Source organism: Streptomyces sp. NPDC026589 (genome assembly GCF_040638385.1).
Lineage (GTDB): Bacteria > Actinomycetota > Actinomycetes > Streptomycetales > Streptomycetaceae > Streptomyces.
This window is the reverse complement of sequence record NZ_JBEZYG010000037.1, coordinates 1-50,407: the sequence shown is the minus strand read 5'-3', so window position 1 is coordinate 50,407 and position 50,407 is coordinate 1. Positions and strand designations below refer to the sequence as shown.

At 69.1% G+C, this 50,407-nt stretch carries 48 protein-coding genes, 4 pseudogenes and 1 CRISPR repeat array; of the genes and pseudogenes, 30 read left to right on the top strand and 22 right to left on the bottom strand.

Annotation, left to right across the window (positions count from 1 at the left end):
* Nucleotides 1-850: 850 nt before the first annotated feature.
* Together AB0F29_RS38365 and AB0F29_RS38360 are read left to right on the top strand one after the other, a co-directional pair.
* The gene (locus AB0F29_RS38365; protein WP_361882685.1) at nucleotides 851-1,018 is read left to right on the top strand and encodes a hypothetical protein; all 168 of its coding nucleotides are present in this window, start codon (nucleotides 851-853) and stop codon (nucleotides 1,016-1,018) included.
* 8 nt (nucleotides 1,019-1,026) lie between these two features.
* Nucleotides 1,027-1,352: direct repeats of the CRISPR family, unit length 21 nt; unit sequence CCCCGCACGCGCGGGGAGCAC.
* 985 nt (nucleotides 1,353-2,337) lie between these two features.
* A complete protein-coding gene (locus tag AB0F29_RS38360) occupies nucleotides 2,338-2,505 on the top strand; it encodes a hypothetical protein (RefSeq protein ID WP_361882682.1) in 168 nt (55 codons plus the stop codon).
* 471 nt (nucleotides 2,506-2,976) lie between these two features.
* On the opposite strand, the gene AB0F29_RS38355 is transcribed toward AB0F29_RS38360, so the two are convergent.
* A complete protein-coding gene (locus AB0F29_RS38355) occupies nucleotides 2,977-3,648 on the bottom strand; it encodes a hypothetical protein (RefSeq protein ID WP_361882679.1) in 672 nt (223 codons plus the stop codon).
* A gap of 675 nt (nucleotides 3,649-4,323) precedes the next feature.
* Between AB0F29_RS38355 and AB0F29_RS38350 the strand changes: the two genes are divergently transcribed.
* From AB0F29_RS38350 to AB0F29_RS38325, 6 genes are all read left to right on the top strand, one after another.
* Nucleotides 4,324-5,517: a VCBS repeat-containing protein gene (locus AB0F29_RS38350; RefSeq protein ID WP_361882676.1), complete on the top strand. Its 1,194-nt coding sequence runs from the start codon at nucleotides 4,324-4,326 to the stop codon at nucleotides 5,515-5,517.
* Between the two features lie 34 nt (nucleotides 5,518-5,551).
* Nucleotides 5,552-6,211 carry a ThuA domain-containing protein gene (locus AB0F29_RS38345; protein WP_361882673.1) on the top strand — a complete coding sequence of 220 codons (660 nt, stop codon included), beginning with the start codon at nucleotides 5,552-5,554 and terminating at the stop codon, nucleotides 6,209-6,211.
* 154 nt (nucleotides 6,212-6,365) lie between these two features.
* Nucleotides 6,366-7,478 (top strand): class II D-tagatose-bisphosphate aldolase, non-catalytic subunit, encoded by a 1,113-nt coding sequence (locus AB0F29_RS38340; protein WP_361882670.1) that lies wholly within the window; start codon nucleotides 6,366-6,368, stop codon nucleotides 7,476-7,478.
* A gap of 34 nt (nucleotides 7,479-7,512) precedes the next feature.
* The gene (locus AB0F29_RS38335; protein WP_361882667.1) at nucleotides 7,513-8,766 is read left to right on the top strand and encodes a hypothetical protein; all 1,254 of its coding nucleotides are present in this window, start codon (nucleotides 7,513-7,515) and stop codon (nucleotides 8,764-8,766) included.
* A gap of 79 nt (nucleotides 8,767-8,845) precedes the next feature.
* Nucleotides 8,846-9,514, top strand: coding sequence for a histidine phosphatase family protein (locus AB0F29_RS38330; protein WP_361882664.1), 669 nt, complete (start codon nucleotides 8,846-8,848; stop codon nucleotides 9,512-9,514).
* Nucleotides 9,507-10,211: an HAD-IA family hydrolase gene (locus AB0F29_RS38325; protein WP_361882662.1), complete on the top strand. Its 705-nt coding sequence runs from the start codon at nucleotides 9,507-9,509 to the stop codon at nucleotides 10,209-10,211. Before AB0F29_RS38330 ends, AB0F29_RS38325 begins: the two co-directional genes overlap by 8 nt.
* On the opposite strand, the gene AB0F29_RS38320 is transcribed toward AB0F29_RS38325, so the two are convergent.
* On the bottom strand, nucleotides 10,174-10,641 hold the full coding sequence (locus AB0F29_RS38320) for a MarR family transcriptional regulator (RefSeq protein WP_361882659.1): 468 nt from the start codon (nucleotides 10,639-10,641) through the stop codon (nucleotides 10,174-10,176). The two genes, AB0F29_RS38325 and AB0F29_RS38320, sit on opposite strands and share 38 nt — an antisense overlap.
* A gap of 173 nt (nucleotides 10,642-10,814) precedes the next feature.
* Here AB0F29_RS38320 and AB0F29_RS38315 point away from each other — a divergent pair, with 173 nt between their 5' ends.
* The 5 genes from AB0F29_RS38315 to AB0F29_RS38295 all read left to right on the top strand — a co-directional run bounded on the left by AB0F29_RS38315 (nucleotide 10,815) and on the right by AB0F29_RS38295 (nucleotide 15,199).
* Nucleotides 10,815-11,819 carry an LLM class oxidoreductase gene (locus AB0F29_RS38315; RefSeq protein WP_361882656.1) on the top strand — a complete coding sequence of 335 codons (1,005 nt, stop codon included), beginning with the start codon at nucleotides 10,815-10,817 and terminating at the stop codon, nucleotides 11,817-11,819.
* A gap of 69 nt (nucleotides 11,820-11,888) precedes the next feature.
* The gene (locus tag AB0F29_RS38310; RefSeq protein ID WP_361882653.1) at nucleotides 11,889-12,308 is read left to right on the top strand and encodes a MarR family transcriptional regulator; all 420 of its coding nucleotides are present in this window, start codon (nucleotides 11,889-11,891) and stop codon (nucleotides 12,306-12,308) included.
* Between the two features lie 132 nt (nucleotides 12,309-12,440).
* The gene (locus AB0F29_RS38305) at nucleotides 12,441-13,631 is read left to right on the top strand and encodes an MFS transporter (RefSeq protein WP_361882650.1); all 1,191 of its coding nucleotides are present in this window, start codon (nucleotides 12,441-12,443) and stop codon (nucleotides 13,629-13,631) included.
* Nucleotides 13,632-13,796: 165 nt separating this feature from the next.
* Nucleotides 13,797-14,102 carry a transposase gene (locus tag AB0F29_RS38300; protein WP_361882690.1) on the top strand — a complete coding sequence of 102 codons (306 nt, stop codon included), beginning with the start codon at nucleotides 13,797-13,799 and terminating at the stop codon, nucleotides 14,100-14,102.
* A 341-nt stretch (nucleotides 14,103-14,443) separates the two neighbouring features.
* Nucleotides 14,444-15,199, top strand: a complete 756-nt coding sequence (locus AB0F29_RS38295; protein WP_361882647.1) for a transposase family protein — start codon at nucleotides 14,444-14,446, stop codon at nucleotides 15,197-15,199.
* Here the strand turns inward: AB0F29_RS38295 and AB0F29_RS38290 are convergent.
* From AB0F29_RS38290 to AB0F29_RS38260, 7 genes are all read right to left on the bottom strand, one after another.
* The gene (locus tag AB0F29_RS38290) at nucleotides 15,191-15,874 is read right to left on the bottom strand and encodes a hypothetical protein (protein ID WP_361882644.1); all 684 of its coding nucleotides are present in this window, start codon (nucleotides 15,872-15,874) and stop codon (nucleotides 15,191-15,193) included. The genes AB0F29_RS38295 and AB0F29_RS38290 overlap by 9 nt on opposite strands.
* Nucleotides 15,875-16,118: 244 nt before the next feature.
* Nucleotides 16,119-17,396: a DUF6357 family protein gene (locus tag AB0F29_RS38285; protein WP_361882642.1), complete on the bottom strand. Its 1,278-nt coding sequence runs from the start codon at nucleotides 17,394-17,396 to the stop codon at nucleotides 16,119-16,121.
* Nucleotides 17,397-17,829: 433 nt separating this feature from the next.
* Complete coding sequence (locus AB0F29_RS38280) at nucleotides 17,830-18,174, bottom strand: hypothetical protein (RefSeq protein WP_361882640.1); 345 nt, start codon at nucleotides 18,172-18,174, stop codon at nucleotides 17,830-17,832.
* 89 nt (nucleotides 18,175-18,263) lie between these two features.
* On the bottom strand, nucleotides 18,264-19,634 hold the full coding sequence (locus AB0F29_RS38275; protein WP_361882637.1) for a hypothetical protein: 1,371 nt from the start codon (nucleotides 19,632-19,634) through the stop codon (nucleotides 18,264-18,266).
* Nucleotides 19,635-19,772: 138 nt separating this feature from the next.
* Complete coding sequence (locus AB0F29_RS38270; protein WP_361882635.1) at nucleotides 19,773-21,143, bottom strand: hypothetical protein; 1,371 nt, start codon at nucleotides 21,141-21,143, stop codon at nucleotides 19,773-19,775.
* Nucleotides 21,140-21,616 (bottom strand): hypothetical protein, encoded by a 477-nt coding sequence (locus AB0F29_RS38265; protein WP_361882632.1) that lies wholly within the window; start codon nucleotides 21,614-21,616, stop codon nucleotides 21,140-21,142. The genes AB0F29_RS38270 and AB0F29_RS38265 overlap by 4 nt, the downstream gene beginning before the upstream one ends.
* Nucleotides 21,617-21,704: 88 nt before the next feature.
* Nucleotides 21,705-22,513 (bottom strand): IS5 family transposase gene (locus AB0F29_RS38260; protein ID WP_361882629.1). Its coding sequence is split into 2 segments (ribosomal slippage): nucleotides 21,705-22,193 and nucleotides 22,196-22,513, totalling 807 coding nucleotides; the frame shifts between segments, so codons are not numbered across the junction.
* A gap of 840 nt (nucleotides 22,514-23,353) precedes the next feature.
* On the opposite strand from AB0F29_RS38260, the gene AB0F29_RS38255 reads away from it, so the two are divergent.
* A complete protein-coding gene (locus AB0F29_RS38255) occupies nucleotides 23,354-24,094 on the top strand; it encodes a methyltransferase domain-containing protein (protein ID WP_361882626.1) in 741 nt (246 codons plus the stop codon).
* A 332-nt stretch (nucleotides 24,095-24,426) separates the two neighbouring features.
* On the opposite strand, the gene AB0F29_RS38250 is transcribed toward AB0F29_RS38255, so the two are convergent.
* Nucleotides 24,427-26,451, bottom strand: coding sequence for a M4 family metallopeptidase (locus AB0F29_RS38250; RefSeq protein WP_361882624.1), 2,025 nt, complete (start codon nucleotides 26,449-26,451; stop codon nucleotides 24,427-24,429).
* Between the two features lie 808 nt (nucleotides 26,452-27,259).
* Between AB0F29_RS38250 and AB0F29_RS38245 the strand changes: the two are divergent.
* Nucleotides 27,260-27,835: pseudogene (locus AB0F29_RS38245) on the top strand (ATP-binding protein).
* A 301-nt stretch (nucleotides 27,836-28,136) separates the two neighbouring features.
* Here AB0F29_RS38245 and AB0F29_RS38240 read toward each other — a convergent pair.
* Complete coding sequence (locus tag AB0F29_RS38240; RefSeq protein ID WP_361882621.1) at nucleotides 28,137-28,709, bottom strand: GNAT family N-acetyltransferase; 573 nt, start codon at nucleotides 28,707-28,709, stop codon at nucleotides 28,137-28,139.
* Between the two features lie 26 nt (nucleotides 28,710-28,735).
* On the opposite strand from AB0F29_RS38240, the gene AB0F29_RS38235 reads away from it, so the two are divergent.
* A complete protein-coding gene (locus tag AB0F29_RS38235) occupies nucleotides 28,736-28,858 on the top strand; it encodes a hypothetical protein (RefSeq protein WP_361882618.1) in 123 nt (40 codons plus the stop codon).
* Between the two features lie 324 nt (nucleotides 28,859-29,182).
* Here the strand turns inward: AB0F29_RS38235 and AB0F29_RS38230 are convergent, their stop codons facing one another.
* Nucleotides 29,183-29,935, bottom strand: coding sequence for a hypothetical protein (locus tag AB0F29_RS38230; RefSeq protein ID WP_361882616.1), 753 nt, complete (start codon nucleotides 29,933-29,935; stop codon nucleotides 29,183-29,185).
* 180 nt (nucleotides 29,936-30,115) lie between these two features.
* Here AB0F29_RS38230 and AB0F29_RS38225 point away from each other — a divergent pair, with 180 nt between their 5' ends.
* Together AB0F29_RS38225 and AB0F29_RS38220 are read left to right on the top strand one after the other, a co-directional pair.
* Nucleotides 30,116-30,580, top strand: coding sequence for a hypothetical protein (locus AB0F29_RS38225; RefSeq protein ID WP_361882613.1), 465 nt, complete (start codon nucleotides 30,116-30,118; stop codon nucleotides 30,578-30,580).
* On the top strand, nucleotides 30,577-30,816 hold the full coding sequence (locus AB0F29_RS38220) for a hypothetical protein (RefSeq protein WP_361882610.1): 240 nt from the start codon (nucleotides 30,577-30,579) through the stop codon (nucleotides 30,814-30,816). Before AB0F29_RS38225 ends, AB0F29_RS38220 begins: the two co-directional genes overlap by 4 nt.
* A gap of 574 nt (nucleotides 30,817-31,390) precedes the next feature.
* On the opposite strand, the gene AB0F29_RS38215 is transcribed toward AB0F29_RS38220, so the two are convergent.
* Nucleotides 31,391-31,738 (bottom strand): hypothetical protein, encoded by a 348-nt coding sequence (locus AB0F29_RS38215; protein WP_361882607.1) that lies wholly within the window; start codon nucleotides 31,736-31,738, stop codon nucleotides 31,391-31,393.
* Between the two features lie 740 nt (nucleotides 31,739-32,478).
* Here AB0F29_RS38215 and AB0F29_RS38210 point away from each other — a divergent pair.
* The 3 genes from AB0F29_RS38210 (at nucleotide 32,479) to AB0F29_RS38200 (ending at nucleotide 35,959) form a co-directional block, all read left to right on the top strand.
* Nucleotides 32,479-33,666 carry a hypothetical protein gene (locus AB0F29_RS38210; protein WP_361882605.1) on the top strand — a complete coding sequence of 396 codons (1,188 nt, stop codon included), beginning with the start codon at nucleotides 32,479-32,481 and terminating at the stop codon, nucleotides 33,664-33,666.
* 629 nt (nucleotides 33,667-34,295) lie between these two features.
* Nucleotides 34,296-34,436, top strand: coding sequence for a hypothetical protein (locus AB0F29_RS38205; RefSeq protein WP_361882602.1), 141 nt, complete (start codon nucleotides 34,296-34,298; stop codon nucleotides 34,434-34,436).
* Nucleotides 34,433-35,959, top strand: a complete 1,527-nt coding sequence (locus tag AB0F29_RS38200) for an NAD(P)-binding protein (RefSeq protein WP_361882600.1) — start codon at nucleotides 34,433-34,435, stop codon at nucleotides 35,957-35,959. Before AB0F29_RS38205 ends, AB0F29_RS38200 begins: the two co-directional genes overlap by 4 nt.
* Nucleotides 35,960-36,162: 203 nt before the next feature.
* Here AB0F29_RS38200 and AB0F29_RS38195 read toward each other — a convergent pair whose 3' ends face one another.
* The 3 genes from AB0F29_RS38195 to AB0F29_RS38185 form a co-directional block, all read right to left on the bottom strand.
* Nucleotides 36,163-36,564: a hypothetical protein gene (locus AB0F29_RS38195; RefSeq protein ID WP_361882597.1), complete on the bottom strand. Its 402-nt coding sequence runs from the start codon at nucleotides 36,562-36,564 to the stop codon at nucleotides 36,163-36,165.
* A 218-nt stretch (nucleotides 36,565-36,782) separates the two neighbouring features.
* Nucleotides 36,783-37,058 carry a hypothetical protein gene (locus AB0F29_RS38190; RefSeq protein WP_361882594.1) on the bottom strand — a complete coding sequence of 92 codons (276 nt, stop codon included), beginning with the start codon at nucleotides 37,056-37,058 and terminating at the stop codon, nucleotides 36,783-36,785.
* 369 nt (nucleotides 37,059-37,427) lie between these two features.
* On the bottom strand, nucleotides 37,428-37,625 hold the full coding sequence (locus AB0F29_RS38185; RefSeq protein WP_361882592.1) for a carbohydrate-binding module family 14 protein: 198 nt from the start codon (nucleotides 37,623-37,625) through the stop codon (nucleotides 37,428-37,430).
* 213 nt (nucleotides 37,626-37,838) lie between these two features.
* Between AB0F29_RS38185 and AB0F29_RS38180 the strand changes: the two genes are divergently transcribed.
* Nucleotides 37,839-38,027 (top strand): lasso peptide biosynthesis B2 protein, encoded by a 189-nt coding sequence (locus tag AB0F29_RS38180; protein ID WP_361882688.1) that lies wholly within the window; start codon nucleotides 37,839-37,841, stop codon nucleotides 38,025-38,027.
* 62 nt (nucleotides 38,028-38,089) lie between these two features.
* Here AB0F29_RS38180 and AB0F29_RS38175 read toward each other — a convergent pair whose 3' ends face one another.
* Entirely contained in the window at nucleotides 38,090-39,280 is a 1,191-nt protein-coding gene (locus AB0F29_RS38175) for a 3-oxoacyl-[acyl-carrier-protein] synthase III C-terminal domain-containing protein (RefSeq protein ID WP_361882589.1), read from the bottom strand.
* Nucleotides 39,281-39,769: 489 nt separating this feature from the next.
* On the opposite strand from AB0F29_RS38175, the gene AB0F29_RS38170 reads away from it, so the two are divergent.
* The 3 genes from AB0F29_RS38170 (at nucleotide 39,770) to AB0F29_RS38160 (ending at nucleotide 42,649) form a co-directional block, all read left to right on the top strand.
* Complete coding sequence (locus AB0F29_RS38170) at nucleotides 39,770-40,279, top strand: ricin-type beta-trefoil lectin domain protein (protein WP_361882587.1); 510 nt, start codon at nucleotides 39,770-39,772, stop codon at nucleotides 40,277-40,279.
* A gap of 1,570 nt (nucleotides 40,280-41,849) precedes the next feature.
* Nucleotides 41,850-42,149: a hypothetical protein gene (locus AB0F29_RS38165; protein ID WP_361882585.1), complete on the top strand. Its 300-nt coding sequence runs from the start codon at nucleotides 41,850-41,852 to the stop codon at nucleotides 42,147-42,149.
* Nucleotides 42,150-42,433: 284 nt separating this feature from the next.
* Nucleotides 42,434-42,649, top strand: coding sequence for a hypothetical protein (locus tag AB0F29_RS38160; protein WP_361882582.1), 216 nt, complete (start codon nucleotides 42,434-42,436; stop codon nucleotides 42,647-42,649).
* Nucleotides 42,650-42,848: 199 nt separating this feature from the next.
* Here AB0F29_RS38160 and AB0F29_RS38155 read toward each other — a convergent pair whose 3' ends face one another.
* Entirely contained in the window at nucleotides 42,849-44,180 is a 1,332-nt protein-coding gene (locus AB0F29_RS38155) for a replication-relaxation family protein (RefSeq protein ID WP_361882579.1), read from the bottom strand.
* On the bottom strand, nucleotides 44,111-44,647 hold the full coding sequence (locus AB0F29_RS38150; protein WP_361882576.1) for a hypothetical protein: 537 nt from the start codon (nucleotides 44,645-44,647) through the stop codon (nucleotides 44,111-44,113). Before AB0F29_RS38150 ends, AB0F29_RS38155 begins: the two co-directional genes overlap by 70 nt.
* Before the next feature lie 848 nt (nucleotides 44,648-45,495).
* On the opposite strand from AB0F29_RS38150, the gene AB0F29_RS38145 reads away from it, so the two are divergent.
* Nucleotides 45,496-45,780 carry a hypothetical protein gene (locus AB0F29_RS38145; RefSeq protein WP_361882575.1) on the top strand — a complete coding sequence of 95 codons (285 nt, stop codon included), beginning with the start codon at nucleotides 45,496-45,498 and terminating at the stop codon, nucleotides 45,778-45,780.
* A gap of 235 nt (nucleotides 45,781-46,015) precedes the next feature.
* On the top strand, nucleotides 46,016-46,456 hold the full coding sequence (locus AB0F29_RS38140; protein ID WP_361882572.1) for a hypothetical protein: 441 nt from the start codon (nucleotides 46,016-46,018) through the stop codon (nucleotides 46,454-46,456).
* Nucleotides 46,457-46,555: 99 nt separating this feature from the next.
* On the opposite strand, the gene AB0F29_RS38135 is transcribed toward AB0F29_RS38140, so the two are convergent.
* On the bottom strand, nucleotides 46,556-47,056 hold the full coding sequence (locus AB0F29_RS38135; RefSeq protein ID WP_361882569.1) for a hypothetical protein: 501 nt from the start codon (nucleotides 47,054-47,056) through the stop codon (nucleotides 46,556-46,558).
* A gap of 103 nt (nucleotides 47,057-47,159) precedes the next feature.
* Nucleotides 47,160-47,413: pseudogene (locus AB0F29_RS38130) on the bottom strand (DUF6415 family natural product biosynthesis protein); the annotation flags it as partial.
* 636 nt (nucleotides 47,414-48,049) lie between these two features.
* Here AB0F29_RS38130 and AB0F29_RS38125 point away from each other — a divergent pair.
* The gene (locus AB0F29_RS38125) at nucleotides 48,050-48,544 is read left to right on the top strand and encodes a hypothetical protein (protein ID WP_361882566.1); all 495 of its coding nucleotides are present in this window, start codon (nucleotides 48,050-48,052) and stop codon (nucleotides 48,542-48,544) included.
* A 96-nt stretch (nucleotides 48,545-48,640) separates the two neighbouring features.
* On the opposite strand, the gene AB0F29_RS38120 is transcribed toward AB0F29_RS38125, so the two are convergent.
* Nucleotides 48,641-49,948, bottom strand: coding sequence for a hypothetical protein (locus AB0F29_RS38120; protein WP_361882563.1), 1,308 nt, complete (start codon nucleotides 49,946-49,948; stop codon nucleotides 48,641-48,643).
* Between the two features lie 59 nt (nucleotides 49,949-50,007).
* On the opposite strand from AB0F29_RS38120, the pseudogene AB0F29_RS38115 reads away from it, so the two are divergent.
* A pseudogene (locus AB0F29_RS38115) lies at nucleotides 50,008-50,247 on the top strand (transposase); the annotation flags it as partial.
* A 43-nt stretch (nucleotides 50,248-50,290) separates the two neighbouring features.
* Nucleotides 50,291-50,407, top strand: a pseudogene (locus AB0F29_RS38110) (SMI1/KNR4 family protein); the annotation flags it as partial.

The following is a 50,407-nucleotide window of genomic DNA, read 5'->3' as shown; positions in this document are numbered from 1 at the left end:
GCGGGGACTTATTGTCTCCTCTGGTGGGCGGCGGCGCCCCGCGCGCGTCCTCCTCCGGAGGAACGACGCACGACCCTACGGGTCGTAAAGACGATAAAGCCCTACGGGCTTTAAAACAATTCCTCCGGAATTGTTTATTAATTCCTCCGGAATTCAAAAGGCGGGTGGGTGGTCGGGCAGGTCCCTACGCTCCGCGCTGGAACCGGTGGTGACGGGCCGTTGGGTGGCGCTCCTTCCGGCTCCGCCTACAGGAGAAGCCCGCTGCGCGGGCGGCTGTCTACAGGAGGGGGCGGTTGGGGCGGTCGCGCGTCAACCGGCCGGACCAGGCCCGCCCTGACCCTGCATCACCACCGGCACCTGTGTACAGATTGGGAATCTCCTCTACCTCCGTCCGCAGCGAACCTCAGGCTCTGCATCATACTTTGAGCCCGTGTAGAGATTGGGAATCTGTGCCACCCCCGCCCGGGTCTGAAGGGGTCTGAATGATGCCGCCTTGAATAGGAAACGTGAAACACGGTCAGTGAGGTCTCTTTCCGGGGATGATGAACTCACATCGACGAAGGGAATTCACATGTTGATTGCTGTGATCGCGGTCCTGGGAACGCTCGCCGGATCATTCCTGACAGGCGCTCTCCAGTATTTCACTCAACGGGCGCAGCGTGCCGCTGCGGAATTGTCTGAGCGCCGTGCGGCGGGTCTGGATGCGGTGGTGAATTTATCGGCCGCGCTGGCGGATCACCGGCGGGCAATGGTCGTCCGGGAGGAAATCAGGCTGTCCGGCGGCGACTGGAGTACGGCTCGTGCGGAGAGCCACGCGACCCGATCCGCGGTGACCGGTCCACTCCTTCGAGTGCGTCTCCTGCTGCCCGAGCTGTCCGACGCGGCGCAGCGCGCCGTACAGGCCGCGTACGGCATGCGGGCCGCCGACAGCACGGCAGCGCTCCAGGTGGCGCTGGAACGGGCGATCGCCACGGCGGACGACCTGGTGGCCGCCGCCGGGGCCGTGCTCGCCGGATGAACACCACCCCCGCAGGGCGCGGGAAGCACGCATCGAGCAGCCCGGCCAGCTCTGTGGGCTCGGGACCATCCCCGCATGCGCGGGGAGCACGCGACCGGCTACGGCTCGGTCTTCACGCTGTGGGGACCACCCCCGCACGCGCGGGGAGCACACCTCGTCGGGCGCGAACACCCCCATGGACCGGGGACCACCCCCGCACGCGCGGGGAGCACGAGCTGACCGTGCGGATGCCGTCCATGACGTCGGGACCATCCCCGCACGCGCGGGGAGCACACGTAGCGGCCCTCGGAGGGAACGTTGGCCCGGGGACCATCCCCGCACGCGCGGGGAGCACTCTTCGTGACCTGCGACGCTACCGCCCCGCCCACCAGTTTTTCTCCACTTTCCGGGTTGGTGCGGCGGGGTCTCACCATCGCCGGGACGCCGCTCGCCGTGTGAGGACGGCTTGCCCTACAACGTGCCTTACAACTTGCTCTGCAACTTGCCGTACAAGTTGCCCTACAACTTGCCTCACCGGCCCCCCAGGGCGGGGAAAAACCCCACGTCACAGGCTTGGTCAAGGGGGTCGGGCGGCGCTGACTACTTCTCTACAGGGGTACCTGGAGAAGTCGAGACCCGTTCCGGGTCCGCTGCGGAGCCGACGAGGTAAAGCACCGCCAGGAGGACCGGCCCGGCCCCCGGCGGTGGCGTGGTGCCGTGGGAGGCTGCGCGGTGCCCGGGGCGGGCGGCCGGCGTGTGGCGCCGGATACCGAACGCCCGCCCCGGGCGATCTGCCGCCCGCCGGAGTTCACTGCCTCGCGCGTGCGCGACACGCGCGCGCCTTGGGACCCCGGGGAGCACCCGGCCGGGGCGGTGAAGAAGAACTTCCCGGGTCGGGTTCGCCGCGCTGGTCCTGGTGGTGGTTCCCGGACCGGTGATGACCGATCGCCAGCCCTACATGCGCGCGTGCAGGCGCGCATGTGGCACCGCGGATTCATCGGATCGCGGTGGTGATGATGAACCGGTGGGCCGGGCGAGAATCCGGGGATGAGCGACCGCCGCCCGCTGGGCACCGGACCGACCCGAGCCGACGACACGACGGGCACCGGTCCGCAGCCGGCGCGAGCCGGGCTCGCCGCGGAACGCCTCCCGACGATCCCGGCCGCCGCCGGGGCACCGGCCGTGCGTCCGCAGCGGCGGGTCCTGGGCGCCGGGGTCACCCGCCCGCATCTCAGCTCAAGGGGGCCTATGTTCGAAAGCACCAGGTCACCCTACCCATCGGGCGACCGCCCCGGCCGCTGCTGTTCACCGCCCCGCACGCGCACGACACGCACACACCATTGGGGCCGGCCGGAAGCACCCGCCCCGGGGCGGCGCAACACGCCGTACAGACCGCGTACGACATGCGGGCGGTCAACAGCCACGCCGCGCTCCAGGAGGCGCGAGAACGGGCGATCGCCACGGCGGACGACCTGGTCACCGCCGCAGGGGCCGCACTCGCCGGATGAACACCACCCCCGCAGGGCGCGGGGAGCACAAGGTCCCGCCGACCCGGGCCCTGGAGCGGGAAGGACCATCCCCGCAGGGCTGGGAGCACACGTCGCCGGACTCGTGGTCGAACTTCGGGTCGGGACCATCCCCGCATGCGCGGGGAGACCTTCCACTTCCACCAAAGCTCCGAAGGCACTTGCACCCGCCTGCCCCCGGAGCCGTGCTCGACGCGGCCCGGTAGTCCGTGCCGCCATGCGTGCGGCAGGCACGGGGAGGCCAGGGCATAAACCCAGCACAGGACCCATTGCTCCGGGTAACGCACCGGGGAGCGTGGCGGGAGGCATGGCAGCGGTCGGTGACCCGTCCTTCACCCGCTGGCTCTTGCTGCCGTCCGCACGGCAGGAAAGCGATCAGTACGAGCGTGTTCGCCGCGCGGGTGCCCGCTGCGGTGCCCGAGCCATTCGGTTCGGGCACCGCGCGCCCTCTTTTCAGATGGCTATCCAGAACGCTTCCATCCAGCGGTTCTCACCGATGCTCCCGATCCACTGGTCGTACGACCATAGGTCTGTGCCCTTCCAGCCCACGTCCTGCACGTGTGCGGCGGCTTTTATGGACTCGTTGGTGCTCCTGAAGCGCAGCGCCTGGATCGGCTGACCGCCGGCGTGTGAGAATTCGAAGCTGCTGCCGGGCGCTATGTGGCGCTCGGTGCCGGTGCCGGTTTCCGCCCAGTGCGCCTGCACGTTGAAGTTCATGGCGCCGGTCGTCCCGACGTAGAACTTGATCCTGTCGATCGGCTTGTTCTGGCCCACGGTGCCGGTGTAGCCCGGACTGCCGTCTGTGCAGAGCGTGGCCGACCACCCCTGGTTCCGGACATGCGCCTGGAAGCACACGGCCCGGCCTTCAGATGCTTCGCTTCGCTGCGCGCCCGCCGCGTTCGCCTGCCGCAATTGCTCCGGGGTCAGCTTGGCCACCTTGACCACTTCCCGCGTCGTCGGTGCGGGCGTGCCGGCTGCCTGTGCTGCCGGAGACATCCCGAAGAGCGTCAGTGCGGCAAGTGTCGGAACAGAAAATCTTGAGAGAACTCGCACGATTGACTCCAAATAATTGAAGTGGCGATCCCGTGCGCATAATCCAACCGTCATAAGGTCATGCAGGTCCACACGAGAAGTGGACAAGTAACCCGCCACTCATGCCCTCCGCCCGCGAGCGGCAGCGTGCCCCACTCGCGGGCGGAGCTTCTGGACAGTACTGACCCGCAGATCTCTGGCGATCGCGGTACTGCCCTCGCCCCGGGCGAACCGCTCGGCCGCCCGGAGTCGTAACCCTTCGCGGAACTGCTGCCGTTCGGCGGTCAGCCCGCCCCCTTGTGGATACCGCATGACTCCGGTGATACCGCATGACTCCGGTGATACCGCAGCCACCGGCCAGCCGTCACCCCCTACGACACCACGCGTTCCACCTCAGTAATCGTCGCCTCGGGCCGCGACTCGTACAGCGCGACCGAGTCCGCCTTGAACTCGGCGGGTAGTTCGTCATGACCACGAGATGTCCCGTTCTCAGATCGTCCAGGCCCCCGAGCCACACGCCCCGATGTTGGCAAGACGGCCGAACGCGCTGGGACGAGCAAGGAACACCGGGCCCTCGCAAGGTAAACACCAAGCTCAGAGCCGCGATCGAGGTCTGGTCAAGGGGTGGGCCGCCCTTTCTTCGCAGTCATGAGACATAGATCACAAGGTTCCCCCTTGTGTGGAAAAAATGGATCACCAACACTTGTATGTGAGCGCATATTAGGAGTGAGCATAATAGTTGTAAGCATGTAATGGCAGGGAGGGTGGATGCCGGAGATACCTCAGTTCGAACGCGAGCTCGTCGCAGAAGGTCTCGCAGACGGATACTGGATCCAGGCGGTCGACCTCGACGGCAGCGGCCGCCCAGGAATTCTGACCTCAGGACTCGCCGAGGGTGTCGTGCGTTGGTATGCCAATCCGGGCTGGCGTGTCCACACAATCGCCAAGCTGCGGCAGCCTGTCGCGTTCGACGCGGCAGACATCACCGGAGACGGCGTACCGGATCTGGTGGTATGTCACAATTACGGCGAGAGTATGTACGCTCATAAGACAGGCGACGGAACCATCTCGTGGTTACGCAACCCCGGGGCTCTGGACACAACACCCTGGGAAGTACGCCAAGTCGGCGGGCTGGTGTCAGCTCACCGGCTGCGGTTCGGGCAGTTCACCCGTCGCGCGGGGCTTCAACTGCTCGCGCTGCCGCTTGTCGGCGATGTCGGCGGGCGTGAAGGGCTGGAGCGACCCGTCCGGATCACGGTCTTCGAACCGCCGGAGAATGTCCTTGGGGCCGAGGCATGGAATGTCGCGGCTGACGATGCCGCTTCATTCCACGTCCTCCACGACTACACGCCGTTCGGTCGTGACCGCCAGGGGCTGGAACAACTGCTGATCGCAAGCCGCGAAGGTCTGAGTTCGTACGGCTGGCACGCCGAGGACCGTGCCTGGGGCCGCATACGGATCGGCACCGGAGAGGACTCGCAGCGCGAGCGGACAGGATTCTCCGGCAGCAGCAGTGTCGCGCTCGGATCGCTTCCGAGCGCGGGCGTGCGGTTCGCCGCGGCCCTGGAGCCCTTCCATGGAAACACCGTGAGTGTCTACGTCGAGACCGGTGAAGGCATGTGGAGGCGGACCGTCCTCGATGTCTTCGGCGATCCCAATGATGTGGGGGAAGGCCCCGGGCATCACGTGGTCACAGCCGACTTCGACGGCGATGGCGAGGACGAGTTCCTGGTGGCCCTGCGCGGTCCAATGCCCTGGCAGGGCGTCTTCTACTACAAGGCGATCGATGCCGCGGGCGGCCTGTGGGCGAAGAAGCGGGTCTCGACGGACTCGGCGGCCCGCATCGCGGTCGCGGACTTCAACGGGGACGGCCGCCTGGACTTCGCCACGATCGGCTACTACACGCCTGGCTATTTCCTGGCGAACGACCCCGTTGTCGCGGTTTACCACAACCTAGGCTGATCGGCTCCCAGTAAATCACACTGGAGGGGAGACCATGGCACGCGCATTATACCTGCATGGCGGCTGGCCGGGACACCGGCCTTACGAAGTCGCCGACTGGGCGGTCGCCGAAATGCGGGACCTGGGGTTGACGGTGGAGGTCATCAACGATCACTACCGGCTGGAGGAAGATCTGACCGGCTACGACCTGATCGTCATCGGCTGGACACAGGCTCACACTACGGAGAACCTGACCGCCCGCCAGGAAGACAGTCTCCTGAACGCCGTTGAACACGGCACCGGTGTGGCTGGCTGGCACGGCATGGCGGCCTCCTTCCGGGCCAGTCTCCGCTATAACCACCTGGTCGGCGGCTCTTGCGTCTCTCACCCCGGCGGCGAGGGAGTGGAGGTTCCATACACCGTGACGGTAACCGACGTGGGACACCCTATTACTGCCGGAGTCTCCGACTTCAGTGTCGCCTCCGAGCAGTACTACATGCATGTCGATCCCACCAATCACGTACTGGCCGAGACCGTGTTCAGCGGCGAGCACCTGCCCTGGATAGACGGCTACCGGATGCCGGCCGCCTGGGTCCGGAACTGGGGCACCGGAAAGGTGTTCTACTGCTCGGTCGGCCACTACCCCAAGGACTTGCAGATCCCTGACGTAACTCGACTCGTCCGTCAGGGCATCACCTGGGCCTGCCGCGAATGAACGGGTCCACACCGCGTCACCCGCACGCACGATGCGTTCCCGACCCTGTTTCCCGGCTCGTCCGGCCAGGAAGTTCTTCATTCACCAGGAAGGTGTCATGAACACGCCGTTACGCACAGCCGTGAACGTCCCCGCCCGCCTAGGCGTGGGGCCGATGTCCAAGAATGCGGTCGACGCGGCGCTGGAGGTGGCCTACCGCCGTCGGCAGCCACTGATGCTCATCCCCAGCCGCCGCCAGGTAGAGGCCGAGAACCAGGGCGGCGGGTACGTGGAAGGGTGGGACACCGCGGCCTTCGCCGGGTACGTCCGGAAGCGGGACCCCGAGGGGCTTATCCTGCTCTGCCGCGATCACGGCGGGCCCTACCAGAACCCGCGCGAGAAGCAGCAGCGTTACGGACTCAGCGAGGCGATGAAGTCCGCCGCGCAGTCCTACGAGGAGGACATCCGGCAAGGCTTCGACCTGCTACACGTCGACACCTCCGTGGACCTGGACGGAGTTGCGACGCTGGAGGCGGCCATCGACCGCGCTGTGGAACTCTACGCGCGGGCCGTTGAGTTCGCTCGCTCCGTGAAAGCCAAGCCGCAGTTCGAGATCGGGTTCGAGGACCAGGGTAGCGACACGAACGATCCCGCCGAGTTCGAGGCCCAGGTCGGGGCCGCGCTGGAGCAGCTGCGGGCGGCGGGCCTGCCCGACCCGACGTTCATCGTCGCGCAGACCGCTACCAAGGTCCTTGAGACGGAGAACGTAGGCGCGCTCACGGTCGCGCCATTCGCCGTGTCGTCCACCATCCGTGAACTGGCGGCGATCACTCGCAAAAACGGCATAGCGCTCAAGGCCCACAACTGCGACTACCTGTCGCGCCAGCAGCTCGCGCGCCTCTCCGGCGCCGGCGTGGACGCACTCAACGTCGCCCCGGAGTTCGGTGTCGTGGAGAGCCGGGCCTTCGCCGCACTGTTACGCGAATTGGGCCTGAATATACAGCTTGAACGATTCCTCACTCTCGCCTATGAGAGCCGGTCCTGGCAGAAGTGGATGCACGCTGACACCCGGGCCGGTGACACCGACCGGGCCATGATCGCGGGGCACTATGTGTTCGCCACCGATGCCTTCCGCGACCTCAAAGAGGCCGCCCGGGCCCGTGCCCAACAGCGCGGCATCGACCTGGACGGGCGGCTGCGTGGTGCGGTGGCCTCGGCAATCGAACACTACGCCCTGGCCCTTGCCGACGATCACAGCTCGTCCCCCGTCCTCGCCGCCTCCCTCTGAGCACCAAGCAAAATTTCCGGAAAGGAAGCAGGACTTGAGCAAACAGCGGGAAGCCACCGCCCTCCCCCTCGACGCCACGGGCATCGAGGCCGTCGAGGAAGCCGTCATCGCCGACCTGGCTGGGCGTCGGGGAGCGACAGTCAGCGATGAGCTGACCGAAGGCGGATCCCCAGCCCGTCTGGTCCGGATCGACCTGCCCGACGGGGGCGCGGGCGTCATCAAGCTTTTGGTCGACCTCCCGGGCGCAGTGGACGGGCACGACCTGGATTCGTTTCGCGTCAAGATCCAGCAGATCGCGAAGGTTCGGCAGGACGCCCCGGGGCTGGGAGATGTCTACACCGAGCTGTCGGACGTGTTCTACGGCAGCAACTGGGCGGCCTACACGATGCCGTTCTATCCGAGTCGCGACATCGCCGAGCCGCTGCGCCACGGCGAGAAGCCCGGTGCGCACTACGAACCCGAACTGGGCACGATCCTCGATACCCTCATCACGCAGGGTTACCTCCGCGAGCGCACCTCGATCGGGCCGGGCCACATAGCCGATGTGCACGGAGACCGGCTCTCCCGCCGATTCTGGCTGCTGCAGAAGTACCTGCCGGCCCAGCTCACCGACGCCGACCGCATCGTGATCAATGGCATGGCCTGCCGAAACCCTCTGCACCTGGCTCAGCGGATCATCGACGACCCGTCGTTGACCGTCGGCGTGGACGCGACCTGGCTCCACTATCCCGTGCACGGAGACCTCAACACACGCAACATCCTGGTGACCGACGAGGGGAAGCTGGCGAACCGCGTCGGCGGGTACCGGATTATCGATCCGCGGGGCACCCTCGGGCCCTGGGATCCCGCCTACGATCTCTCGAAGATCCTGTTCAGTCTCAGCGTGTGGGACGCAGGTCTGCGTAAGGGCTTCACGATCGACTCGGCCCGGTCGGACGAGTGGACGGTAGGTATCCGGGGCGGGAACTACCCTGAATACATCACCGCCGCGCACGGCCTGCTGCCCCTCCTGCGGACGTTGCCTTCGTTCCGTGAGTTGACCGCGGGGGATGCCGGGTGGGAGAGCCGGTACCTGTTGGGGCACGCCTTCCACCTGCTGGCGGAGGCCGCGTGCCGACTCTCGGACATCAAGAAGCGCACCAACGAGGACAACGACACGGCATTGAGCCCCATCGACCTCGCCACCGGCCACTACCTCTACGGAGTGTTGTTCCTGGAGAACGCGGTCCAGCAGTTGGAGGCTTCTGGGAGCATCGATCACGAGGCCGCCCTGGCACGCCTCGCCTAAGTCCGGGCAGGGGCGCCGCCGGAGCACGACAGGACTCCACCGGCCGCGCCCCTGCCCTCGAGGGAGTAGGAGTTCCGCAATGCGCCTCTTGCTGGTCCGGCACGGTGAGAACCCTGCCAACGTGCACCACATCCTGTCCTTTCGCAAGGCCGACTTCAGACTGACCGCACGAGGACGCGAGCAGGCTGTCCGCTTACGGGCCACACTGGCTCTGGGACCGGAGACCCGGTACTGGGCGTCACCGCTTCGCCGCGCCAGGCACACCGCCAGGCTGCTCGCTCCGTACGGTACGGCGATCGGCATTATGGAGGAGCTGCGCGAACTCGACGTCGGCCTCCTCGACGGCTCGGGCAAGGCCGTCGACCGGCGAGCCTATTACCAGGTCATCGGAGCCTGGCGATCCGGCCGAGTGCAGACCCGATTCCCCGGCGGGGAGGACTTGGTCAACGCCATGGCCCGGCTGCGGTTCGCCCTGCGGCACATCGTGTCGAGCACGCCCGAAGACACGGCGGTCGTGGTCGGGCACGGCGGTCTGTTCACCGAAGGGCTGCTGCGACTGCTCGATCCCGCTGGCCGCCACGCCTTCCAGGCCGCCTGTGATCCTCGGTGGCTCAACTGCGAGGCGGCAGAATTCTGCGCCGGGTGCGATGGGGCCGACGAAGTAAACCTGACCTGGCGCGCATGGCTGGGAAGAACGCAAGATGCGGCGGCTACGCCTCCCCGAGATTCAGGAGCAGCGGATGAGTGATGCCGGTTCTATCGAGGCCGTGTCCTTGGCTCGTGCAGTGCTCTTCGACCTCGACGGTGTCCTGGTGGACTCCTCCCCGGTCATCGACCGGGTGTGGCGTAACTGGGCGGAACGCCACGACGTGCCATGGGACGTGGTTGTCCCGCTTCTGCCGGGACGACGGGCCAGTGAGACCGTGGGACTGCTCGCCCCCCATCTGGACGCGATTGTGGAAGGAGCCGAGCTGGAGCGTGTTCAAGCAGCCGATCTCGCTGGTATCCGGGCCTGCCCGGGTGCCGTTGAACTGACCGAGGAACTGTCGGCTCGGACACCCGCACTGCCCTGGGCCATCGTGACCTCCGGAAGCCGCAGGACGGCGACTTCCCGACTGCGTGCCATGGGGTTCCGGATTCCCGCCGTTCTGGTCACGGCCGATGACGTAGCCCGGGGCAAGCCGGCCCCCGAGGGCTATCTGAGCGCGGCGGCGCAACTGGGCGTCCCTCCCCGCAACTGCCTCGTGGTCGAGGATGCCGAGGTCGGGGTGAGCGCCGCGCGGGCGGCGGGAGCACGCGTTGCCGGGATTGCTGGAGCCGGGCTGGGCGGGGCTGAGGAGTCGGTCGATCTCGTCATCGGCAGCCCCGCCGATCTGCTAGGCGTGGTCGGGCTGCGAGGTGGCACGGTCACTCATGCCGGAGGGTCTCTCGAAGGGTCTGGGTGAGGGCCGGCGAGCCTTCTCCGTCGGCGTCTTGAAGGACTTCTTTGAGGACGCGCTCATATGTCGGCCGGGCGACCTCCACCATCGCCCGGCCGGTCTCCGTAAGCTGTGTGTAGACGCCACGGCGATCGTTCGCACATATGTATCGTTCGGTCAGCCCCGACTTCTCCAGCCGGCCGACCAGACGGCTGACGGAACTCTGATTGAGCGGAATGGCGTCGGCCAGGAACTGCTGGCGCAGATGGCCGCCATCGTCCGAGTAGGCCAGCGAAGCCAGGGCGGTGTACTCCGAGAGGGAGAGACCGTGCTCCGCCTGGAGCACCCGGTTGGCGGCCTCGTCCACACGTCCCTGCAGAATCCGCAGCGCCTGCCAGTGCCGCTCCAAAGGGGTCGGAAGCTCGATTCGCGGGCTCACTGTGGTGATAAGAGGCATAACTACTCTCCCTCGTCGCGTCAAAGCGCACGCTACGGCAGTAGCAATCTACCATGCAGCCGCATCACTTGCTGTTGCATCTACTGTGCTGACATCTTATGCTTGTGCATACGTTTCGTGTTGCGCCCCTGGGCCCGACGTCACTCCCTCCACCCACGAACACCGAGGCATGCATGGGAATTCACGCATCTGGCCATTCTGCCCTCGCCCGCATCACACCAGAGCCGGGAAGTCTCACGCTCGGCGTCGAGTTCCCCATGGACAATGACTGGTCACCGGCAGGACGTGCACAAGCCGTAGCCCGTGGCCGCCCCGACGGGGTGCCCGACCTGACCCATCACCGTGACCTGGCCCAAGCGGCCGACCAGCTCGGATTCACCGCGCTGTGGTTACGCGACGTTCCGATGTGGGATCCCGCCTTCGGAGACGCGGGCCAAGTCTTCGACCCCTTCCCGTACCTGGGGTACCTCGCGGCGGCGACCGAACAGATCCAGCTAGGGACCGCGGCCGTCGCCTTACCCCTCCGTCATCCCTTACATGTGGCAAAAATGGCCGCCACCATCGACTGCCTCAGCAACGGCCGGCTGATCCTCGGCATCGCCTCCGGTGACCGCCCCGTCGAGTACCCCGCACTTGGGCTGGACTTCAACCGCCGGGGCGAGGCGGTACGCGAAAGCGTCGACACAATGCGCGCGATCTGGGACGAAGCCGCCCAACCCGATCGGACCGGCCGCCGGGGCCTTCGCATCCTTCCTGCACCCGTCCAGTCCCGCATCCCCCTCGTCATGGCGGGACGCGGACAGCAGTCGCTGCAATGGCTCGCCGAGAACATGGACGGCCAGTTCACCTATCACCGACCGGCCAGCCAGATGCGAGCCGTCGCCGAAGAGTGGAAACAGGCATGCGGCGGGACTCGGCATCCCTTGCTCACCACGATGCTGGTCGACCTCGCCGACGACCCTGGAGCCGCGGTCCAGCCGATCCGGTTCGGTGCCCGCCTGGGCACCGACGCCCTGATCAACTACTTGGACGGTCTACGCACCGCCGGAGTCGGGCATGTGGCGCTCAACTTCCGGCCCAGTATCCGGCCGGTGCCCGAGGTGCTCCAGGAAATCGCCGAACACGTCCTGCCGCACTTTACCGCGCGAGTCTCGGGCCCCGTCGTGCCGATGCCGTAAGGCCGTCCGGCGTGCCCCCCAGGTACACGTTCCTCTTTCTTTGGACCGGCCATCAGCTCGGAGTCTCCTGTGCCCACTCCATCCGAACCAGCGATCCAGACCTGGAACGCCTTGCGTACCGCATGCCGACGCGTCGAGAGCGACGTCATCAAGGTGCTCCATGCCCATGAGCTGTCCATCACCGAGTACGAGACCCTGCACGCGCTCAATACGCGAGCCGCCCACGAGGTCCGGATCCGCGAGCTGGTCAGCATCACCCGGCTCAGCCAGAGCTCGGTCACTCGCCTGGTCTCAGGACTGGAGCAACGTGGCCTGGTCACCCGCAGGCTGAGCCGGTCAGACCGGCGCGGCATCGTAGCCGAACTCAGCGAACTGGGCCAAGCCACCCTCAACCTGGTCCAGCCGGCCTGTGAGGAGGTGGTCACCGCCGCGCTCGGCGAGATCGCGGACGATCCCGAGTTCATCCATCTGCTGGAGCGGGCCGGTTGAGTCGGGGCGCACGCGTCCTCGGCGGCCTCAAGTGCGCCCGCGCCCTCCAGCCAGAACAGTTCCGACGGCACCCGCCCACCCTCCACGCTCATGCCCACCCGCCATCCACGTTCAAAGGAATCGCGTCTCCCCATGCCACTCGCTCTCATCGCGCTGGTGATCAGCGCATTCGGTATCGGAACCACCGAGTTTGTGGTGTCCGGCCTGCTCCCGGAAATCGCCAACGACATGCATGTCACCCTGTCCACGGCAGGCCTGCTGATCTCCGGCTACGCGATGGGCGTGGTGATCGGCGGCCCCGTCGTGACCGCCTTCGGTGCCCGCCTGCCGCGCAAGCTCATGCTGATCCTCCTGATGGTGCTGTTCATCGCCGGAAATCTGCTCGCCGCGGTCGCCCCCGGCTACGGTCTCCTCATGATCGGCCGCATCCTCGCTGCGGTTTGCCACGGCGCGTTCTTCGGGATCGGCGCGGTCGTCGCTGCCGACCTCGTGGACGAGTCCAAGCGGTCCCGCGCCATCTCCCTGGTCTTCACGGGCCTGACAGTCGCCAACGTGGCGGGCTCCCCCCTGGGCACCTTCGTCGGCCAAAACCTGGGATGGCGCTCCACCTTCCTCATGATCACCGGCCTGGGGTTGATCAGCCTGCTCGGCATCGTCGTGCTGGTGCCCTACCAGCCCGTCCGGGAGGGCACCAGCGTGCGCGAGGAGTTGAAGGTGCTCGCCCTGCCCCAGGTGTGGCTGGCAGTCGGCATTGCAGCGTGCAGCATCGGTGCCCTGTTCGCCGCCTACACCTACATCGCACCCCTGCTGACCGACATCACCGGATTCTCCTCGGGCGCGCTCACGCCCCTGCTGATGCTGTTCGGAGTCGGACTGGTGATCGGTAACCTACTGGGTGGCCGGTTCGCAGACCGCGCCCAGATCCCCACATTGCTGGGCTTCCTCGGATTGTTGACGGTGGTACTGATCGTCTTCACCTTCACCGCGCATGCCAAGATCCCGGCCGCAATCACCCTGGTGTTCCTGGGCGCCGCGGGTTTCGGCACCGTCCCCGGCTTTATGACCCGGGCCATCGACAAGGCTGAAGGCGCCCCTACCCTCGGCTCGGCCATCGCCTCCTCCGGAGCCAACCTCGGCATCTCTATCGGCGCCTATCTCGGCGGAGTGACCATCGGCGCCGGCTACGGCTACACCTCGCCGATCTGGGTCGGCGTCGGCATGGCCGCACTTGGCGTGGCCATCACCGCTCTGTCCGCCGCGCTCGACCGCCGGGACAAGACCACGACGGTGGGAGCACTCAAACCCGCAGCGCACCCGGGATGACCCCCTGCTGAGACTGGTTCCTCGCGAATGCGCGGGGCTGTTGTGATGACCAACGTGGGGTGGACACACCACGTGGGTCATCACGCAGACGGGCCTTGACCCCGGGTTTTGGACACCGGAGACACTTGGATCTTGATGGTCCAGGAGAACGGAGTCCCCGTGGGGATGAAGCACTGCCCCGCCGAGTTCAAGGCGGACGCGGTCGCGTTGTACCGGTCCAGGCCGGAGGCGACGATCAAGTCGGTCGCCGCCGATCTCGGGGTGAACACCGAGACGCTGCAGAACTGGATCCGGGCCGCCGACGGTCGCCGACCTGGCACCCATTCCGAGCCGCCGGCCGCCTCACGGGCCAGCAATGACGACGTTCAGGCGGAGCTGGCCGCCGCCCGCAAGAGGATGCGCGAGCTCGAGGAAGAGCAGGACATTCTCCGCAAGGCGGCCCGGTATTTCGCGACGGACACGCGCTGGTGAACCGCTACCAGGCTCCGTTCCCCAGGCGCTCTGGAGTCGGTCGCCCATTTCCTCCTTGAGCTCTTCCAGCCGCGCGTACAGCGCCTGCTCTTGCTTGGACAAGTTCCCGGTCTTCATCTTCGCCAACAGCTCGTCTGAGGCTTCCGACAGGACACGCAGACAGGTCTGGGCGGCATCGTCGAAGCCGAGTTCGTACTCCTGGCGGTAGGCGGCGCGCGCGCTCTCCTTGAGCCTTTTCCAACCTGCCGGTGCTGGTCGCGTGCTGGACAGCTCTGCAGAACAGCGAAGCTCCTGGTAGACGGGGTCTCGACCAAGATTGCCCGCAGCCACCAGGAGTTCGCGTGCTTGTCTACCCGTCGTCGATCGACCTGTCCAGTCGCACCCTGCGGTGCCTGGCCGGACACCTCGCCGCCCGGCGAGGAGAGGTCGGAACCCGCTGGCGGCGACTCACCACCGGACGCCAGGCCCTCCTCGCCCTGGCGCATCTGCGGTGCGGTGACACCTACGCCCAGCTCGCGGCCGGGTTCGGTATCGGCATCGCCACTGCGTACCGCTACATACGCGAGGCCGTCGAAGTGCTGGCCGCGCTTGCACCCACCCTGGCCGAGGCAATGCGTGTCGCACGGACCAAGGCGTTCGTGATCCTCGACGGCACCCTGCTACCGATCGACCGGATCGCCGCCGACACCCCGTACTACTCGGGGAAGCACAAGCGCCACGGCATGAACATCCAGGTCCTCACCGATCCGTTCGGCGGCATACTGTGGGCTTCGCCCGCGCTGCCCGGCTCCACGCACGATCTGACCGCCGCACGCACCCACGGGATCGTCGAGGCTCTCGCTGCCGCCGACCTCAAGTGCTGGGCGGACAAGGCATACCAAGGCGCCGGCCGCCCGGTCCGGGTGCCCTTCCGCGGTCGTCGCCTCAAGCGGTGGCAGCGGCGGCACAACAGCACACACGCCAAAATCCGCTGCCTCGGCGAACGGGCCATGGCCACCCTGAAGGGCTGGCGGCTCCTACGGAAGCTCCGCTGCAGCACCAACCGCATCACCGCGATCATCCAGGCCGTACTCGTCCTTCACCACGCGTCAGCGTGAGGTTGGAAAAGGCTCAATGCCACCAAAGCGCCCACTCACAGCCGGCAGGTGCCGTCGTCGGGCGCGGTCACGGGGGGCGGCGTCGATCCGGGCGTGGCGGGTCTGGTCCTGGCAGGGGGCGCAGTGGTCGCCGGTGCGGGTGCGGAGGGTGCAGGTGTATCCGGTGTGGCCGGGGCAGAGCGGCCATCCGAGGTGCAGGGGGCACTGGGTCTCGCCGACCGCGGCGAGGATGGGGCAGAGGCCGTTGTCGGCTTCGCAGCCGGGGGTGAGCTCGATGCCGCGCCGGAGCTGGTCGTACTGCTGTTCCAGGTCGGCCCACGCGGGCGGGGTCGGCGTCGGCCCGTCGTCCCACTGGCGCCCCTCTCCCGGTGCCGTACGGTCCGGGCCCGGGGTCTGGTGCGGTACGACGGCCGCGCCGGCTGCGGAGCCGGGGACCGGCATCGCAGCGGCGACCTTGAGGCGGCCCGAGATCACCGCGCCAACGGTCTTGCGCAGCGGGTCAGGCAGCGGGCGCGCGATCACCTCCCACAGCAGCGGCACGGGCCAGCCCGCCGCCAGGAGCCCGGTCACCATCAAGCCCTGGTCCCGGAGCGTCGACCCGGTGAGCAGCAGCTCGCGGTGCTCCGCGCCGATCGCGAGCAGCAGATCGACCCCGGGTGAGGCATCGACCCGCACAGGACCACTGACCGGGGCACCCTCGGCCCTTGCTGCGCTTTTTGCCTTCGGCCCGGAATCCGGGGTGGCGTCACCGGTGACGCCACCCCCCTCCCCGTCGCCCCCGGCCGGTACGGGCCCGTCCTCCTGGTCCAGCTCGACGTCGCCGCCCCGTCCGTCCGCCCGTCCGTCCGCGCCTCAGGCGCTTGAGCCTCGCGGACGCCGCCGTGGGTTCCGGCCGGCTTCTCGATTCATCACGTCTCCTTCATGTCCGCCGGGTCTGTTCGGCGTCGCGCCGCAGGCGTGCGCGCTCGAACTCGTCCGCGTCCGCTGTCCAGGGGCCGTGCTCTTCGAGTGCGGCGCAGCCGCCCCGGACGAAGGCGCTCACCAGCTTCCGGTACTCGCTGATCCCGTCGGCCCGGCCGTACTCGACCCGGTACTCCGGCTCCGATCCGTCCTCGGCCTCGCGCGCGGTCGTTATCCGGGCGATGGAGTCGGTGCGGAACTGGAGCTGGATCCCCTCGCCCATCTCCTCGTCCTCGATGGTGAACACCTGGTTGTTCCCGGTGGAGCGGTCGCCGACGAACTCCCAGAACTCTGCGGTGGCAGTGCGGGGATGGTCGCGGAGCCACTTCTTCTCGGCACCCTTGTCGTCGGTGAACGACAGGGCTGTCTTCCTGGCACTCCCACCGAAGCCGGCGTGGCTGCCGGCGGTCTCCTTGTCGTCCTGCATGGGGGTGTTCCTGGCGCGGTCCGCGGCCTCCGAGCACATCAGAAAGCTCACGGTAGCCACCGCGTCATCGACGAGCTCGGGGTGTGCACGGCGCACGGCCGCCTCGACCGCCACCGCCATCCTGTTCCAGTCGCGCTTGTCCGTGGCGCGCTTTCCCCCTCGCGGGTCACGGCTGATCCGCATCCCGGCGCACGCCCGCTCCGCGGTGGCGACCACACCCATGACCTCCCCCAGCAGTGCGGGATCGACGGCATCGGGTATCCGCTTGGGAACCGTCGCACCGTACAGGTACTGGCCCGTGTAGGTGAGTATCGCGGCGTCGAGCGGACCCAGCACTGTTCCGCGCTCGGCGCGACGGCGGTCCGCGTGGTACTTCTCAGCCCGCTTCCCGTCGGACGTCTCCCTCGCCGCGCGCACCGCCGCGCAGACCTCACCGCGTTCGAGCAGAGCGATGTCGGCCCCATGGGCGATGAGGCGGCCCCTGTCCCACTGGATGCGCTGGAAGAGCGCCTCCACATCCGCCGACGTGCCGAGCAGGACCGGGTCCAGGAGCGCGACCGCGGCGTCCTCGTCGAGCCGGCCCCCGGTTCCTGCGGCGTCGCACAGCGGAAGGACCGCACTCCACAACAGCAGGTGTCTGCCCAGGCCCTCCCGGATCACCGCAAGATGGGCTTCGCCTATCGGGAACGTGAACACACGAGGGTCATGGTTGGCATCGGCCCCGGCACCGAGCATCAGCTTCAGCTCGCCGCCCTCGCGGATCACCTTCGGGATCCAGCCGCTCCTGCGCGTGAAAACGATGTCTCTCATGGGCTCAGTCTTCCCCACCGGAAAGCCCCGGACTTGATCTTCGACGTGCGCCGTCGAACGGTGCGTCGTACTTGATCAATCGGGTCGGTAACCGCCGTACGCGAAAGCGGCCTTCACTCAAAACTCCACGGAGGTACCGGGCGGTTACTCCGGGCCACTTGAGCAGCCGCTGTCCGTGAGGCGGTCTGCGCACAACCCCCTGAAGTGCGTGCGCCCGTCAAAGCGACTACCGGAGCCGGAGAGGATGCCTATGCGTGCTCAGCGCGGGTCACCAGGGCCGGGCGCGGCACCGGGGCACCGCCCCGGAGAGCGGCCGTCTGGATCAACACCGCACCGGAGGATGGGTAGCGCCGGAGTTCCGGCGCTACCCTGATGGGGTGTCAGGGGTCGTGCATTGTGCTGGCGTGCGGACGGGGGCCCCGAACCGGCCGGTCTACCGGTCGTGTCCTTGGCGTTGTGCGGGGACGGTGCGCTGCTGGTGGGCGGTGTGTTCCTGGTCTATGGCGCGTTGGAGGTGCCAGAGGGTGACTGCGGGGAGGATGCCGCCGAGCCGGGCGGCTGCCCGCAGGTCCTCGACGGCCCCGGCCAGGAGAGTCCTGGCGGTGTGCCCGGGGCGGTCGGGGGCGTCGGCGGCGGCGGTTTCGAGGAGGTCGGCGAGTTCGGTGATGCCGGGGTCTTCGGGTACGTGTCCGCCCCAGCGGGCGGCTGCTTCGGCGAGCTGGGTGACACGGCGGCCGTGCCCGGCTGCCAGGCGTGAGGAGATCTCGCGGTTGATCACACCCGCATCGTCTCCCGGATCGGGGGCGTCATGTCGCAACATCCTGCGTGGGTGCGGCCGTTGGGCCCGGGCGGGGCCGGGGCCGGGGGTTATCGTCCGCGTCCCTGGCGGGGTGCGGGGGCGGTGTTCCGGCGGTGTGCAGGTACGGCGGGTTCGGTGGGTGCGGGCTGCTTCGGCGGTGTCGTGTCCGGGGCGGTGGTAGTGGAGCGGGAGCGGGCCGCGGTGGTGGAGACGCGGGGGCCGGCGGGCAGGGGCTGGTCGAGGGGTGTGGTGAGGGCGTGGTGGGTGGCCACAAGGAGGCGGGCGGTGATTTCGGAGGGCGGGCCGGTGCGCCAGGTGGCGGTGTCGGGTGCGATGCGGGCGAGGTGCGCGGCGAAGGGCACGCCTTCCTGGGCCATGCGGTGGGCGAGGACGGGCCACTGACGGGAGCTCACCAGGAACCCGGCCTCCTGCTGAGGGAGGGTCTCGTTGACCCTGGTCACCAGGGTGCGGTGAGCGCCGGGGGTGACGCCGAGCTGGTCCAGGGCGCGGGCCCGGTCGCCGAGGTCGAGGTCGCGGGGGATGTGCAGGCCTTCGGTCAGCGGGCCCCAGAGGTTCCTCGCGTCGGCGCTCACCGCCGGGGCGGGAGTCTGCCCGGCGCCCGGAACCGGAGCAGCAGCGGGAGCGGGGGTGGTGGGCGGGGCTGGAACAGGAGGAGCCGAAGCGGGGGCGGCCGGGGCGGGAGCAGCGGGGGTCGGGGCGGGAGCAGCGGGCGAAGTTGCGGTGGGGGCGGGCGGAGCTGCGGCCGGAGTCGGCGCGGCGACTGGAGCGGGAACCGGGGCGGGGGCGGGAGCGGCGGGGGAAGTCGCGGCGGGGGCGACGGCGGCGGCGATGGCCTGGTCGACGCCGAGGCCGGCTGTGTGGGCGTCGGTGAGGATGCGGGCGACGTCGATGCCCTGGTCGTGGAGGCGGCCCATGGTGGCGGCGATGTCGGGCCAGGCCGGGGAGGCGATGATCGCGTCGCGGATGAGGCCTTCGGGGAGGGTCGTGCGCAGGAGGTCGGCCCAGCGGTCGGTGCCCTCCGCCTTCGTGCGGGCGACGTTCTTCGCCACGGCCCGCTCGACACCGGAGGCCATGGTGCCCAGGTTCGGCAGGAACGTTGTGAGGTCGACGCCGGCGTGACTGAGGGACATGAGCCGGCGGGCCATCACCGGCCAGTCGGGGCTGTTGGTGAGGTGGTCGAGGAGAGAGGCGGGCAGGTGCTTGCCGAGCTCGTCGGCCGACCACCAGGACTCCGCGATCTCCCCGAAGCCCTCGGGCAGGTCCTGTTCCTTACCGTGGTGGTGCTTCTGGGAGGCACGGCGGACCGCGTCCGCGATCGTGAGGATCAGCCGGATGGACATCGCGGCGGCCTGCGCGGCCTCGGACAGGGCTTCGGAGAACGGCTCGCCCTGAAGCTGGGCAGGCGCGGGGGTCGTCACGGGGAAGGCTCCTTCGTCGTGGTCAGCGCGAACGCCCCGAGCCCGTTCCGGGTCCCGGATGCGGTCCGGCGGGAGGCCGCCGGGGCGGTACTGCGGTAACGGGCGGGGGCGTGGCGGGGCCACGCGCCGGGGCGGGCGTCACCCGTACGGTGCGCGGCGTCGTAGTACGCGGCGTCGACGGCGGTGTCGTCGTACGCGGCGTCGTCGTACGGGCGGGGGCTCCGGTGGTGGTGAGAGTGGCGGCTTCGCGGAGCAGGGCGGCGGCCTGGGCGGCGGCTGTTGTCTGGGCGCGGTGGTTCTGGGCGCGGTGCCAGGCGGTCGCTGCTTCGATGGCTTCGATGAGGGCGAGGAGGAGGTTGAGGACGGCGGGTGCGCCGCCGCCGCGGGCTGTTCTGGGTGCGTGTTCCAGGGCGCGGGTGGCGGCTTTGAAGCGGGTGCGGGCGGTGCCGTCGAGGGTGCGGGCGCCGGGTGCGCGGGAGGCCTGCTCGAACCGGGTGGCCGCGGCTTGTACGTGGGCGCGGACGGTGGCCGGGAGACGGCGGCGGTGACGGTGAGGAGGTCGCCGAGGGCGGCGACGTCACCGGCGCCTTCGGTGCGGCCGGCGCGGGCGAGGAGGGCTGCTGCTTCGCGGATGCGGGTGTGTGCGCGGGTGATGTCGGCGGGGGTGATCGTGGGTTCGTAGCGTTCGCGGATGCGGGGCAGGGAGAGGTCGTAGGCGAGGGTCCGGCCGGAGAACCAGACGGGTCTGGTGCCGTGGTCGGCGCGGTCGCCGGGCAGCGCGACCGCGTACCCGTCGACGGTCCCGTTGTGGTCGTGGTGCTCGCGCACCCGGAGCCCGGCGTCGCGGAGCCGGGTGAGGAAGTCGAAGTCATCGGTGGCGAGGGCAGCGGCCTCGCGGACGGTGCGCTGGAGGGATGCGCGGGCGGGTTCGGTGAGGCCGCGGCGGGTGGCTTTCTCCTTCTCGCCGGTGGACGGTGCGCGGCGTGCGGTTTCGTCGAGCGGTGACATCGGCGTCAGGCCCCAGGCGGTCTCGAAGGCGCGGGCGGCGGTGTGCATGCGGGGGATGTCTCCGCGGATACGGGGGTGGCGGCCGTCCCGGCGGGCGAGAGTCGCCAGGAGGTGGATGTGGTCGGGTGCATGACGCACCGCCACCCACCGGCAGGCCTGTTCGTCATCGTGCGGAGCGATCCCGGCGACAGCCACCATCTCGGCGGCGACCGCCGCCCATTCCGTGTCGGTGAGGGTGCGGTCGGTGGGGGCGTTGCGGATGGAGGCGTGCCACACGTGCTCGGCCGGGCGCGGTCCGCGCAGGGCGTCGACCGGGGCATCCAGCAGCAGCGCGAGGGCGGACAGGGTCATGCGGTCCGGATGACGTGCCGGGCACGGCAGAGCGGGGTCCCACGCGGTGATGAGGTGGGGGTCGGTGTGCTCGTCGCGGTCCCCGGGGCCGAAGAGGTAGGCGAGGAGACCGGCGGTGTCCGCGCCCGGCTCCGCCTTCTTCGGCATCACGAGCGCGGGCGCCTCTCGCGCATCACCTGGACCGTCGCCTCGTCCACCCTGCGGACCGCGCTCAACACCTCCTCCACCACTACCCGGACGGTGTCGGGCAGCACGGGCGCGACGGCGTTCGGCAGGGCGGCACAAGGGCGGCCGGCCGGGGCGTTGGGGACGGCCGGGAACGGCACGGTCGGGGTGGTCAGCGCGCGGAGGGCGGTCAGGGTTTCCTGGAGGTGGGCACGGGAACGGATCAGCTCCCGCAGCACGTCACCGGTATCGGCGGAGAGGGGGATCAGGGTGTGCTGCGCGACCGCCATCACCTGCCGTGCGGACCACGCCGCGGGAGCCATCTCCTCGCGGCCGGCAGCGACCTTGACGACCTCCAGCTCGGCGTCGCTGAACGACATGCTCACCCGGTTCGCGCGGGCGTCGCCGGTCTGGCGTTCACGCCGCCGCGTCCCGCTACCGGTTCGGGAAACGGTCACTGCGACTTCCTCTCAGAAAGGGTGCCCGGCAGCTTTTCACCGGTGCACACCCGTGAGGGGCGAATTCTGCTAAGAGGTCGTAACACGATCATGATCGGGCTGTCTTGAGGCGTCTGTAGCAGATGAGGCTGCAGGCGAGGGAGATGAAGGCGTTGTGGAGTTCGGTGCGTCGTTCCCAGCGGACGGCAAGGCGTTTGAAGTGGTGGAGGAGGGCGAAGGTCTGCTCGACGACGTAGCGGAGCTTGCCGATGCCCTTGATGTTCGGTGATCCCTTGCGGGAGATGACGGGCAGGATCCGCCGGCGACGAAGCTCGTCGCGGTTGGGGTTGGAGTCGTAGCCCTTGTCGCCGAGCAGGGCTTCAGGTCTGCGGCGGGGCAGGCCCGGGCGGCCGGCGACGGGCGGGATGCCGTCGACCAGGGCGAGGGTCTGGGTGACGTCGTTGACGTTCGCCGCAGTCGTGATGACCTTGAGCGGGGTGCCACGTCCGTCGCAGATCAGGTGGTGTTTGCTGCCCGTCTTCCGCCGGTCGACCGGCGACGGACCGGTGTCGGCGCCCCCCTTTTCGCGCGGATGTGGGAACCATCCACACACGCACGTGACCAGTCGAGCTCGCCGGCCGCGTTCAGCTCCGAGAGCAGAATTTGGTGCAGCCGCTCGAAGACACCGGCCTTCTGCCACCGGTCCAGCCGCCGCCAGCATGTCTGCCCCGAGCCGAACCCCAGCTCCAACGGCAGGAGTTGCCAGGCTATGTCGTTGTAGAGGACGAACAGGATCCCCTGGAGACACAGCCGGTCCGGCACCGGCCGCGGTCCCGGCGACCGCTCCGGCCACGGAGGCAACAACGGGGCGATCAACGCCCACAACTCATCGTCCACGATCCACGGTCGAGTACCCACACCCTCACGAACGGCCGAATCATCACACCGGTCACGGCCTACCAGGGCGATTCAGCAAGATCGTGTTACGAGCTCTTAACGTTACGTTATGCACTAACTGGCTCCCCCTTTCTAATGCCTGAAAAAATGGTTCACGCGTCCCGCTGGCAGGCACGGCCGGGATACGTGAACACCACCACCGCCCCACCACCACCGCACCACCACCCGGACACACACCCCCAACACCCCCCGGACACACACCCCCAACACCCCCCGGGGCACACACCCCCCGGGGCACACACCCCCGGGGTGCACACACCCACCCCCACACACCCAACAACGAAGCGACGCCCGCCCACTGGTTGAACCCTGGCCACGCAGCTGCGGGACCACCGGCCCGCACGGTGCACGACCCGGCCGGCCACGGGGCGGCGGCGCGCACCGGGAAACCCCGGAACCGGCCTCGTGACGGACAACGACCGCACGGTCCGCCGGGTGCGCGACGGTCGCCCAGACCTCGACCCGCCGTCGCGCCCCGCACCGCCGTTGAGACTGCCGCCGCCGGCACTCCGGAGAGACCGGCCAGACAGGTCAGGAGCACCGGCACGGGGCGGCGCAGCAGGGTGTACGCGTGCCCCTCTCCCTCGTGGCTAGGTCAGGGATGCCGAGGCGTGTGCGGATCCGGCTCGACGGCTCACCAAGGGCTCGGTTCTCTCTCCGAGGTTGGTTTCGTCGGTGAAGCGGGCAGCGTTGTCGACGCTTTCGGGCACTAGTTGGCGGTCAGACAGCTCGAAATGCCGGGGAGCACTGACGATGCTGTGAGCTCTTCCCTGTGTCAGGTGGAAGCGCATACTGTGCGGTATGGCGACTTACAACAGCATCGGTGCGACCTACGCCAGCACTCGGCGACCGGACCCCCGTATCACCGCCAGGATCCACGAAGCCCTCGGTGGCGCCGCCACTGTGATCAACGTCGGAGCCGGCACCGGCTCCTACGAACCGTCACACACGGTGCTGGCTGTTGAACCCAGCTCAGTGATGATCGCCCAGCGCCCGGCCGGGTCCGCACCGGCCCTGGAAGCATCCGCGGAGTCGATCCCTCTCGCCGACGACTCGGCCGATGCGGCGATGGCCCTCCTGACCGTGCACCACTGGAGCGACCTGGAGGCCGGCATCGGCGAACTCCTTCGCATCGCCCGGCAGCGGATCGTCGTCCTCACCTTCGACCCCGACATCAACCACAGGTTCTGGCTGATAGAGGACTACTTGCCCGAAGCAGCCGCTTTCCACAACACACGAGCCGTCACGGTCGACCGCCTGGCCACGCTGCTGGGAGGCGCCCGCATCGAAACCGTCCCCATCCCGCACGACTGCACCGACGGATTCCTCGCCGCCTTCTGGCGCCGGCCCGAGGCCTACCTCGACCCGGAAGTACGGGCCGGTATCTCACTGTTCGCCCAGACCAGTGACGAAGCCATCCAGCCGGGCCTGGACCGGCTGGCAGACGACCTGTCCTCCGGCCGGTGGCACCAGCACCACGCCGACCTCCTCGACCGCGAAACCCTCGATGCCGGCTACCGGCTGCTAGTGGCCGACCTGTAGGACCAGGCGAGCCGTCAAAGCTGGCACCGCCGACGCCGCCACCGAAGCCCGGCACAGTGCCCGCTGGGGTCCGACATCCGGATGCGCTGCACCACGACCGAGGCGCCTAACCTGGCCGAAGGAGGCCCTTACGGCGGTAGGACGCCGGTCACCTGGAACGTCAGCCGCGGCCTGCTTGAGACGCGACACAGGATGGCGCCATAGATCAGGCCGCCGATTGTGCTTCCCAGACAGCGCTGTCAGTACCCAGGAGGACGCCTCAGAGCAGGGCGGTGACCGGCGCTCGGCTGCGCCCTGGTCACCGCCCCGACCGGGGCGCGCTGTTCAGCGGGTCAGAAGCTCAGCTTCCAGCTGTTGATGCCGGCGGTCACGGCTCCCGGAGTCCGGTCCCGCGCGAGCAGCTTCCAGGTGCCATTGGCACCGACTCTGGTGGCATCAATGGCGAAGGTGGCGGTGCGGCTCTCTGTGTGGGCGGTCTCCCAGTTCGCGATCGGGAAGACGGTGCCGTCCGGTGCCACCAGCTCCGCGGCCAAGTCTGCCTGCGTCCAGCTCTGCACGGCCAGGTCCACGTTGACCCGCAGGATGGAGGGGCCGTTGCCGGTGACTCCGGTCACGGTGATCGGCGAGGTGCCGGTCGCGGGCGCGGCGGGAATCGGAACGTCGGTGACGTTCTCGAAGACCGGTCCCGGCGGCTTCGTCGGGGCGGGGTTGCCTGAACGGGTGCCGACGTTGACGGCTCCCCAGGCTTCTCGTACGCCCTTCCAGGTGGCCGATTCCGCGCCGTAGAGGTCGGCGGCGGCCGCGAGGGTCGCGGTGCGGGCCCCGGCGTAGTTGGTGGTGGAGGTCATGTAGACGGCGAGGGCCCGGTACCAGATCTTCTCGGCGGCGGCCCGTCCGATCGGGGTGACGGGCAGGCCGTCGACGGTCCGGCTGTCGTAGCTGACGCCGTTGAGGGTCTTGACCCCGCTGCCCTCGGAGGCCAGGTAGAACCAGTGGACGGCTGGTCCGGCGTTCTGCGTTCTTCCCATCTGAGGATGCCAGTAGTCGTCGCCCGTACCGTTCCGGGAGGGCTGGTCCATGGAACGGAGCGGGGTGCCGTCTCCCTGCGCGTTGACTCGCTCACCGATCTGGTAGTCCCCCACGTCGACGGCGTTCGCCGCGTGGAACTCGGTGAGGGTCCCGAAGATATCGCTGCTCGCCTCGTCCAGCCCCAGGGACTCGACGTCGTAACCACCCAGCCGGGCGGTCTCGAAGGTGACGCCGTGGCCCATCTCGTGCGCGTTGATGTCGATCGTGGTGTGCGGCTTGCCGTTCTGGTCACCGAAGGTCACACAGAAGCAGGAGTTCTGCCAGAAGGCGGCGGTGCGGGGGGTGCCGAAATGGACCCGGCTGGCCGCTCCGTCACCGTCGTTGCGGATGCCGTTGCGACCGTGCACCTGGGTGATGTAGTTCCAGAAAGTCTGCGCACCGTAGGCGGCGTCCACCGCGGCGGTCTGCGGGTGCGCCATGGTCCCAGTGCCCCACACATTGTCCGTGTCGGTGAAGAGCCGGGCCATGTGAGGCTCCCCGACATTCGTCGCGTCGTACGTCCGGTGGCCCCCGTGCTCGGGGTCGAGCAGGCTGTAGACGGAGCCCGACTTGATGCTGCCCACCGGGACCTGGCCGCTGTACATGCTGCTGCCGGTGCCGCGCTTCACCTTCTCGTCGCGGTTGAGTTCCCTGCCGGTCGCGGCGTCCGTGATCACGTGCAGTTCGCTGGGGACGCCATCGGGCTGAACGCTGTTGACCACCGACTCCCACGCGAGGACCGGACGGCCGCCGGCGGCCCAGACCACCGCACGGGGTTCCCCCTGCAGCTTGGCGTCCCTACGCCCCTCCTTCTCCGCCCGGCTCAGCGAGGACATCCCGGCAGTTTCCGCGCTACGGGCCGGGGTGGTGCTGGGTACGGCGATCCGCGACTTGGTGGCTTTACTGACGGCGGCGGCGCCCGACGGGGAGGTGTGCACGACGAGGTCACCACCGACCACGGGCAGTCCGTCGTAGGTGCGCTCGTAGCGGGTGTGCAGAGTGCCATCGGCGTCCTTGAGGACGTTCCTTGCCCGCAATTCCTCCTTGCTTCCCAGGCCCAGAGCCCGGGCAGTGGCGGCCCTGTCGGCCTGGGCTGCGGCGACCAGATTCCTGTGCTGTTCAGGGCTGAGCTTCGTCGGCAGCGCCCCGGCCCGCGCCTTCGATGCGGGGGCGGCTCTGTCGCCGGGGGCAGGGCTGACGGCACCGGCCGGCAGTCCCACGGCGAGCATCGCGGCGGACGCGAGCAGTGCGCCCGCGGCCGAGACCTTCAGAGCAGGTCGTCGTCTCACTCGGACTCCTTCTGCGGCGGCCGTGGGTAACGGCCAGAACAGGACCCGGCCAGTACGGGAGTGCGCCGGACGGGGCGGTGCGGTGCGGTTCCGCGCGGGCGGTCAACGGCCCGTGACACGGGAGTGCGTCCGCCACGCCGAAGGGCCTTGTCGGGGCGCGAGCGCGGTGGCAGGAAGAAGCCTGCCACCGGACCTCGGGAAGAGTGAGAGCCCCGTGCCGGGGTTGGCGACAATTCGTCCGCTGCTCGAATGCCCGAACCCGCAGGCCAGACGGCGCCCAAGCTGCGCGCCACACTCGGCCGCACCCCCTTCCCCGCGCGGTACGGCACAGGCAGACCGGCGTACGGGCAGGTGGGGCGCGCTCCGACGCACAACAGGCACAGAACGGCCGCGCACACCGCTGGGCCCGAGGTCAGACCCGGGTGCGCACCGGGGAGGAGAGGAAGCGGTACACCGAGGTCGACGAGATTACGCGCTTCGGCACCACGTCCCGTCCGTCAGTGGCACCGCCGTTCGACTGGGCGTGGAGGTTGTCCGTCAAGGCCGGTGAACGAAGCAGGGGAGCTGCAACGTAAGAGGTTTGTCCAAGGTCACCTCCCCACAGGAGCCTTCGCCGGGATCTTGTTGCGGGCCCTGGGCGACATGACCCGGCTACCCGACCACTTCCGCACCGTGGCGACGCGCTATGACAAGCGCGCCTACGTCTCCACGGCACTGTCACCGTGGCCTCCATCCGCCTGTGGCTCAGCCCGTGATCAGGCGGTTAAAGCGGTGGTCGTCCGATCGGCTTCCCTGCAACGATCCGGGTATGACCACATTGTTCCTAATGATCGGCCTGCCAGGGGCCGGAAAGACCACGCGGGCCCGGCAGCTCTCCGCAGAACATGGCGCACTGCGTCTGACGCCTGACGACTGACGACTGACGACTGACGACTGACGACTGACGACTGACGACTGGATGATTCCCCTGCTCGGCGAGGCGGAAGCGGACGGAAAGCGCGATGTGCTGGAAGGGCGCATGCTCTGGCTCGCCCTGGAGACGGTCAAGCTGGGCACCAACGTCGTCGTGGACTTCGGCTGTTGGTCACGGGAAGAACGGTCTGCGATCCGCTGGCTGGTGGAGGCAGAGGAGACGCGCTTCCGCATGGTCTACCTGCCGGTGGACGATGAGACCCAACACGCCCGTATCGCTCACCGCTGGACGACCGTCCCCGAGGAGACGTTGCCAATGTCCGAGGCTGACATCCTGCACGGGCAGGCTCATTTCGAGGAGCCCGACGCGGCAGAGTTGGCGGGCCGCAGGATCGCCGGCCCGCCGCCCGGCTGGGTCGGCTGGGTCGGCTGGCGGGAGTGGGCCGCCGACCGGTGGCCGTCGTTCGCGTGACGGCTGCGGCCCACGACAACTCAGCCATACCGAGCATGCCCGCGCCAGTCCGGAATGATCCGCCGGACAGCACCTAGTCCGAACTGAAGGCTCCCGGCCGGTGCCGACTTGCCCTCCGGCCCCAGGGCCTATCCCGCGCTGCGGAGATTGTGCCCGATGAGGGATCGCTCCTGACCGTGCTCCCCCGCGCCCCGGCCCTCGACGCCGCCCGCTCCGGCTGACACCGGGCACTCTGCCGGGGCATGATCGAACTGTCGGACCGGCGACCACTCCTCGCCGGTCCGACCACCACAGTCCGCTCTCACCGCCCGGACTGCCCGACCCCTGGGGGAAGGGCGAGCAGCATGGCGTGGAAGAGCGGGGCGTCGTCCAGTCGGGGGCGTAGGTCTCCGAGGGTGGTCCAGCCCCATGACTGGTACAGGGCGTGGACTTTGGGGTGGGTCTGGTCGACGAGGAGGGTGGCGCGTTCCTCGCTGCGGGAGGCCAGCAGGGTGTTGTGGAGCTGGCGAGCGACGCCGGTCTTGCGCCACGGCGTACGGACCATCAGCTCGGACAGCGCGTAGGTGCGGGTTCCGGTCTCGGTGGTGACGTCGGCGGGGACCTGGGTGAGCAGGCCGCCCCACCATCGCGATCCCGGGGGCAGGGGTGCTCCGTAGGCGTAGCCGACCGGTTGGTCGTTGTCGTAGGCGATGACGCAGGTCCAGCCGGGTCGTGCGATCCAGTGGTCGATTCCTTCGGCGAAGCGGTCCGGGGAGGCGAACGGGTCGGTGCGTGCGGCGTCCGCGTAGACCTCGGTGTACACGTCGAGGAGCAGCGGGCGCAGTGCGGGGGCCTGGTTGCCGGTGTAGTGGCGCATCTGTATGCCGGTGGTCACGCTGGCGGTCTCCTAGGCGGTGGAGGGTGGCGAGGCGCTGGGCGATGCGGGGGCTGCTGACCGCCATGGTGTCGACCGCCGTGGCGGTCGCCTTGGCGCTGGTGGTGTCGCCCTGGGCGAGCTGGAGCTGGGCGAGCTGGACGCTGTAGTAGGCGCGGTTGCGGTGCATGGAGGGGCCGAGCAGGCGCAGGGCCTGGGCGGTGGCCTTCTCCGCGTCGGGCAGTCGGCCGGTGGCCCGGTGGGCGATGGCGGCGAGTCCGGCGATCTCGGCGGCGTCCAGGAACCGCAGCCACGGTGGTGGGGGTGCGGTCGTGTCGAACCGGTCGTGGGCTTCTCGGCGGCGAGAAGGGAGCGGGCGCAGGCACTGTGGTTGCCGAGGCGGGCGTGGCCGATAGCGAGCCGGGCATGGAGCAGCGCCGCGATGCGGGGGTCTTGGCGGGCGTGGCGGGTCTGGAGGGCGGCGCGGTTGATGGTCAGGGCTTCGCGGTGCCGGCCTTCGGCGCGGGCCTGAAGGGACAGGTCGGACCAGGCGCGGGCCTGGGCGTGTCCGTCCTTCGCGAGGATTCCGGTTTGGAGGGCGGCGGCGTGGTGGAGTCGGGAAGTTGCGTTGTCGCCGGTGTCGTAGGCGGCCCAGCCGGCGGATGGGTGCAGGCCGCTGAGCGCGGTGTGCAGGGCCTGTTCGACGCGGGGGCCATACGTGCAGCCGTCCGTGGTGTTGCGCAGTCGGTCGATGTAGGGGTGGCGACGGTCAGGAGGGCGCCGCCGCCGATCGCGGTGAAGTGTGCGTCGAGGCGGCCGATGGTCGCGGCGATGCGGTCGACGTCCGTCATGGTGAGGCGCCCGCGCACCGGGGTCTCCTCCAGGCGGAGCGCGAGCGTGAGGGTCGCGGCGGTGGACGCGGTCAGAAATGCGCGGCGTTTCACGGGTTCCTCCTGCCCTGGCCGCACCGAAGTGGGTGGGGCGGGCAGGCGGCTGGAGCGACCGCGCGGCACGAATCCCATGGCCTCGGGCGGCCGGTCGAAAATCTCGGCGAGAGGCAGAAGGTAGCGGCCGGTCGGCCACCGCACAGTGCCGGAGATCCACCGGCGTACGTCCCGGTCGGTAGCCGCCCCGGGACGTCCGAAGATGCGCCCGGAGACCTGGTTGACCTCGTCGGCCAGGGACCGGTGGGTGAAGCCGTACTCACCGAGCAGCACGGTGAGGATGGTGTTGGTCGGTGTGTCCATCAGGCCCCCGGGCGGCTGCTGTTCGAGACAGCGACGGTAGTCCAGGCATCTGGTCCGCGCAGGTAAAACTGTCCGCCGCACGACAGGCAACTGCCCTCGTTCTGCCCTGAACCCACCCGTGCGTGAAGGCGTTGTCTGGGAGAAGGCCATCAGTCACCCCACTGCGATCGGGAGAACGCCATGCCACCACCGAGCCGCCGCACCGGTTGGTTGTCGTTGCCGCGCCTGGTGCCGGGCGGCACCCGCAGCGACCCGGCGGCCGGGACAGCGCCGGCCGTCGGGCCAGGCACTGCGGTCGCGCTGTACGCGGTGGCACCGCTGCGGGGCGTCGAGCACCTGGTCCTCGATGACCTCGCCGCCTACACGCAGGACCGGGGGTGGATCGTCCCGGCCAGCTGCGCGGTCGCCGACAACGGGCCCCTCGACCAGTCCCCCAGCCTGCGGGCCGGGTGGCAACGGGTACGAGCCGCAGCAACAGGCCGCCTCGTCCACGGGGTAGTGGTCCCCTCCTTCGCTCACATCGCCTACCGTGCCGCGGACTGGGACGGGGAACGCTCCTGGCTGCTGGAGCAGGGGCTGTTCGTCGTCGCGACCGACCCCACCGAACTCCAGGCAGGCCTGGAACCGGCGGAGCTGAGGGCGTGAAGGGCACTGTGATGTACGACCCTTCGGGTGCGGTGACCGGCAGGTTGCCGCTGGACCGTGGCTCGTACCTCGCGCTCGCCGCCGCGGTCCTGGCCTGGGGGCCAAACCCGGCAGGCGTACGGGCGGCGGACTGCGCGCAGATCGGCCTCCAGCTCACCGGCCACGCACGGTGCGTCGCCACCGGCCTCCGCCAGCGGATCGAGACCTGTCGGCGGACAGCGAACTGCGCCCGCTGACCAAAGCGGTACTGCGGGAGTCGGTGAACCGCCTCTCGACCGGCCCCGCCACCACCACCGCAAAAGTCCAGAACCGGGCCCGGCTGATCAGGGCCCTGTACCGGGCACTCGACCGACTCAACTCAGTGGGGCCGTCGCGCGGAGGGATGCGCTCGGGATGCACCCGACAGGGGGTCGTATGACACTAGAATATGACGACCGCTACTGAGCGCGCGCAGGTGAAGAACGCCAGGCAGCCCCGGGCGGGGTGTGACCGCAGGTTCTCCCTACGCATGCGAGGCGCTGTGATGTTCTCAGGGAAACTGCCAGGCCAGAGTCCACTTGGCGCGGCTCCGATGCCGCTGCCTGCGGCAACGGGCGAATGAGAGGAATGCTGCGGCCCCGTCGGTGAGTTCCCGACGGGGCCGCAGCTGTCAAGCGGGTATGGGCGTGGCGCGTTTCGCGGCTTCGAAGTCGCCACAGCACGAGGCCGGCGGACGGTTGTCCCGTGAGCGTGTAAAGGTGCCGCGGACGGGTCCGGTGGCTGACTGCTTCACTTCGATGTCCCGTTGTTAGCGCGCTGCGACGGCCGCGGTCAGACGTAGGCGCTGTGCTCGGTTCCCCAGCCCCAGCTACCGAACCCTGTTCCTCCGTATGCACCTGCTTGCAGGTAGACACGTCCGTTCGGGCGCAGGGGGCCGCTCACGTTGACTTCGTCGTACTCCCACGTCCGATCGCCGCACTTGCCTTCCGCGTACCGCCAGCTTTCTGCGCTGGACCCGAAAGCCAGGCCCCATTTCTGGGACGGTCCTGAGGAGTGGGTGCACATGGCCTTCACTTTGGCTTTCAGCTCATAGCGCTGGCCGACCCGGGTGACCGTAGCCGTGATTTCCACCTTGTAGGAGTTACCGCTGTTGGTGTTGATGCCATGCTCGTACGTCACTCGGACGTTCTCTGTCGCGGCAGCAGCCGGAGCAGTCCCGCTCAGGGTGACGACCACCGCTGTTACCGCGCAGAGCACGAACCGGCGTACGGGCTGCCAGGCCCGCTTCGCCCTTTGGACAGACTTCATCGTTCCTCCAGAGGAGCCGAAAAGGAGTCAGGTCATTTCGTCGGAACTGGCGCACTCAGCCGTACGCACCGGCCAGCCACTCTCGTGATCGACCAACTGGTCGTAGAGACTGCTGCAGGTGTCTCGGCGCATACCGCTCCGCACGATCGGAGACAGGGTCCGCACAGAACGACCCAATCACTTACCGTAGTTGAATAAATACTTTGTGTCATGCTGGTTGATCTGGGCCCCGGTCCCGCGACGGAACCCCAGCCCGGCGGGCCGGGCTCATCGTCACCGCCGCCCTCACCTGCGCCCACCCGCCGCAGCATTCGGAGCAGCTCGACCCCTGACCGGAGCTGGCTTCCGACGGACCCGCACCGCACTCCTCCGTCGGCTCCTTCCGGGCAGCCGCAGATAGCAGTCAAGCGCGACCAGACGACACGAAGCCGGAAGACGCGAGCACCTCGCCGCGTCCGCGCAGGCTTCTGCTCCGAACGCTACGGATGTCCGGCCGCCGGAGTGGTCGTCACCGCCCATCGGGCGGCCGGAACGCGGCGGAGCCAGTCCACAGGGTTCGAAGGCTGTTGGGTGGGCGAGTAATTCGGAATTCGGGCGAAAGGTGGTTGTTCATGAAGAAAGTTCTGCGTGTCCTGCTAGTGGGGCCTCTGCTCGCGGGCCCGGTGACCGCTGCGGCGCTGCCCGCACAGGCCTCAGCCGCGGCGTGTGCACAGCAGCCGTGCCGCGCCGAGTTCACAACGGCCGGTGAGTGGACGACGTTCACCGTGCCCCAGGGCGTGAGCACCATCACCGCTTACGTGTGGGGCGCGGGCGGCGGCGGAGGAGCCGGTGCTACCGGGGCCGGCGGCGGCGGAGGAGGCGGAACCCATGTGGCCATGGTCATCGCCACGAACATCCGGCACGCCGGTGGTGGCGGCGGTGCGGGCGGTGGTGGCGGTGCTGGTGCCAACGGTGGGCACAGCGGCGGCTACGCCACGGGCACGTTCAAGGTCACGCCCGGTCAGAAGCTGAAGATCTTCGTAGGTGAGGGCGGTAAGGCCGCCGGTGCCCCCACGGTGGGGATCGGCGGCGGAGCGGGCTCGAGCGACAAGGACGGTGCGCCGGGCAAGAACGCCTTCAACCCGGGCGACGGCGGCGACGGCGGCGGTTCCAACATCACCGACGTGGATGCTGCGAAGTGGCTCGTCACTGCCAGCGGCGGCGGGCCCGGCGCTACCGGCGGAGGCGGCAAGGGCGGTAAGGGCGCCTGCGGCGGGGCCACCGGCCCCAACTGCGTGTCCGTGCCTCCCAACCACTACCCGCCCGGGTCCACCTCTCCCTACTTCCTGCGTGGCGGTGACGGGGGTGCTTCCGGAGCCGGCGGGACTGCGAGCGCGGCCGGGAAGCTTTCGGGCAACGGCACCATCGGCAGCGGCGTCGACGGCGACTGGTACCAGACGGTGCCCGGCACAGCAGGCAAGAAGGGCGCACCCGGCACAGCGGGCGGGAAGGGCGGCGACGGCAGCCTCGGAGTCAGGGGACTGCCCGGCGGCGAAGCCGGGCTGAACGGCACCGGTGGCGCAGGAGGCACCGGAGGTACAGGGGGCATCGTCAAGGACACCGGCGTCAAGCCGCCCGCAGGCGTGGGTAAGGGCGGCAACGGGGGCAGTGGCGGCAAGGGCGGCGACGGCGGCAAGGGAGCACGCGGGGCGACCAACTCCCGCCAGGCCGACAACTACGGCAAGGACGGAGGCACCGGCATCGTCGGCACCGGCGGCACAGCAGGCGGCAACGGCTACGTCCTCCTCACCTGGAAGTAACCCGCCGGGCAAGGCAACATCGGCAGGGGCCCCCGGGGGCAGCTCGGCCGGCCCATGCGACCGCCTTCCACCACCCGTCGGCGCCCCCGCCCCGGACGCTTGTGTTCGCGTTGGCGTGCCGTGTGCTCAGTGCCTTCCCTCGCGCGAACACGAGGAAGGCACTGGGCCGCGAACCTGGCAGCCACGCCGACGTCACCACGAGACCTGGTAACAGGGCCAGTGGGGGCCCGGCCGGTCTGGGTCCGAGTTGTGGGGTGGCAGCAGCTGCACGGGACCGGCCTCGGCGTCATCAACGGAGATGTGCCACCGCCGGATGACTCGGCTGGCCCGGCCGGGGCCCCGCGCCCTCGGCGACATAGCGTTCGACCAGGGAAACAGGTTCGTGGCGGAAGCGGGGGCGGCGGGAGTGGTGGCGATGACCTAGTCGATCGAGTGGCCGCCCAGCGGGTGCTGGCGTGCGGGTGCGCCCGGGGTGCGTGCCCCCGCATGGTCGTATGACAATGGAATATGACAAATGCTGCTGAGCGCGCGCAGGAGAAAGACGCCAGGCAGCCCCGGGCGGGGTAGTGACCGCAGGTTCTCCCTACGCATGCGAGGCGCTGTGATGTTCTCTGCCGGCAGGAGTAGCCATGGACGAGGACGGACGTCCGGTCGGCCCGGGCCGATCCGCGCGAAATCTGGCGACAGGCCCGGTGCTGCTGGCTTCTTCGACGCGGACGGTTTCGATGCTGACGGCTTTGATTACGCCGATGGTTTCGATGCCGATGTGATCGTTGTGGGTGCAGGTCCGGCGGGGTTGGCGGTGGCCTCGACACTGGCGGAGCAGTTCAGGGTTCTGGTGGTCGATGCCCGCCCGCCGGCCGGTGAGGCCGCGGAGGGGGCGAAGGTGGGGCGGGTGCACAAGTCGTGGTTCAGCCCGCACGACTGTCTCTTCGACAACCCGGACATCGTCCACTGCCGGAAACCGCACGGCATCCGCCGGTTTCTGATCCGTACCTACAGCGGTGCGAGCCACGGTGACCGTTCCCGGTTCGATCTGTCGTGGGAGCCCCGCCAGTTCGACCACGCCGAGCCCGAGGACCGCTACCCCTACCTGGACGAGTACAAGCTGATCGAGCACTGGGAGGGGAAACTCGCCGGGACCACGCACGGGTCGCGGATCATGCGGGGCCGGCTCTACCAGAACCACCGCACCGTCCCCGGCGGTGTCGTCGTGCGCTTCCGGCCCACCCCCGACAAGAACGTCGAGGGCGGACAGGAGGCCGGGGCGTCCGGTCCGGCGCCGGCGGGACAGCTCAGCGAGTCCTACCGGTGCCGTCTCCTGCTCGACGCCACCGGGCATGCCTCCGACATCCGCAAGGCCTACCGGGACGAGCAGGCCCACATGTACTGGTGGTCGGTGGCCGGCGCGCTGTGTAAGCACCCCGAGGGGGACATTGGTCCGCCGCCCGGCAAGGACAGCCGGCTGGCGGTCGGGGACTACATGCTGTGGCAGACGTTCGCCTCCACCAACGCCGACCCGGACGCGACGCTGCGTGAGGGGCGGCCGGTGTTCGAGTACGAGATCCTCGACGAGCGCACCAGCTTCTGCATGCTCCTCTACCTCCGCCGCGGCAAGGTCCCGATGGAGAACGCCCAGGCCGAGTTCCTCCGCGTCCTGCACGAGGAGGAGTCCACCGCGGCGTTCCACAACACCACGGTCAGCGAGTTCAAGTTCGGCTACCTGCCCTCGGGGCGGAAGTTCCGGAGCTTCGCCCAGGACCGCGTCGACTTCATCGGCGACGCAGGACTGTGGACCACCCCCAGCGGGTGGGGCACCAGCTTCATCCTCAAGAACTACGCCGCCTACTGCCGCCACCTCACCACGCTGATCGACCAGGACCGCCTCGACGAAACCTCACTGCGAAAGCTTCCCTCCGGGCACAGCAAACCCGCCGAGTTCCTCATGAACAGCCTCGCCACCCGGTTCCTCGCCTTCGCGACCGTCCCCCAGCTCGACCGGTACATCGAGATCTTCCGCCAGGTCGACCCGCTGATGGTCGAGAAGATCTACACCATGCGCTTGGCCCCCAGGAACTGTTCGACTTCGGCCGCGTCGCCGCCCGCGCCCTCGGCCTCCGCGCACTGTGGGCAGCTCTCCCCCACCGCGAACGCGCCCAGCTCCTCGCCGACCTCGCGCGCGTCATCACCCAGTTCGCCAAAGAAGCCGCCCTCAAGCACGCCGGCAGGACACCCGAACGGGGCTTCGCTGTCTACACCGCCAAGTAGGCACGCGGGCCTCAACGGCATGTGACACGCGCCCCTACCCCGTGCACGAACGCACGCTTCCACACCCGGTTCAGGCCGCGACGTCATCATGAGGACTGCTGCCGGTCACACCCCCGCCACGGTCGGACTGACCACACACAAGAGCAGGGGCATGCGCGACTGCGCTCGCCCGCAGCCCTGGGTGGGTCGGCCCAGCCTGTCGATGGGCCGCCTCGACAGCCGGCCACCTCAGGCGTCTGCTCCGGGATCCAGGAAGACCGGGGTGCCACACCCCTGCTCATCCCTCCTCCTCGTCAGCCGGTCCCAGTCCCGGCACATCGCGGAAGCAAGGGACAGGTATCCGCGGCACTGGAGTTCGTGGTCGGCAGTGTCCAGGCCGCCAGCAGTGAAGGAGTCGCGCACGATCCCTCCGGCCTGGAGGAGGCTGATGTGCCAGCCGCCGTGCGTGGCGGGGTAAGCCACGGCGTACCAGGGCGCCGGAGTCGCCCGGACCGCCTCCAGCACCTCCGGCCTCCAGACCACAGCCGGTTCGCGCACAGCAGCCGCGCACGGGGCAGGCACGGCGGGTACGGCGGGCACGGGCGCAGTGGCGAGTGCAAGTGGATCGGGCGGGGAGGGTAAGCGGCTCATGATCCGGAACCTAGCAGCGCAGCAGCGGGCTGGTCAGAGGAGTTTCGGACGGTCTGCCGGGGGCTCGGCCGGTGGCCGGGCCCCCGGCCGGAGCGCTGCGCTGGATGTGGATGAGGCTCTCGGCGCAGCCGGAACTCCACTCGATAGAAGCTGCTGGTCAGCAGGCTTCGTATTCGTGACACGCGGGGTCCGGGCGGGAGCCGGCGGTGTCACACCGGTCAGTTGAGCGTTCCGCGGTAAGCGACGGGGCCCTCGCCGGGAAACTGTGCGGTCCCGGTGTAGGAGTCCCGCTCGAACGTGATGCCTCCCTGGGCGGCCCCATCGCTCTGCCAGGTGAGCGTGGTGTCGCCGCCCTCGCTCTCGCTCTCGGTGAAGCCGTCGGCACTCGCGCCGCCGGCGGCGGTCAGAACGAGGACTGCGGCCGAGGCTAGGGCAGGGCGAAGACGGGTACGCGCACGACAACTCCGAAAGATCAGCGGGACGGTCCTGATCATTCGACCGGACCGCGGCCCGTAATCGCGCCCGACACTCGGTCCGCCACGTTAGTCATACACGGGGGCGTCCGGTCGGCCTGGGCCAGCCGGCGCGAGATCTGGCGGGGCGGCGTCGCGGACGACCTCCCACTCTCGCAGGATGCGGTCTCGGCCGCGCTGGGCGGCGACGCGGCAGCAGGCGCAGAGCGGGTCACCGGGGAGGGCGGCACGTCCGCAAGGGTCGGTGCGGCCGCAGTCCGGAACGGCTTCAGCAGCAGGGGAAGACTCGCGGCAGTCGAAACGGGAGGGCCTCCCCGGTGGGTGAGGCCCTCCTGAGGTTCTACGCGCAGGGTGAAGCCCCAACCCGTAGCGCCCAGTCGCAGCGACAGACTAGGCGGGAGAGTTGGGGTTGGTGAGTCCCGCGTAGTCGCAGCTCAGCAGGCTTGTGTCGAAGAGCAGTCCGGGCGAGCAGTTTCCGATGAGGTGCTGGTGCGAGTCGGCCGGGCCGTCGGCGGCAGTAGCGGGGGAAACCGATCCGATGGCCGCCGTGCCCACGAACATCGACGCGATGAGGATCTTTTTCAGCACAGGGAGCCCTTCGGATGCGGTGAACTTGCGGGTATCCAACGGATCTGGACACCGGAAGTTACGAACGCGGCAGCGGGTTGCGACGTACCGCTCTCATGGCAGTGAGTCACCCGGCGGGGCCGCAAGGCACCACCTGGTTTCGGTGGTCAGGGATCTGTACGGCGGCCGGATTCGCCCGGCAGAGCGGGCGCCGGCCTCCAACGCTCCCTCGCCATCGCACTGCTGTGCCGCCTGCGCGGCACCTGGCGCACCGGAGTACGCATGTCCCCTTTGGCCCCCCACGCCTGGTTCGAAGCCGAAGACAGGCGCGTCGGCGAACCCGACGACATCGCCCTCTTCCACCCCATGCTCACCGTCCCACCACTCACCGGGACGCAACAGGACCAGAACGCCGGGCAGTAGCCGCCGATCGGCCAGCTCACGCCTCGCCCCCATCGGAACGGGTCAGACCCGGTCTCCTTCGTTCAACGGCGGTGATGGCGGAGGGTGAGGTGGCCGGCGGTGACGGAGTTGCCGACGTCGCCGGTCAGTGCGCACACCACGGAGTCGGGATCTCCGGGGCGGTGGGTGCGGAGGGCTTCGTCGAGGAGGGCGAAGACGGAGACTCCCGCGAGGGTGCCGACGGAGGCGCTGATGCTGTGCACGGTGGACTCGGGTGCGCCGAGGTGGGTGGCGACCTCAGTGAGCATGCGGGGGTTGGACTCGTGGAGGCAGAGCCGGTGGAGGTCAGCGAAAGTGCGGCCGGGACCCAGAGCGGCGAGTCCACGCTGTGCGGCAAGCGGGACGTGGGTGCGGTAGGTGGCTCCGACACCCCGCGCCCGGATCACCATGTGAGGGGTGTCGGGGTCAGGTGGCATGATGACCCGCCAGTCCTCGGTGACCGGTTCGGCCCCCCAGTCCTCGGCGACCCACTCACCGCCCTCACGCTGGGCGTCGGCGTGGCCGATGATCATGGCGCCCGCCCCCTCTCCGAAGATCGCGGGGAACAGCCACTGGTCGAGGTCCTCGTTCTGCGGTGCGGGACAGGGGCTGCGGGTGTGCGCGATCTGGGAAAGGTCGTTGCTCGCGGTGACGAAGACGATGGCGCTCTCGTCGTCGGCGGCCCGGGTGTGGTGCAGGAGGTGCTGGGCGTAGTTCAGAGCTTCGAAGAGCCCCGCGCACCCGGACAGGATGTGCAGGGACGTCAGACCGGGCCGGTGCCAGCCCACTTCACGGCGCGCTTCGGCGAGAGCGAACAGCTGGTGGTCGTCCGCCGACCAGGACAGGTGGATGTGCCCGACCAGCGAGCCGGGCCCGGCTCCCGGGCCGCGGCCGGTGGTCCGGGCGTAGTCGTCCAGGGCCAGGGCCAGCGCGCGGGTCGTCATCGCTTCGACGTCCGGGTTGAACAGGGTGCGCGACACCTCACCGGCCAGGGCCCGGGCGGTCAGCGCGTCGGTGTGGCGGGTCGTGGCGACGGAGGCGATACCCAGCTTCTCCCGGATGAACGACACGGAGACATCCCCCGCAGGATCCCCCGGTGTCTCCCCCGGGCGTTTCGGGGCGATGTCCCTCACGAGCTCCTTCGAGGGCACCAGACGGCCGAAAGGCTCCCCCTCCAGCCCGTGCCCCGCGATGACGGCGCGCGCACTCTTGATGGCGAGTAACCCAGAAGTCATGACCACGTCTCCTGACAGGCTGACAGGGGCAGAAGGGCCGAACGGCCCAGGACCGGTGGATCAGGCGGAACCGAGAAGCGGTTCCTGCAACGCGCTGCACCCACCGAGACTGAATATGCCGATGAAACATTCGCAGACGTGCGGAAGCCATGAGCGGCCAGGGAAGATTCACCGGAGAAACTCTTCTTCCTTGGCCCGCCTGCCTTAGCAGCCACAGAGGGGCCGGTCACTGCGACTTACCCCAGGACCTCTCCCTCACAGGCCCATAGCTCGTAGGGCGGCGTGTCGTCATGAGGACCAGCGGGAACCTCCGGACGCTCACGTGTCCGGAGGCCGGATTGATCGTTGGCGTTGCTGCGGAAGGTTCGGCCGGTCTCAACCGAGACGGTCAAGCCCCGCCCCGCACGGCCCCCCGCCGGACGGGCCGTACCTGCTGCCGGCAGTGTCCGGGGCAGACGGATTCCACAGAGAAGACGGGCAGGGAAACCGATGAACACGTTCACGAGGACGGTCGCGGTCGGCGCCGCGGCACTCTTGTCGCTGGTGATGTCGTGCCCCACCGCGGCAGCGGCCGATCACCTGCCCTCCAACGTCTTCTTCATCAAGGACACCCCACTGGGAAAGTGCGCCCAGACGGACTACAAGGCACCCCACTACCTCCGCAACGCCCCCTGCACCAACGCGATCGCCGCCCAGTGGTGGAGCTACGACTCCGCCACCCGGCAGGTCCGCAACAGCCGCAGCAACCTCTCCGGCAAATGCCTCACCGCACCGGCACAGAACACCACCTGGACACCGCTGACCATGACCACCTGCGACACCGGCAACCCGCGCCAGCGCTGGGGCTCGGCACCGAAGGACCACAACGGGGAAGGCCCCTTCTTCATCGTCGCCGGATCCGACGAAGGCGTCCGGCCCTCCGGCACCGAAGAAAAACGATGGAACCTCAGCGGAGACTGGATGTACGACGTGACCTTCCCCCTCCACCCCGGATTCTGAGACCAAGCTGATTGAGGTGGCGGCACCCGAAGCCTCACCTCGCCCTCCGCCTCACCGGTCAGGGAAGCCCCGGCACCGCCCGGACCGAAACCAGCCCCCGATGGGCCACACCGCACTCATCCCGGCCGCCACCCCCTGGCCAGCCAACAGACGAGCATGACCCATCACGTAACACGTTGCGCAGAACGGCAAGGTGCTGCTACCCGCAGTCGCTCACTCCACGGTCGGGAACGAGAGATCAAAGGGAGACGCAGCGAACCTTGGAAGGCGCAGCGACCGTCTCCACGTCCTCCTGGGCCACTGGCATCGGCTCACGTTCGAGTGAGTCCGGAAGGCTCTCCGAGTGGCGAAGGCTTCGGACCGACGCCGTCTGTGACCTTGATGTGGCCTGGTGGATACCCGAGCACGGGATCCCTGGAACTAGAAACTGGAGAACAGATGCGCAGCATCAGGCCCCTCGCCGTAACAGCCTCCGCCTTCGCTCTGGCCGTTGGGGCAATCGTCTTCGGCGCCGGTAGCGCGAGTGCCACGTACAGCGCATGCCTGGACACGGTAGTGGTCAATGGAGGCGCGCCCACCGAGAACGTTGTGACGCGCGGGTGCAAAGCTGGCGCGAATGGCGATGTCAACTCATGCGTAGCGGCTCTCCAGGCGGAGGAGGGCCCCAAGGGCGAGTACGGTCCCGGGCTGTCGAAGGAGAAGGCTGAACTCGCCTGCAAGAGGGCCGCCGTACTGCCGGCCTCGTAACCAGGGAGCCGCCAGCGCCTCACTACCCGCAGGGCAACAGCGGCACGCAGGTCCAGTAGCGCCTGAGCGACTCCCCGCACGGTCATCGAGGTCGCCGTCGACGGTGAAGCCGAATCGGCAGCTGTGAGGCTCGGGGCGTGGATTTCGAACACCAAATTGAGAAGGGCCCGGCTGGACGCCGACCAGCTCGCCGCCCTCGCGAAACTGGGCATGGACTGGGCCGGACCGACACCAGCCATCGAGGCCGCCCCGGCACGGCCCACCCTGCGGCCCGCACCGCCGCGGCACCATGACGAAGTGCGGCTAGGCCTCCTGCCAGGGCGGCCCGTGCACCTGCGACCTCATCGAGCAGCACGGGCCTCCCTCCGAACGCGACGACTACTGACCACCACCGCACCGACCGGGCCCCGGACCTCATGGTCCGGGGCCCGGCCCGTCGTCCTCCGCACACCGGCACGGCCACTGAAACGCGGAGTGAAACGCGCCAGCTCCGCTCACCCTTGCGGGCGTTGTGGCAGGTCAGCGTGAAACGCAGCGTCCGTTTCACGCTCGCGTTTCAGTGTGACGTTGCAGTCACAGGCCCGGTCACACCTGGCGCAGCTCGGCGCGGGCGGCTGGCACTGAAGGGATGGTCTCCCAGTAGGGGTGCCACCACAGCCGCCCGGACAGGAGCCGAGTGGACCGCCGACAGGGGCGTCCGCTGTCCTGAAAACGATCACTCGTCTGTGGGGCTTTCGGCTACAGAGCCAATTTCGCAACGAGTGTCCGGTCGAATGTCTGCGACGGCCAAACAGTGGCGGCCGCAGAGCACGGGAGCACGACGATGAGTTTCTTCCAGACCGGCAAGGTCGACCTGAAGTCCGACAATGCGACCGAGACGAGCGGCGGTAACACCTCGACGTTCACCCGGGTCACGTTCCCGTCCCCCTTCCCGCAGGGTGCCAACGTCGTGGTCCTCCCGCTGACCCAGACCTTCAACGGTCCCGAGACGCCGGGAATCCGGGTCCACGACGTCACGAACACGGGCTTCCTCATCCGCCTGAACGAGGTGTACGCCGGCACCGCCAAGAGCGACGGCAAGCACACCACCGAGACGATCGGCTGGCTCGCCGCCACGGTCTGACACCACACGCTTCTTCGAAGGCGGCTCCGCCCACCCGGGCTGGGTCGCCTTCGACCGTTTCCGCCCCCGGGCGTGATCGGATCGGCGACCACGCCCGGCGTTGAGCCGACGCGGTGAGCCCGGCTACGAAGGCGCGCACCGCGTTGCTTCATCCGTTTCCTTCGGCGCGCTTGATCGTTGGGTGGACGTGTCGCCAGCCGGCTCATCGAGCCTGCGACGAATTCCACGTCGCCCGGCTTCCCGGCGGGCGGCGTGAAACGAACTGCGATCACACGGAGGACGACATGTCGAACGAGAGCGTGGACGAGGCCGGGGACCAGGATTCCGGCTCGACTACCGGACGCTTGGACAGGCTCGGAGACAAGCTTTTGGGCCCGACGGCCGAGGGGGACCACGGGGACGGTCCGATCTCGGTCGAGGGCGACGACGACACCCAGGGGCGCCGTTCCACGGGCCGCCGCTCTACGGGTGGCGAGCGGGACATCTACGCCGGCGAGTAGCCGTCAAGAACGCAGAAGTGCAGACGCCCCGACCGGACGTCGCGCAGCGCCCCGCCCGAAGGCTCCGGGAACCAGCCATGCTCCCGGAGCCTTCCGCATGAACATCATCTACAGGCCCGGCGGACAGGTCCGAGATCGTCACCCGCGGCTAGCCGCCCACCAGCCCTGAAGGTTGCGCCGGGCGTGGCGCCTGCCGGGGTCAGGAGCGCAGGCCTGAGAACCATCCGCCAGACTTCGGCTTGGGCACCGGCTTCGGCACCGGCCGCTCCTCCGGGGACTCGTAGGTGCGGCTGTGTGGCCACGCGTTCTCGATGCTGTCGTCGTACTCCTGGGTGCAGGTCTGGCACAGCGTCGGGTGGCGTTCCCGGGGAAGGGGGTGCCAGCCGGTGCGGTTCACCGCCTGCCACCGTTCGTCCGTGAACGCTGCCTTGCACTCGGTGCAGTGGGGGCGACTGGTGAAGCGCAGGAGGTGCTTTTGCTGTGCCCAGTCGGGAAGCGGCTCCTGCTGCTCCTGCTGGTCGACGTCGTGAGCGGCGGCGACGGCCTCGTGCTTGCAGCTGTCGCACAGCGTGGGATGGGTGTCAATGAGGCGGCCCCAGTCGGTCTCCTCGGCGGCCTCCCACCGTTCGTCGGTGAACCGCGTCCCGCAGCCGGCACAAGCGGGTCGGCGCCCTTCGCGCTGGGCCGCCTCCCTTGTCGCTTCGACGGCCTTCTTCGCCGCCTGCTCCTGCGCCGCCTTCCGCAACTGTGCCTGGTACTCCTCCTGACGGACCCGCCACTCCTCTGCCTCCCGGGCGTCGGCCGCCTCGCGGCGGGGGTTGCCGATCGCCTCCAGGAGTGGCTGGGGGCGGTCGCGGCCGAAGCGGAAGAACACCGAGCCCGTCGGCCCGTGCTCGCGGAGATTGCGCAGCCCGACCGCGACGATCGGGACCTTCCCGTCGTAGAGGTGGTAGCCCTCGCGCTGCCACTCCCCTTGCCACAGGTGGCGGGTGAGTTCTTGCAGACGCAGGATCGTGCGGTTGGGGTTGCGTGCGCCGATGTGGTTGAACACCAGCAGCACCGGCGGGTGCGGCACGTCCCCGTACCGGTCCTCTGAGGCCATCCAGCGGGTGCGCCACATCGGGCGCTCACGGCCGTCGGTGTCCTTGACGGTGCGGCGGAAGAAGCGGGCGTACTTCTCCAGCTTCGCGGCGAGCTCTTCGGCGGTCTCGTGGCAGTTGTCGACCTCGATGAACAACAGCCCCGCCCCGTCCTGCGGTGCGGTGAGGACCAGGTCGGCCTGAGCCCCTCCCTTGCCGGGCGCGTTCCACGTGCCGGTGGCGGGCAGCGGGACCTCGGTCCAGTACGAGGCGATGGTGCCGATCCCGGGCGGGGTGTCGAGGGCGGCCTGGACGGCGGCCTGGACGTGGGGCGGGTCATCGGCAAGCTTGGCCAGGTCCGGCTTCGGGCGCAGCAGTGCGATCACCGTCTTGTTGACGGCCATCGGGTGGGAAGCCCCGGAGGAGCCCGCACCGCGTGCGGTGGAGCCCATCTCCGTAGCCGGACGGCGCAGCTCCAGGAGGCGGCCTCCAGGCCCTTGGGGGTCAGGTTGCGCAGGGAGTCGCCGGTGTCGGTGGAGCCGCCGTTCTCGGACAGGCCGTGCTTGCGCAGGTCGGAGAGCGCGCCGGTGTGCGAGGCGGTGCGGGCCTGCTTCCGCTTCGACGGGGTCGGCTTGTCGGCGTGCCGGAAGCTCAGGTGCGGGGTGCTGATGCGCTGGATCTGATCGGCCGTGGCCACCTTCAGCACTCCGAGCACGCGCAGCACGTCGCTGCGGTAGCTGTTCGTCGATCCTGCCGGGTTGGTCTTCCGCTTGCCCGCCATCAGCCCTGCTCCCTCTCCCTCGTTGCTCGCGACCGGCTGCCGGGCGCGGCCGCCGCCGCGGCTGCCGGTGGCCGCGCCCGGCCGGGGAGGGCGCCCGGCCCCCCGGAACCCGATGATCTCCTCCACTACGGACAGCAAGGAGGAGAGAAGAGGGTAGTGACAGCGCGACTTTCGCGCCGTTTGCGGCGCTGACAAGGGGTTTTCCTCCCGCCCCGGGGTGCTGGGCACCAAAGGGGGTTCCCGAGGGGCCTCCGAAGTGGGCACCCAGGGAGCTCTCTTGGGCTTGCCCAGCACGGGCGCGTCTGTCAGCCGGGGGTCGGCCCATGCGGTGCCGCTGCCCGGCCTTGGGGTGGGTGGTCGTCATCGTCTCGTCTCCTTCGCTGCCCCGGCCGGGGCAGTCGTCGCGAAGGAGCAGCGTGCAGGACCCCCCTTGACCGCGGTCTGACCGGGGCCGGTGGCCGCCTCGGTCAAGGAGCAACGCGGCCGGGGCGGGAGCGGACAAGGGGTGCTGCGGGGTGGGCCTGTGAGGCATTCGGCCCTCTAACAGATCTACGGGAGATGCAGGGCCCGGACCGGGTGGTCCGGGCCTTCGCCATGCCGCCGGGAAATCCCCTGCCCGCCAGTGCTGTCCACCGGCGCCCGGGCGGCCCCAGGGGGTGAAGACACCGCTCCCGAACCAGGCCGAGACGTAAGCACCCGCGACCTGTCACGGTCCCGCCCGAATCAACGAACTCCCGTTGGAGGACATTCCCATGAGCACCCACCAGGCACCCGGGGCAGTGAACGAGCCGTCCGGGCCTACGCTGAACGAGACGACCGGTCCTGCGCTGGTCGCAACGCCACCCTGGGCCCGGGTCGAGACCCCACAGGGACGCTCTCACGCAGAGAGCCGCAGCAGGACCGCCGACCGCGCGGCACACACCCCCGCGGACGACACCACGCAGGTGTCCGCTGTCCTCGACCCTCCTGCTCAAGGGAGCAGCATCATGACCCGGGACAACGTTCCCAACCCCACGCAGCCGTCCACATCGGCGCCCGCCCAGCCGCCGTCCGATGCCGTACCGGTCCAGCCGGCGGACCCCGCGCCCGCCGTGCGGCAGGCGGCCATTGGCGCCGGGGTGCCCGCCGCGATAGTCCAAGGCGTTGCCCAGGGCGCGGCCCAGGGCGCGTCGCGGACGTTCCTGGCCCGTCTGACGGAAGAGTTCCTCGCCGACCCGCCCGACTGGGTCAGAACGCTGGGGAGCTTTGTCAAGGGGCTGTGGCAGGGGTAGCCGAGGCCGGGCGGGGAACCCCCGCCCGGCCTCTCCGCCGATCGGACCTCGATGCGGGAGAACCAGGGCGGTGGCCTTGTCCTCGTACGAGTCGCCTGCCGTCCGGGGACCGTTGCGACCGATCCACCTCTCCCCATGGGCACACCGAAAACTCCGACCACTGTCCACAGGGTCGGCGTCCGAGGCTGTCGGGAGTCGTCGTGATCCGCACGACGGCCATCTCGAGGAGGCCACCATGCCGTACCTGATCCCGCCCCGTACGCCGCTCACCCCGGAGCAGGTGGAGCGCGGCTTCGACTACCTCCTGGCGCTGCAAATGGGTGGCGGCGCCGCTGTCGCCGGGCGGGCGGAAGCCGACCCGGAGCTGGCGTTCGTCCTGCTGCGGCTGGCCGAGGACATCATCTGGCCCGTCACGGCCGTCGACGAGGAGACCACCGATCCGTGCGCGGACTCCTTCGCGCTGGACGAGGTCGGGTGCGTACTGCTGTGCGCGCGGCGGGACTGGGCGCGCGACTCCCCCACCACGGCGGTGCCCGGCATCGCCCGCAACATCCTCCGCTTCGTCGAGAACGTCATCCCCGACCCCGACGACCACGGAGACACCCACGCCACCCTGAAGGCCATGCGCGACGAGCATCTGGCGATGGCGCACGCGGTGCAGTGCGATTCTCCTTGACCTGAGCTGAGGACCCCGTTGGCCAATTCCGCTTTGGACAAGGCGGGCGGCTCGCGGGCGTCGGTCTACTTGTCCTCGGAGCTGCGCAGGTACAGGTGATCAGTCATGCGTGCCGGTCTCCGTCCGCTGGTCGTCTGCCAGCTGGATCAGGGCGAGCACCGCGGCGTGGCGGTTCTCCTCGGCGCCCAGTCGCTGGGTGTCGTCTGGCCCGGCAGTGGTCTGATGGAGGCCGTGCTGACGCTCCGTCCAGTCACGCAGGATGGCGCGGGCCTCGTCCGGTGTGGTGTCGATCGCGGCCGCGACCTCGGACCAGGTGGCGCCGAGCAGAATGGCCTCACGGATGTCGCCCCCGCGGCGGGCAATGAGATCGCGCCGGATCGACTCCGACAACGCGAGCACGGCCAACACGTCGTCGGTGCCTCCACGCTCGACCGGGTCCGGGAAATCCGCAGGCAGAGTCCTGTTCATCAGCCGGTCGACATGCCCGACGCGCTTCTCCATCTGCCAAGAAAGCGGAACCCGTCCACCAGAAATCATGCGGACGTCGTCCGGACGGCGGACAGCAAGGTCATTCCAAAACTCGTACTCGGGTGTGCTCATGCGCCCCCCTTAGGCGGCCGGGCCCCGCGGCCTCGGCGTCCGATGAACACCCTAGGAGGAGCGCCCGGATCGCGGGCGCGGCCTCCAGTCGATCCAGCCTTTCCTAGAGGGCGCGGACGAGGCGGGCGCGGTTCTGGACGCAGCGCCCGGTGCCCTCGATCGTCGCGGACAGCCGGCCTTCTGCCTCGCGCAGGATGACGTCGGCGAGCGCCTTGGGGCTGCTGTCCTTGGGCGGCTGGTCGGCATGGCGGCGGACGTCGGAGGCGACGGCGCGGGCGTGGCCGGTGAGCTGCAGGGCGATCTGCTCCAGGTCGCGGACGGTGAAGTGTCCACGCCGGTCCACGCGAGGACGGCTTTACGGCGGGCCTTCTCCGTCCGTGGTCCCGGTTCCGAGGGCCCGGCGGGTGCTTGCCGTGGCAGCCAGCTGGGCCCCGACCACCCCGCGCGCTCGTAGGTCCTGGAGGTCGGGCAGGCGTATGCCGGGCAGTACGTCGATGAGGTCGGCTTCGGCTGCACGAATACTGCTGAGCCCGGAAGCTTCAGGGCCTGCGCCAAGGGCGCGGCGAGTGGTCACGGAGATCATCGTAGGAGCGCGAACCGTCACGCAGGCTACGAACGAGCGACGCTGCTGCCCGAGCCCTTCCGTGTCCCGGGGCCAGGACGTGCGGCATGATCGGGCACTGCCGGACCGGCGAACACTCCTCGTCGGTCTGGCGCTCCCGGTACGCCTGGGCCTGGCAGGCCGCGTCGCAGTACCGGCGCCCGGCCACCGCGTCGTTCGGAAGCCGGGCAACGCACAGGGCACAGCAGCGAACCCGGGCCACGTCTCCAGCATCACGCGATTACGCTCCAGAAGCGCGGGGGTGGAGCCCGAACAAGGGTCGATGACGATCCGGGCGAGTTCCGGCAGGGCTCCGGCCTTGCGTATCGGTCCCGGCTTCGCACTTCTGCGAAGTTGCTACCGTCAGCCCTCCACGTGCATGCGGAGGCCTCATGGATCAGCTCATCGGTGTCGTGATCGGCGGTGTCATCGCCCTCGGGGGCGGAGCCCTCACCGCGTGGCTGACCGCCAAACACCAGAAGGACGCCGCCCGCTCGCAGGACCTGTGGGACCGCCGCGCCGCCATGTACCTCGACCTGCTGCTGCACCTGAGCGGCGCGGTTTCCTTCGCGACCGACGCGGTCGTACCCGGCTACTACGGACCGCGGACCCCTGAGCAGCACCAGCTCCGCCGGGACCTTGCGGCCCGGGTCGACCTCTTCGGCTCCCCGAAGGTCCGGGAACTCTGGGAGGCCGCCACAGAGGCCATCGGCGATCTGCACTACCACTGCACTGAGGGCGACTTGTACACGCGGGACGGCAACATCCCCCCTGACATCACGGACCCCGGATACCTCAGATACAAAGCCGCCCAGGAGAAGACCGAGGAGGAACTCATCAGGCAACTGCGGCACGAGGTCGACGTCGACAAGCATCTGAAGGACTGATGCGGTTGCACGTCCAGGCTCGTGGCTTGGGTTTCACGTACGCGCCCAGGGCAGGAGGGCCGGTTTCAAAAACTCGCCCCGGTTCGAGGCGTGTGCTCAGCGGCCGGCTTCCGGTCCGTGCGGGCCTGGCTGCTGGGGGCGGTGCTGTTCCTCCTGGCGCTCCGGGTGTACCGGAGGTGCGGTCTCCCGGCCGGTGTACTTCTTCTTCCTGGCCCGGGCCCCCTCACCGGTCTTCGTCAAGGCGGCCGCCAGGTGGCGCAGCTGCTCAGCGGTGAGTTCCAAGGCTTCCAGGTCCGTACGCGATTGCCTCAGGGCCCGTAGCGCCGTCAGGTCCAGTGCTTCGGGGCGGCCGGGCTTCTGCTCCTGGTCGTCGTTCTCGGGGTCGGCCGGCTCGGGTGCGAGCAGCTGCTCGGGCATCGCCGCCTGCTGGTGCCGGGCGACGTCGTACGCCCGGCCCCGCACGGCGGTGGCGGTGGTGGTGGTGGTGGTGCGCAGCTTCTCGCGGACCGCCGCGCCGGCGAGGACGGCTCGTTCGTACTGGAGCGGGATGCGGGGGATCTCCCACTCCCCCGCGTCCTGGCCCGGGGGCCGGGGCGCGGGCGGCTCGCCGGGATCAGCCGGGGGCTCCGGGGCGGGCGCAGGGGCAAGTCGGCGGGCGGGGAGGTCGGACAGGGACCAGCGTGCGGTGTAGAGGCGGTAGCCGGCTTCCAGTCCGCGTACGGTCTTCGGCTCGCTGATGTCCAGGCAGTGGGCGGAGACGGCGGCGGCCACGACCTGGTCGTCAAGGCCCGGGCCGCGGCGGCGGCCGCGCAGGACCAGGGCGAGGTGGCGGCGGGCCTCGGCGAGCAGGTGCCGCCGGTGGAAGCGGCCGCCCTCGCTCATCACGAACACCGTCGCAACGACATCGACAGCGGCCAGCGCGACATCGACCACGGCGGTGACCCGGGCCCGGATCACCGCGGCTGCGGCACGGGCGTGCTCGAGGAGGGAGGAGATGACCGACGCGGCCACACCGGAGGTGAGGATCGCGCTCTGCTTCCAGTCGGCGCGCAGCTGCGCGAGCGAGCGGGCCTTCTCCTTCTTGGGCGGCCGGGTCTTCCTCGCCGCGATCCGCTCCAGCTTGGCGCGGGCCCGCTCCGAAACCACGGGCAGGAACTGGCGCTCGGTGAGCATCTGGGCGAAAGACCGGACGTGAGTGGTGAGGGCGTCGAGTTCGGGGCAGTGGACCAAGACTGCCTTGAGCCGAAGATGGTCGATCTCAGGGAGGGTCTCGGGGCGCCGGAGGATCCAGCCGGCGACGACGCGGGGTGACGGTGGCCGAGCTGTGATCGGGGTGGGAGAGGTCCTCTTCTCCCGGAAGTAGGCGCGAACGCGCTGGTAGCTGCCCTGATAGCCGAGCGGCACGATCTTTCGGGTCGCCGTGGCCGTCGACGGCGGTGACGTACTCGTCCTCCAGCTCCGCCAGGCAGGGCGAACGCCTTCCCCAGTGGCTCGACGCCGTCCGGCGCGACGACCTCCCCAGCCTCCACACCCTGGCCGCAGGCATCGAACGTGACCGTGATGCCGTCATTGCCGGGTTCACCCTGCCCTGGAACTCCGGCGTCGTCGAAGGACACGTCAACCGGATCAAGATGCTCAAACGCCAGATGTTCGGTCGCGCCGGCTTCGCTCTTCTGAGGAAGAGGGTTCTTCTGGCCAGCTGACCAAAGCCACCCATAGGGTGACGGGGACGAGAGAAGATGCACCATGGATCCCCGCATACCCCCCTTGCGTCGCAAGCTGGCCGCGATCCCGTTCCAACCACTGCGCAGTCACTCCTTCGGAGAAGAACAACACGAGTTCCGCCTCGGTCCGAAGCTGGCA

Bases quoted from the DNA above. Each gene is read 5' to 3' on its own strand.
- AB0F29_RS38350 (WP_361882676.1), top strand. From the start codon at position 4,324: ATGCCGGAGATACCTCAGTTCGAACGCGAGCTCGTCGCAGAAGGTCTC.
- AB0F29_RS38345 (WP_361882673.1), top strand. From the start codon at position 5,552: ATGGCACGCGCATTATACCTGCATGGCGGCTGGCCGGGACACCGGCCT.
- AB0F29_RS38340 (WP_361882670.1), top strand. From the start codon at position 6,366: ATGTCCAAGAATGCGGTCGACGCGGCGCTGGAGGTGGCCTACCGCCGT.
- AB0F29_RS38330 (WP_361882664.1), top strand. From the start codon at position 8,846: ATGCGCCTCTTGCTGGTCCGGCACGGTGAGAACCCTGCCAACGTGCAC.
- AB0F29_RS38325 (WP_361882662.1), top strand. From the start codon at position 9,507: ATGAGTGATGCCGGTTCTATCGAGGCCGTGTCCTTGGCTCGTGCAGTG.
- AB0F29_RS38320 (WP_361882659.1), bottom strand. From the start codon at position 10,641: ATGCCTCTTATCACCACAGTGAGCCCGCGAATCGAGCTTCCGACCCCT.
- AB0F29_RS38315 (WP_361882656.1), top strand. From the start codon at position 10,815: ATGGGAATTCACGCATCTGGCCATTCTGCCCTCGCCCGCATCACACCA.
- AB0F29_RS38305 (WP_361882650.1), top strand. From the start codon at position 12,441: ATGCCACTCGCTCTCATCGCGCTGGTGATCAGCGCATTCGGTATCGGA.
- AB0F29_RS38300 (WP_361882690.1), top strand. From the start codon at position 13,797: ATGAAGCACTGCCCCGCCGAGTTCAAGGCGGACGCGGTCGCGTTGTAC.
- AB0F29_RS38285 (WP_361882642.1), bottom strand. From the start codon at position 17,396: ATGAGAGACATCGTTTTCACGCGCAGGAGCGGCTGGATCCCGAAGGTG.
- AB0F29_RS38255 (WP_361882626.1), top strand. From the start codon at position 23,354: ATGGCGACTTACAACAGCATCGGTGCGACCTACGCCAGCACTCGGCGA.
- AB0F29_RS38230 (WP_361882616.1), bottom strand. From the start codon at position 29,935: ATGGACACACCGACCAACACCATCCTCACCGTGCTGCTCGGTGAGTAC.
- AB0F29_RS38225 (WP_361882613.1), top strand. From the start codon at position 30,116: ATGCCACCACCGAGCCGCCGCACCGGTTGGTTGTCGTTGCCGCGCCTG.
- AB0F29_RS38210 (WP_361882605.1), top strand. From the start codon at position 32,479: ATGAAGAAAGTTCTGCGTGTCCTGCTAGTGGGGCCTCTGCTCGCGGGC.
- AB0F29_RS38205 (WP_361882602.1), top strand. From the start codon at position 34,296: ATGGACGAGGACGGACGTCCGGTCGGCCCGGGCCGATCCGCGCGAAAT.
- AB0F29_RS38195 (WP_361882597.1), bottom strand. From the start codon at position 36,564: ATGAGCCGCTTACCCTCCCCGCCCGATCCACTTGCACTCGCCACTGCG.
- AB0F29_RS38190 (WP_361882594.1), bottom strand. From the start codon at position 37,058: ATGATCAGGACCGTCCCGCTGATCTTTCGGAGTTGTCGTGCGCGTACC.
- AB0F29_RS38175 (WP_361882589.1), bottom strand. From the start codon at position 39,280: ATGACTTCTGGGTTACTCGCCATCAAGAGTGCGCGCGCCGTCATCGCG.
- AB0F29_RS38170 (WP_361882587.1), top strand. From the start codon at position 39,770: ATGAACACGTTCACGAGGACGGTCGCGGTCGGCGCCGCGGCACTCTTG.
- AB0F29_RS38165 (WP_361882585.1), top strand. From the start codon at position 41,850: ATGAGTTTCTTCCAGACCGGCAAGGTCGACCTGAAGTCCGACAATGCG.
- AB0F29_RS38160 (WP_361882582.1), top strand. From the start codon at position 42,434: ATGTCGAACGAGAGCGTGGACGAGGCCGGGGACCAGGATTCCGGCTCG.
- AB0F29_RS38155 (WP_361882579.1), bottom strand. From the start codon at position 44,180: ATGGGCTCCACCGCACGCGGTGCGGGCTCCTCCGGGGCTTCCCACCCG.
- AB0F29_RS38145 (WP_361882575.1), top strand. From the start codon at position 45,496: ATGACCCGGGACAACGTTCCCAACCCCACGCAGCCGTCCACATCGGCG.
- AB0F29_RS38140 (WP_361882572.1), top strand. From the start codon at position 46,016: ATGCCGTACCTGATCCCGCCCCGTACGCCGCTCACCCCGGAGCAGGTG.
- AB0F29_RS38135 (WP_361882569.1), bottom strand. From the start codon at position 47,056: ATGAGCACACCCGAGTACGAGTTTTGGAATGACCTTGCTGTCCGCCGT.
- AB0F29_RS38125 (WP_361882566.1), top strand. From the start codon at position 48,050: ATGGATCAGCTCATCGGTGTCGTGATCGGCGGTGTCATCGCCCTCGGG.